This is a genomic window from Arthrobacter sp. (assembly GCF_031179985.1).
Lineage (GTDB): Bacteria > Actinomycetota > Actinomycetes > Actinomycetales > Micrococcaceae > Arthrobacter.
The window spans coordinates 55,923-108,619 of record NZ_JAPSHJ010000012.1 but is presented as its reverse complement, the minus strand read 5'-3'; the positions used below and the strand labels follow the sequence as shown (position 1 = coordinate 108,619).

Here is a 52,697-nt window from a genome sequence, read left to right as displayed (position 1 = left end):
CCGGCGCTCAACAACTGGACCTGTCACGCGGGCAGCTGACTGCTTGGGTCATGACCATCTATACACTGCCCTGCCTGCTCGGCCTGGTTCTGTGTCTGCGGTTCAGACAGCCGCTCCTCCTGACCGGGAACATCTTTGTACTCATCTTCATCGTCTCCCTCCAAGGCCGGCTGACGTTCGCTGAACTCGCCGGGGCTTCAATGGTTGCCGGCGCCGCAGTGGTGGTTATCACCGCCCTGGGGCTCGCAAACCAACTGGCACGCCTCATCCCCGAGCCAATCGTGATAGGTCTCCTGGCCGGTTCCACCCTCCCATTTGTTGCCGACGTTTTCACTGTGATGGGATCCGAACCCGCGTGGTCCTGCCGTTGGAACTGCTGGTCGGAATCGCCGGGTTGGCAGTAATTGGCGTTTTGGGAATGGCGCTGAAGCGGATCACCACAGGTCCTTTAACACTCGGGCCGCTGATCGCGTTCGCCGTGGCAGTCTCTGATCTGTCAATGTTCGGCTTGGGGCCCTATTTCTGGTCGTTGGTCTTCGGCGTTGCAGTGTCCTGGGCATTGGAAGGGGAAGGCGTAAGAGCCCTTCGCGAGCAAGCGCCGGAGCCCAAGTCCTGATAGCAGCCCCTTTTGACCCTGCTTGGCGGGTACGACTAGAATAAACGGGCGTGTACTACGTGCACGTATCTAGAATCCACAAAATCAGGATGACCCGGCAGTTCCGCGTGTTCTGCCGTCTTCCAGTCGTGCGTTCCATAACGTGTGCCTGGCGGTTTGCCTGACCGACTAACTATCCACAACGGAGCCCCTACTACATGACCATCACCTCCACCGAGAAGCCCGGTACCCCCGTAGTCGCAATTAACGACATCGGTACCGCTGAGGACTTCCTCGCAGCAGTCGACGCCACCATCAAGTACTTCAACGACGGAGACCTCGTCGAAGGTACAGTCGTCAAGGTCGACCGCGACGAAGTTCTGCTCGACATCGGTTACAAGACCGAAGGTGTCATCCCCTCCCGCGAGCTGTCCATCAAGCACGATGTTGATCCGGGAGACGTCGTCTCCGTTGGCGATCAGGTCGAAGCCCTGGTGCTCACCAAGGAAGACAAAGAAGGCCGCCTGATCCTCTCCAAGAAGCGTGCTCAGTACGAGCGCGCCTGGGGCGACATCGAGAAGGTCAAGGAAGAAGACGGTGTCGTCACCGGTACCGTCATCGAGGTTGTCAAGGGTGGTCTTATCCTCGACATCGGTCTGCGCGGCTTCCTGCCGGCGTCCCTCGTCGAGATGCGCCGTGTGCGCGACCTTGCTCCGTACATCGGTCAGCAGATCGAAGCCAAGATCATCGAGCTGGACAAGAACCGCAACAACGTTGTGCTTTCCCGCCGTGCATGGCTCGAGCAGACCCAGTCCGAGGTCCGCTCCACGTTCCTCAACAAGCTGGAAAAGGGCCAGGTCCGTCCCGGCGTCGTTTCCTCCATCGTCAACTTCGGTGCATTCGTGGACCTTGGCGGCGTAGACGGCCTCGTTCACGTTTCCGAGCTGTCCTGGAAGCACATCGACCACCCGTCCGAGGTTGTCGAAGTTGGCCAGGAAGTCACCGTCGAGGTTCTCGAGGTCGACCTGGACCGCGAGCGTGTTTCCCTGTCGCTCAAGGCTACGCAGGAAGACCCGTGGCAGACCTTCGCCCGCACGCACGCCCTTGGGCAGGTTGTGCCGGGTAAGGTCACCAAGCTGGTTCCGTTCGGTGCGTTCGTTCGCGTCGAAGACGGCATCGAAGGCCTGGTCCACATCTCCGAGCTTGCAGTCCGCCACGTTGAACTGGCTGAGCAGGTTGTCTCCGTTGGAGACGAGCTGTTCGTCAAGGTCATCGACATCGACCTCGAGCGCCGCCGCATCTCCCTCTCCCTCAAGCAGGCTAATGAGGGCGTTGACGCCGAGAGCACCGAATTCGACCCGGCTCTCTACGGCATGGCCGCTGAGTACGACGAAGAGGGCAACTACAAGTACCCGGAGGGCTTCGACCCGGAGTCCAACGAGTGGCTCGAAGGCTACGAGAACCAGCGCGCAGCCTGGGAGCAGCAGTACGCTGACGCCCAGACCCGCTGGGAAGCCCACAAGAAGCAGGTTGCCCAGCACGCCGCTGACGACGCTGCAGCTGCAACGTCCGGTGACAGTGACTCAGGCACCACGAGCTACTCCTCCGAGCCGGCTGCCGCCGAGAACAACAACAACGCCGGCACCCTTGCTTCGGATGAGGCTCTCGCAGCACTGCGCGAGAAGCTCACTGGCAACTAGTCTGTCCCGCTGACCGGCGCACGAGAGTGAGCTGATCCAGCAAACGAAAGGTGGCCGTCCCCGTTGGGGGCGGTCACCTTTTCGTTAATCGCTGGAGTTAGGGATCAGAGAGTCTGGCCCGAATGCTTTCCTTCGGCGATCTCCTCCAGGAGCTTGTCATTGAACGCCGGCAGGTCATCAGGAGTCCTGCTCGTCACAAGGCCGTTGTCGACCACCACTTCCTCATCCACCCACTCGGCTCCTGCGTTTAGCAGGTCCGTTTGCAGACTGCGGTACGAGGTGAGATTGCGGCCACGCACTACTCCGGCGTCGATGAGGAGCCACGGTCCATGGCAGATCGCTGCAACCGGCTTGTGCTGTTCGAAAAAGCTCCGGGCAAAAGCCTGCGCATCCTTGTCCACTCGCAGGTGATCGGCGTTGATCACGCCGCCAGGGAGGACAAGGGCATCAAAATCCGACGCGTCCGCCTCCGCTACGGTGGCGTCGACGTCGAACGTCTCCCCTTTCTCCGTCCCTTGGAACCCCTGCAGGGAGCCGCTGTTGGGAGCAACGAGGGTGGGAAGGCCGCCGGCTTCCTTGACCGCGTTCCAGGGACTGGTGAGTTCGACCTGCTCCACTCCGTCCGTCAGCAGGAACGCCACTTTCTTTCCGGAAATGTTGTGGGTTGACATGTTTCTCCTCCAGATGGGTGAGGGTAATGCCTTACTCGAACAACATTATTCAGGGCGAAAATAACAAGCAAGCTGAGTATCTGTGGTTATCCATCCACCCACTCGGTGCCGCCGCGAACGACGGTGGCCGCGCCGGACGTAAGGGTTGCGATGCGGTCTGCTGCTTCAGAAGCCGCCTGGGGATCATCCTCCAGGGCCAGTGTCAGAACAGCCGCGGAGGCCTCATAGCTGGTCTGTGCCAGGAGATAGCCGCTGGTGCGGAGCTCATTTTCCAGTCGGCCGGCCTCGGCATGAGCAACGGCGACAGTGCAGAGCCGAAGCCTTTGTCGCCGCACCAGCGGAACCTCGTCCAAAGCCGTGGACACCGAGTCAGAATAGGCGCGAACCAGCCCTCCGGTCCCCAGCAGGATACCGCCGAAATAACGGACGACGACGGCGGCTACATCGCTGAGGTCTGTACCGCCCGTTGCGGTCTCCCGTTTCAGCAATGCCTCCAGCATGGGGAGGCCTGCGGATCCGGAGGGCTCGCCGTCGTCATTCGATCGCTGGACGTCGCGGTCTGCCCCCAGCACGAAAGCTGAGCAGTGGTGCCGGGCATCGTGGAACTCCTTGCGGAGTTCTGTGACAAGGGAGCGGGCGGCGTCCTCACTGTCTGTGCGGCGAAGAACAGTGATGAACCGGGAGCGGCGGATTTCAAGCTCGGAGCGGAAATCGCGGCCTGCAGGCACCGTAGTGTAGGACGTTGCCCTGCTTTCCACCGGATCAGCGTCGTTCAGCACCGCATCAGTTTAGTCTGGTGGAGTGCTGAAGATTGGATTGACGGGCGGAATCGCCTCGGGGAAGTCACTGGTGGCAACACGGCTGCGTGAACTTGGAGCAGTTGTCATCGATGCTGATGCGCTGGCCCGTGAAGTGGTCGCACCCGGAACACCGGGGCTGGCCCGGGTGGTGGATGCATTCGGCCCCGGAATGCTGGGGGAGGAGGGCCGGCTCGACAGGGCAAGGCTGGCCGCCGTCGTCTTCGGCGACCCGCAACAGCTGGCGGTCTTGAACGGCATCGTCCATCCCCTTGTCAGGGAACAAGCCGCCGCGATGGCCACAGCAGCGCCCCCGGGAGCGGTGGTGGTCCAGGATATCCCCCTCCTCGTCGAGAGCGGCCAGGGGCCGGCGTTCCATCTGGTGATTGTGGTCGATGCACCCGACGACGTGCGTGTCCGCCGGATGATGGAGCACCGCCAAATGAGCGAGCAGGATGCAGTGGCGCGGATGGCCGCCCAGGCGTCCCGGGAAGTCCGCCTCGCCGCAGCGGACGACGTCCTGGACAACTCCGGCACCCCAGAGGCGCTCCTGCAACAAGTAGACCGCTTATGGCGGAACAGACTGGTTCCCTTCGCGGAGAACCTCGAGCTTGGACTCCGGGCTCCGCGGAGAGGAGGACCCGTCCTCGTGGCACCAAATCCGGACTGGAGCAGGCAGGCTACCCTGCTGATGGCCCGCATCAAGGCAGCGGCACCCGATGATGTGGTGGCCATAGACCATGTCGGTTCCACTGCCATCCCAGGCCTGGAAGCCAAGGATGTCATTGACCTTCAACTCGCGGTGGAGGATCTGGAAACCGCCGACCGTATTTCGCCCCTGCTCGCAGCTGCTGGTTTTCCACCTTTTCCTGGCGTCTTGGCCGACCACCCCAGGCCATCCACTCCGCATCCCTCGGAGTGGCGGAAAAGATTGCACGGCAACGCTGATCCCGGCCGCGATGTGAACCTTCACGTGCGGGCCGTCGGCTCCCCGGGATGGCGCTATGCGCTGTGTTTCCGCGACTGGCTCAGAGCAGATGCCTCAGCCCTTGAGGCTTACCGTGCCGAGAAGCGCAGGGTGGCAGCGCTCCATGCGAACGACACGTCGACGGTTGGTTATGCAGTGGATAAAGAAGCCTGGTTCACCGAGGTCGCAGACCCGGGGATGGAGCAGTGGGTTAAGCGCAGCGGCTGGAGGCCGCCGTCGTACCCCTCAAGGGTGAATACCTAGATTGCGGACAGTGCCTGTCCTGGGCTGGACTTCCCATGTCCCTGGCCGACGGTAGATTAGAACCATGAGTCTTGCGCAGGAAATTAACCGTGTCGTGGCCCCGTTCGAGGTCATCAGTGAGTTCAAGCCTGCCGGTGATCAGCCGGCAGCCATTGCGGAACTGACGGAGCGCATCAGGAACGGGGAGAAGGACGTTGTGCTGCTGGGCGCCACGGGTACCGGCAAGAGCGCCACCACGGCGTGGCTCATCGAACAGGTACAGCGGCCCACTCTGGTCATGGTGCAGAACAAAACCCTCGCGGCCCAGCTCGCCAACGAGTTCCGGGAACTGCTGCCAAACAATGCTGTGGAGTATTTCGTCTCCTACTACGACTACTACCAGCCCGAGGCGTACGTGGCGCAGACGGACACCTTTATCGAGAAGGACTCTTCCATCAACGAGGAAGTTGAACGCCTCCGGCACTCAGCAACCAACGCCCTGCTGACCCGCCGGGACGTGATCGTTGTGGCAACGGTTTCCTGCATTTATGGCCTTGGCACCCCCGAGGAATACATCGCGGGAATGGTGACCCTCCGCAGGGGAGCCGAAATGAACCGCGACGATTTGCTCAGGAAATTCGTCTCCATGCAGTACGCGCGCAACGACATGGACTTCCACCGGGGAACATTCCGGGTCCGCGGCGATACCGTGGAGATCATTCCGATGTACGAGGAACTGGCCATCCGGATTGAATTCTTTGGCGATGAGATTGAGGCTATCCACACCCTGCATCCGCTGACCGGAGAGGTGATCCGGGACGAAGAGGAGATGTATGTCTTCCCTGCCTCACACTACGTAGCGGGGCCTGAGCGGATGGCGCGGGCAATCAAGCGGATCGAAGACGAACTCGCGGAACGCCTGCAACTGCTGGAGAGCCAGAATAAGCTCGTGGAGGCTCAACGTCTTCGCATGCGGACCACTTATGATCTGGAAATGATGCAGCAGATGGGCTTCTGCAACGGCATCGAGAACTACTCCGCGCATATTGACGGCCGTGCCCGGGGGACCGCTCCCCACTGCCTCCTTGACTACTTCCCGGACGACTTCCTGCTGGTGATCGATGAATCCCATGTCACCGTGCCCCAGATCGGAGCCATGTACGAGGGCGACATGTCTCGCAAGCGGAACCTGGTGGACTTCGGCTTCCGGTTGCCGTCCGCAATGGACAACCGGCCGCTGAAATGGGACGAATTCCTCGAACGCGTCGGCCAGACCGTCTACCTTTCCGCCACTCCGGGTAAGTACGAACTCGGCAAAGCCGACGGCTACGTGCAGCAGATTATCCGCCCCACCGGCCTGATCGATCCGGAAGTTATCGTCAAGCCCACCAAGGGTCAGATCGATGACCTCCTGGGCGAGATCAACAGCCGGGTGGAGAAGAACGAGCGGGTCCTGGTCACCACCCTGACCAAACGCATGGCCGAAGACCTCACCGACTACCTGCTCGGTCATGGAGTCAAGGTCCAGTACCTTCACTCGGATGTGGACACGCTCCGGCGTGTGGAGCTGCTGCGGGAGTTGCGCATGGGCAGTTTCGACGTCCTGGTGGGCATCAACCTCCTGCGCGAAGGCCTGGACCTGCCCGAGGTGTCCCTCGTGAGCATCCTGGACGCGGACAAGGAAGGCTTCCTTCGCTCTGCCACGTCTCTCATCCAGACGATCGGGCGCGCCGCCCGTAACGTTTCCGGTCAGGTCCACATGTATGCGGACCGCATCACCGACTCTATGGCGAAGGCAATCGACGAAACCAACCGGCGCCGGGAAATCCAGGTGGCGTACAACACAGAAAAAGGTATCGATCCGCAGCCGCTGCGGAAGAAGATAGCAGACATTACTGACCAGCTTGCCAAGGAAGACGCCGACACCCAGGAACTGTTGAACAACAACCGTCTGGCCAAGGGGGCCAAACGTGGAAAGCCTGCAGGCAAGGGTCCGGCGACCGTCAGGTCGGACGGCCTGGCTGCTGCCCCGGCAGAGGATCTGGTTGGCCTGATCGAACAACTGACGGAGCAGATGCATGCTGCCGCAGCAGAACTGCAGTTCGAACTCGCTGCCCGGATCCGGGACGAAGTCGGGGACCTGAAGAAAGAACTCCGTCAAATGCAGGCCGCCGGGCACGCCTAGCGACGCTGCTCGGGAACACCTTAGGTCACGTTTAGGTCACGTACGCTGACCAAATGGTCACGTCCCGGTGACGGGCACGCGGGACGGTAGGGTAAAGTTGTTCTGACGTAGGGGAGTATCCCAAGCGCTACGAACGTCAACACGCAAGGCACAGACGCCTTGCCGGGTGTAGCGGGCGGCCATTCAGCACAAAGTGCGCGGTCAGCCGGAGAGACTTACATCATTTTTTGTACCCTGCGAAAGGTAGCACCCGTGCCCACACTTCCCGTCTGGTTTGAGATCGGTTCCTTCATCGTCCTCGGTGTCATCCTGCTTTTCGACCTGCTGCTGGTGGTTAAGCGACCGCATGAACCCTCGATGAAGGAAGCCGGCCTGTGGGTCACCTTCTACGTCGCGTTGGCGCTCGTTTTCGCCGGATGCATGTTCGCCTTTGCGGGTCCGGAATACGGCGGCCAGTTCGTAGCAGGCTGGGTAACGGAATACAGCCTCAGCATTGATAACCTCTTCGTCTTCATCATCATCATGGCCCGCTTCTCGGTGCCCCGGAAGTACCAGCAGGAAGTCCTCATGGTGGGCATCATCATCGCCCTTATCCTGCGAGGCATCTTCATTCTGCTCGGTGCCATCGTGATCGAACAGTTCAGCTGGGTGTTCTACATCTTCGGTGCCTTCCTGCTGTGGACTGCCTGGAAGCAGGCCACGGACGAGGGCGAGGATGAGGAAGAAACCGAGAACCCGCTGATCGCACGGATCCGCAAGGTGCTTCCCATGTCCGAGAAGTTCGACGGCGGTAAGCTCCGCACGGTGGTTGACGGCAAGAAGGTCTTCACGCCGATGCTCATCGTTTTCGTGACGATCGGCATGACTGACCTGCTGTTTGCAGTGGACTCCATCCCGGCAATCTTCGGCCTGACGCAGAGCGCTTTCATCGTATTCACGGCCAACATCTTCGCCCTGATGGGACTCCGTCAGCTCTACTTCCTGCTCGGCGGGCTGATGAACAGGCTGATCTACCTGAAGCACGCACTGTCGGTCATCCTGGCATTCATTGGCGTCAAGCTTATTCTCCACGCCATGCACGTCAACGAACTTCCGTTCATCAACGGCGGCCACCACATCGAATGGGCACCCGAGATTCCCACGTACGTGTCCCTGGCAGTGATCGTCGGCACCATCGTGGTTGCAGTCATCGCCAGCCTGGTCAGCTCAAAGGCCACGAAGGCAAAGCTCGATGCCCGCCTCGAGGAAGACTCACGGAAGAGCCTGAGCGACGTCGATTAAGGGTCACGCCCCACAGCACTGAGACTTATCTGCAACCCCGGCCACTCCTGTGGCCGGGGTTGTTCGTTTTCAATGGCCTGCAGCTGGCACGCCGAGGGCCCTGTCAGGTTGTGCCCGTGCGGTCTATGCTCTGAGAATGGCTACTTCCTCCAAGGCCGAACCCACCGTCATACAGGTACAGCGCCGTACAGTTTTGATCCTCGGATTGGCACAGCTTCTTAGTGCGATCGTCACCGGAGCCACGGTTTCCATCGGCTCCCTGCTTGCCGTGGACCTCTCCGGTTCCAACGCCTGGGCAGGATCTGTGGCAACCGTCATGACCCTCGCAGCTGCACTGGCGGCCCTGCCGCTGGCCTCACTCGCCGATCGCCGGGGGCGGCGGATCGGCCTCGTCTCAGGGCTTGCCACTGCCCTCGCCGGCACGCTGCTGATGGTGCTCTCAGTTGTTACGGGAATTTTCGTGCTGCTCATCCTGGGTGCTGCCGGGGTCGGAGTGGGCGCAGCTTCCAACCTTCAGGCCAGGTTTGCCGCCGTCGACCTTGCCGACTCAGAACACCGCGGCCGTGCCCTGTCGGCGGTGGTGTGGGCCATAACCATCGGCGCCGTTGCCGGGCCAAACCTGATCCAGCCAGGGGCCGTCGTCGGGCAGGCACTGGGTCTGCCGCCCATTGCAGGGCCATTTGTTATTTCAGCCGCCGGACTCCTTCTGGCCGCCGCCCTGCTGCTGGTGGGACTCCGTCCTGACCCGCTGCTGCTGGCGCGGGAATTGGCAGCAGCCGACACTGCGCAAACCGCCGATGCTGCCCAGAAGGCGGGTCCGCCTTCCGCAGGCCAGCAGACACCAGGGACGCCCAGGCGCGGTTCGCTGGTGCGGGGGCTGCGTGCCGTGCGCAGCTCACCCGCGGCAATCCTTGCCCTGGCCGCGGTGGTGGGTGCCCACGCCGTGATGGTAGGCGTCATGTCCATGACACCCCTGCACCTGCAGGACCTGGTGGCCGGGCCAGGGGTGTCCCATGCCGATCATTCGGCTGGCGGGGACGTCCTGGTGATTATCGGAATCACGATTTCCCTGCACATCGCGGGGATGTTTGCCCTGTCCCCTGTGATGGGCTGGCTGACGGATAAGGCCGGGCGGATCCAAACCATCGCCCTGGGCTACCTGACACTTGTGGCGGCCGTGATGGTTTCCGGTCTCGGCCACGCCTCCACCACATCTGTGGCCATCGGATTGGTTCTCCTGGGGCTCGGCTGGTCGGCGGCAAGCATCGCAGGATCAACCCTGCTGGCCGAAAGTGTCAGCCCCGGGGAGCGGATAGTCGTTCAAGGAACATCGGACATGCTCATGGGTTTGGCGGGCGCTGTGGGCGGGGCATTCTCAGGCCTGGTCCTCAGCTGGGTGGGCTATCAGGGACTCAACATGGCCGGGGGGCTGGTGGCTGCGGCCGTGCTCGCCGCAGCGCTTGCCAGGATCCTCGCCGAAAGGACCAAGGCCCAGCCGGGCAGCAAGGTCGCCTCGGGGTAGGCCGAGCCTGAACAGCGGCGCCGGAACGCAGACAAGCCGGGATAAGCCAACTGGAATCAGGTGCGGATGGCTGACAAGGCAACCGGCCGTACAGACCGGACCATGCCCAGGAGCCGTCGGAAGATGGCCTCGCCGTCGTCTGCAATGCCATCGTGGTGGAAGTCGGCTGTCTCCCAGACCTGGAGCCCGCGTACCGCGCCCGCCGTCTCTAATGAAAGCTCCCTGTCCACGTAGATATCCTCCGTATACACGGCAGCGGCCACGGGGGTGGTGTTGGCGGCTAATCGGACCGGGTCATACAGCTGCTTCCAGTCGCTTTTCCGGGCCAGGAGCTCCGCCACAGCCCGCAGCGGTGCTAACGACTGGTCCTGCTCGAAATACCACGGGTACACCATTTCCCCGGTGAGCAGGACAGGCTCGGCATCGGGCAGGAATTCAGGAAACTCCTTAAGGACCCGCCAGGCAGCCCAGTCAGTTGACTCGCCCTGTCCATAGATCGATTCATGCATCAGCGCATAAAGCGGACCGGAAGCCCTTGAGACCAGGGAATATACCTGCTCAAGGAACGCATCGGACAAGCGGTCGCCGTCGGGTGTGGGCGAAAAAGCGTCTTCCAGGAGATGGTGGAGCCCATCTATCCGGGTATTGCCGCCAAGGAATGACCCCACCATCTGGAGACGTTCCACGCTCAGGCGTTCCCCGCTGGGAAGCCGCTCGTCCACGCGCGCCAGATGCCGGGCAATACGCTGCAGCACGGGACGGTCCTCGGGATACCGGTTGAAGTACTCGGCATTCCGGGCTGCGACCCGGGGGAATGTTGCACGGTAGACACGCTCAGCCGGGCCGGACACGGGAGGAAGCCCCCCGGTGATGAGGACTTCCCGCAGACCGGCAGGCGCCTGGGAGAGGTAGCTGAGGGCACAGAAGCCGCCGTAACTCTGCCCATAAACTGTCCAGGGGCCCGAACCCAGGGCAAGCCGGATTGCTTCGGCGTCCGCCACGATGGAATCCGCCCTGAAATGGGTCAGGTACTCAGCCTGGTCCTGTGGATTCCCGCGGAGAGGCAGGGTGTTCCGGTCGATGGGTGAGGAGAGTCCCGTTCCCCGCTGATCCAGCATCAGGATGCGGAAATCCTTGGCCGCTGCTTTGCTCCAGCCGCCCAGCGAGGTGAACCGGTTGCCTCGGCCGCCAGGACCGCCCTGGAAGTAGATCAGCCAGGGCAACTCTGCGGCGGCTTCCGGACTGTGGTCTGATGAGACGTATTCCCTGGCGAACACGGTGATCGTTTCACCATTATTGCCGGTGCGAAAGTGGTCAAGCGGAAGCTCAAAAAAATGTTCGGCGGTCCGCATGCCGCGGAATTCATGCCTCGCCTTGACCAGGTGCGGGACAGGGGCCGCTGGTTTAGCCACCGATCCTGGCTTCCTGCCGGGCAAAGGCTTCCAAGGCATTACCCGTGAGCCGGAACGTCGACCACCCGTCCATGGGTACGGCCCCGAGTTTCCGATAGAAGTTGATGGAGGGCTCATTCCAGTCGAGCACGCTCCATTCCACGCGCGCATATCCACGTTCGACGGCGGTGTCAGCCAAGTACTGCAGCAGCGCCTTGCCGTGGCCTTCGCCCCTGGAATCGGGAGTGACGTACAGATCCTCAAGGTAGATGCCGTGGACACCCTCCCAAGTGGAGTAGTTCAGGAACCAGACGGCGAACCCCTGCACATCTCCGGCCTCGTTTTCAGCCATGGTGGCGAACACGCTTGGCTGCTCGCAGAAGAGGGCCGCCATGAGCATCTCCGGGTTGTTCCGGACGGCGTCGGGCTCTTTTTCGTAGATGGCCAGGTCGTGGATCATTTGCAGGATGGCGGGAACGTCGCTTGCCGTGGCGGGCCTGATTACACTCATGATCCGAGCATACTAGGGCAATTAGAGCCTGTTGACGTCCGTCACCCGGACAACAGCGGTCCCCGTTTCATCGGAAGCAGCCAGGTCAACTTCCGCCGAAATACCCCAGTCGTGGTTCCCTGCGGGATCGTCAAAGATCTGCCTGACCTTCCAAACCCCCGGTTCCTCGGTGATGATCAGGAGTCCCGGGCCGCGGGCGTCCGGCCCCGTACCGATGTCGTCGTGCTCGTCGAAGTAGTCGTCCAGGACATCTTCCCAGCGGTCGGCGTCCCAGCCGGCGGCGGCGTCGAGCTCCCCAAGGGCACTGGCGGCTTCATCAGCGAATAGCTCCACCCGGCGGAACATCTCGTTACGGACCATAACCCGGAAGGCCCGGATGTTCGAGGTCAATGACGGAGGCGGGGGCGGGGGAGCGTCGTGCGGAGTGGGCGCGGCGCCCGAGGTGAGCTCCTCCCATTCGTCCAACAGGCTGGAGTCCACCTGGCGGACCAGTTCACCGAGCCAGGCGATGAGATCTTCCAGGTCCTCCCTCAAGGCATCCTGCGGCACCGTCTGGCGCAGGGCTTTGTACCCGTCTGCGAGGTACCGGAGCACAATGCCTTCGGAACGGGCCAGCCCGTAGAACTGAACGAATTCACCGAAGTTCATGGCTCGTTCGTACATGTCCCGCACCACGGACTTGGGTGCGAGTTCGAAATCGCCAATCCACGGTGCCGCCTTGCGGTAAACGTCGAAGGCTTCGCCCAGGATCTCCGCCAGGGGCTGCGGATAGCTGACTTCCTCCAGCATGGCCATGCGCTGGTCGTAGTCAATGCCGTCAGCCTTCATGGCGGCCACGGCTTCGCCGCGGGCCTTCTTCTGCTGGGCAGAGAGGATCTGGCGGGGCTTCTCAAGGGTGGCTTCGATGACGGATACCACGTCAAGGGCGTACGACGGCGACTCCGGGTCAAGCAGTTCAAGGGCCGCGAGGGCGAAGGGGGACAGCGGCTGGTTCAGGGCAAAGTTGGCCTGCAGGTGCACTGTGAGTCGGACACTTCTGCCGTCGGGACCCTGTTCGTGTTCAGGGATGCGTTCCACCACGCCCGCGGCCAGCAGCTCCCGGTAAATACCGAGGGCCTTCTTCATGAGCTGCAGTTGCGAGGACCTCGGCTCGTGATTTTCCGTCAGGAGGCGCCGGGTGGCTGTGAAAGGATCACCTGGCCGTTCCATCAGGTTCATCAGCATGGCGTGGGTCACGGCGAAACTCGAGGTCAGGGGATCCGGAACAGACTCAACGAGGCGCTTGTACGTGGGCTCACCCCAGGAAACGAATCCCTCCGGCGGTTTCCGCTTGACCACCTGGCGCAGCTTCTTCTGGTCATCTCCGAATTTCGCTGTTGCCTTGGCCATGGCTTTGATGTTCTCGGTGACGTGTTCGGGTGCCTGGACCACCACGGTGCCTGCTGTGTCGTAGCCTGCCCTGCCTGCCCGGCCGGCTATCTGGTGGAACTCCCGGGAATTGAGCAGCCGTGTGCGGACGCCGTCGTACTTGCTGAGCGCGGTCAGGAGCACCGTGCGGATGGGGACGTTGATCCCCACTCCCAACGTGTCGGTGCCGCAGATGACTTTCAGCAATCCTGCCTGCGCCAGCTGCTCAACGAGGCGCCGGTACTTCGGCAGCATGCCGGCATGGTGTACGCCGATGCCGTGGCGCACCAGACGGTTCAACGTTTTTCCAAAACCCGCAGCGAAGCGGAAATTCGCGATCAGCTCGGCGATCTTGTCCTTCTCGTCCCGCGTGCAGACGTTGATGCTCATGAGGTTTTGGGCGCGGTCGATCGCTTCCAACTGGCTGAAGTGCACGACGTACACCGGCACCTGCTTAGTGGAGAGCAGCTCCTCCAGGGTCTCGTGAACAGGGGTCTGCTGATAGTAGTAGTGCAGCGGAATGGGACGTTCAGCCGAACTGACGGTCGTCGTCGGGCTTCCCGTCAGTTCCCTCAGGGCGTCCTCAAAACGGCTGACGTCACCCAGAGTTGCAGACATCAGCAGGAACCGGGCCTGGGGCAGTTCCAGGAGCGGGACCTGCCAGGCCCACCCGCGCTGAGGGTCCGAGTAGAAGTGGAACTCGTCCATGATGACGGCACCCAGGTCGGCTGCCGCGCCCTCACGCAAAGCGATGTTCGCGAGGATTTCCGCTGTGCAGCAGATGATGGGGGCGTCCTGGTTAACGCCGGAGTCCCCGGTGATCATGCCAACATTCTCTGCGCCGAAAATGTCGCAGAGGGCGAAGAACTTCTCTGAAACCAGGGCCTTGATCGGAGCTGTGTAGTAGCTCCGTTCACCCCGCGCCATGGCCTGGAAATGTGCAGCGATCGCGACCAGGGATTTTCCCGATCCCGTGGGCGTGGCCAGGATGACATTGGCGCCGGCCGCAAGCTCCATGATGGCTTCATCCTGGGCCTCATACAGCGCCAGTCCGCGGCTCTCAGTCCATTCCACGAACCGGCTGTACAGCGCGTCTGCGTCCGGACCTGCTCCTGTGGAAGAAAGTGCGGAGGGAATGGGGAGCTGATCAACGAGTTTCATTGCCTTCCAGCTTAGTGCCCGCTGCTAGGCTCGCTGTTACGGAGACGATGGGGAGCGAGGCACTTATGAAGTGGGATCCGGCGAGGTACGTGCAGTTCGGGGACTACCGCAACAGGCCGTTCTTTGATCTTGTGGGGCGCATCCGGGCCGGGAACCCCCGAGTGGTGGTGGACCTTGGATGCGGCCCGGGTAACCTCACAGCGACCCTCGCTGAGCGTTGGCCTAAGGCGGAAGTGATCGGGCTGGATTCCTCCGAAGAAATGCTGGGCCATGCCGCTGCCGAGGCCGTGCTGCCCAACCTCACTTTCAGCCTTGGCCAGATTCCGGAATGGGTACCGTCTGCGGGGACCGACGTTGTGGTGACCAACGCCGCCCTCCAGTGGGTGCCCGGTCACATGGAACTGCTGAAGAAATGGCTGGCCGCCCTAGAGCCCGGGGCCTGGTTTGCCCTGCAGGTGCCCGGCAATTTCAACGCGCCCTCCCATGCCCTGATGCGTGAGCTTGCTGAATCGGCGTCTTGGGCGGGCAGGCTGTCCGGAATTCTCCGCCACAGCGATGCAGCCGGAGAACCTGATGAATACCTGGAGGTGATGCTCGACGCCGGCTATGAGGCTGACGCTTGGGAAACCACTTATTATCAGGTGCTTCAGGGGGAAAATGCCGTTCTGGAATGGGTCCGGGGTGCCGGGCTCAGGCCCATATTGGCGGCGCTGCCGCCCGATGAGGCAGTTGGGTTTGAGGCCGAATACTCTGCCTTGCTTGACCAGGCGTACCCTGCCACAGCCCATGGCACCGTGTTTCCGTTCCGAAGAACCTTCGCGGTTGCCCACAAACCTGCCTGAGTTTCCCTACGCTGGGCCGGACGATTCTCTTCCAGAGCAGGACAGCGGCTTGTTCAGGCGGAAGTACGCTGATCTAATTCTCATCATGGAGATAACACTGTGAGTGCCGCTGAAGCGTTCCCCGGAACGTGGAAACCCAACCACAGCAGCTCCGTGCCGCTCTTCGAGCAACTGCGGCTGAATGTTATTGAGCAGGCCGACGCCGGCAAGCTTGCGCCTGGGACGAGACTGCCAGCGGTACGGAGCCTTGCTGCAGAGTTGGGCGTGGCTCCCCATACAGTGGCGAGGGCCTATAAGGAACTTGAGGCCGCAGGCGTGGTGGCGACTCGCGGCAGGAACGGCACAGTGGTGTGTGCCCGCGATGATGCCTGGAGCTCGCTTTCGGAGGCTGCCGCCGAGTATGCCTCAAGGGCAAAAGGCCAGGGAGCGAGCTTTGCTACAGCCGTGCAGTTGCTGGCTGCGGCCTACGATGCGGAATAATGGCAGGTCATGGAAATTCGAAGAAGTTTTCGATTAGCATTAGTGGGTGCCTAAAGCCGTAGCTGAAGATCCAGCCGTTGATGTCCACTCTGCCGTAGCGCCGCTTACCCGTGCCACGCCGCTCCGCCCCGACCTGTCGCGTCTCATAGTCAAGGGTGCCCGGGAGCACAATCTGCAGAACGTGGACCTGGACCTGCCCAGGGACGCCATGATCGTTTTCACCGGGCTCTCGGGCTCGGGGAAATCCTCCCTGGCCTTTGACACCATCTTCGCTGAAGGGCAGCGCAGATATGTCGAGTCGCTCTCCGCGTACGCCCGTCAGTTCCTGGGTCAAGTGGACAAGCCGGACGTTGACTTCATCGAAGGCCTCTCTCCCGCCGTCTCCATCGACCAGAAATCCACGAGCAAAAACCCCCGGTCAACGGTGGGTACCATTACGGAAATCTACGACTACATGCGTTTGCTGTGGGCAAGGGTGGGCCGTCCTTATTGCCCCACCTGCGGTGAGCCGGTCACCAAGCAGACTCCCCAGCAGATCGTGGACCAGTTGCTCGAGCTGGGGGAGGGCACACGGTTCCAGGTATTGGCGCCGGTGGTCCGCGGCCGCAAAGGTGAGTTTGTTGAACTCTTCAAAGAACTCACAGCCAAAGGCTATTCACGCGCCCGCGTTGATGGCGAACTCGTGCAACTGAGTGATCCGCCAAAGCTTGGGAAGCAGTTCAAGCACACCATTGAAGTCGTTGTTGACCGGCTCGTGGTTAAGGAAGGAATCAGCCAGCGACTCACCGATTCCATCGAAACGGCCCTGGGACTAGCTGAAGGCAGGGTACTTGCCGAATTCGTGGACCTGGATCCTAAGGATGAGGGCCGGCTTCGCGCGTTTTCCGAGCACCTCGCCTGCCCTAACGAACACCCTTTGGCGATCGACGAAATCGAACCGCGCTCGTTCTCCTTCAACAACCCCTTTGGTGCCTGTTCGGCGTGCAGCGGCATCGGAACCAAGCTTGAGGTGGACGAGGACCTCATCGTCCCGAATGGTGAGCTGTCACTTTCCCAGGGCGCCATCGCACCCTGGTCGCTCGGCACAGCCACCACGGAGTACTGGAACCGGCTGCTGGAGGGCCTGTCCCATGAACTGGGCTTCTCCATGGACACGGCTTGGGAAGATCTGGCCCCCGATGTACAGCAGACCGTCCTGCACGGCAAGGACCACAACGTCGTGGTGCAGTACCGCAACCGCTTCGGCCGCGAACGGAAGTACAGCACAGGTTTTGAAGGTGCCATCCAGTATGTGCACCGCAAGCATGGCGAGACCGACTCAGACTGGGCCCGTGACCGCTACGAGGAATACATGCGGCAGATCCCGTGCCCTGTGTGTAACGGTGCCCGCCTCAATCCTGCCTCGCTCTCCGTGCTCATCAACGGTAAGTCCATTGCCGACGTCGCCGCCCTGCCCATGCGCGAATGTGCACACTTCCTCAACAACCTGGTCCTGAGCGGCCGTGAAGCCCAAATCGCCCACCAGGTGCTCAAGGAAATCCAGGCCCGGCTGACCTTCCTTCTCGACGTCGGCCTGGAATACCTCAATCTTGAACGGCCTTCTGCCACGCTGTCCGGAGGCGAGGCGCAGCGTATCCGCCTGGCCACCCAGATCGGCTCGGGCCTGGTAGGGGTCCTCTACGTCCTGGATGAGCCGTCCATCGGGCTCCACCAGCGGGATAACCGCAGGCTTATCGAGACTCTCACCAGGCTCCGCGATCTTGGGAATACCCTGATTGTCGTTGAGCATGACGAGGATACCATTCAGGAAGCTGACTGGATCGTGGACATTGGACCAGGCGCCGGCGAACATGGTGGCCAGGTTGTTCACTCCGGTTCGTACAGTGCCTTGCTCGAAAACAGGAAATCGCTGACCGGAGACTACCTTTCCGGACGCAAATCCATCGACGTTCCGAAGAAACGCCGGAAATACGACAAGAAGCGCGAGCTGAAGGTCATCGGCGCCAAGGAAAACAACCTGGTGAACGTTGATGCAGCGTTTCCTCTCGGACTGATGACTGCGGTAACGGGGGTGAGCGGTTCAGGAAAGTCCACCTTGGTAAACGAGATCCTTTACAAGGTGCTGGCCAATAAACTCAACGGGGCCAAGCAGGTTGCGGGCAGGCACAAGAGCGTCCAGGGCCTTGAGCACCTCGACAAAGTGGTGCATGTGGACCAAAGTCCCATCGGCCGCACACCGCGTTCCAACCCGGCGACGTACACCGGGGTGTTCGATAACATCCGCAAGCTGTTCGCCGACACCACTGAGGCCAAAGTCCGTGGTTACATGCCAGGCCGGTTCTCCTTTAACGTCAAAGGCGGACGCTGCGAGGCGTGCTCAGGTGATGGAACGCTCAAGATCGAGATGAACTTCCTCCCGGACGTCTACGTGCCCTGCGAGGTCTGCCACGGCGCCCGCTACAACCGGGAAACGTTGGAGGTCCACTACAAGGGCAAGACCATCGCGGACGTGCTGAACATGTCCATCGAAGAAGGCGCTGAGTTCTTTGCAGCCTTCTCACCTATTGCCCGGCATCTGAACACCCTGGTCGACGTCGGCCTCGGGTACGTACGCCTGGGCCAGCCAGCAACCACACTGTCCGGAGGCGAGGCTCAGCGGGTCAAGCTGGCCGCCGAGCTTCAAAAGCGGTCCAACGGGCGCAGCGTCTATGTCCTTGATGAGCCCACCACCGGACTCCACTTCGAGGACATCCGTAAGCTCCTCCTGGTGCTCCAGGGTCTGGTGGACAAAGGCAATACTGTGATTACGATCGAGCATAACCTCGATGTCATCAAGAGCGCCGACTGGATAGTGGACCTGGGCCCCGACGGCGGTTCCGGCGGAGGGCAGGTCATTGCCACAGGCACCCCGGAGCAGGTTGCAAGATCGAAGGACAGCTATACCGCTACCTTCCTCGCCGAGATCCTCGGGTAAGAGGCCCGCGCCCTGAGCCAGGGGCCGTTTGGCATGTGGGACGCCTGCGACATATTCCGTACGGGGAATGCGAGTTTCAGGCTCGTGCGCACTCGTGAGAAACTAAGCCGGTGACTCATTCAACAGTGCCTGTAATCTTCGACCTGGACGGCACTCTTGTCGACCCTGCCGGTGGTATCACCGACGGAATCGCCGCAGCTTTGACTGAGCTCAGCCTTGAGGTTCCCGAACCAGCGGAGCTCAAAGCAATGATCGGTCCGAAGTTGAGTGACTCACTGTTGAACGTCGCGGGCGTCCCCGAAGAGCTGCTCCCGGAAGCCATCAGGCTGTATCGCGCGTACTATCTGGACCGCGGCATTGCACAAGGCCGGCTGTATCCAGGGATAGGCGAGCTGGTGGAAGCTTATGCGTCGGCAGGCAGGCCCATCGCTGTTGCCACCCAAAAACCGGAGGGCCTGGCGCGGATTGTGCTGGAGCATCACGGGATCGCTGAATTCTTCAAGGCCACCAGGGGCTCGGCAGCAGACGAAACGCTTGAACAGTCGGGTCCACGGGGCAAGAACGCAATTGTCGCCGCCGCGCTGGCGGATCTCGGCACACAGTCAGCAGTTATGGTCGGCGATCGTGCCCAGGACGTGGCAGGCGCCTTGGCCAACGGATTGGACTGCATCGGCGTTGGATGGGGGTTCGCCTTGGAGGGCGAACTGCAGGACGCCGGCGCCATGGTGATCGTCGATGACTCGGCTGCGCTTGCCGCGACTATCAACAGACTGGACGAAGTCCGGACAGCCATTCTGAATGAGGTGCGCAACGATGGCATTGTTTGATGCAATCCGATGGACCACTCGAGGCCTCATTTCAGGATCGTGCCGTCCCACTGTTATCGGGCTGGAAAACGTTCCTGCTGATGGCCCGTTTATTGTGGCACCGAATCACTTGTCCTTCCTGGACAGCGTAATTGTCCAGGCGTTGATGCCTCGTCCTGTGGCCTTTTTTGCGAAGGCAGAATACTTTACAACCGGCGGCGTTAAGGGCCGGGTCATGAAGTCCTTCTTCGAAGCCGTTGGCTCCATCCCCGTCGAGCGCGGGGAACAGGCTGCCAGTGTCCAGGCGCTGAAGACCCTGCTGGACATCCTCGAATCCGGAAAAGGAATCGGCATCTACCCGGAGGGAACACGCTCCCGGGACGGCATTCTGTACCGGGGACGCACGGGAGTGGGCTGGTTGGCTTTGACCACCGGCGCTCCCGTTATTCCGGTAGGGCTCATCGGGACCCAACACCTTCAACCTGCCGGGCGCAACGCGGTCAAGCCCCAGCATTTCACCATGAAGGTGGGGGAACCCCTGTACTTCGAAAAGACGGGCCCGGACCATTCCCTTCCGGCACGGAGGCAAGTCACCGATACCATCATGGACGCCATCGCCGCGCTGAGCGGCCAGGAACGGGCTACGGGGTACAACCAGAGCAAGATCACCGACTGAGCGGACGGGCCTACGGCCCCAATCCTTAAGCCGTTGCCGTAGCAGCTCCGCGAACGTGCGTTGGACTTAGTGGTCGCGGCGCCTCAGTAGACTGGTTTAGTGGCAGATCCATCAAGTTACCGTCCGCAAACGGGCGAAATTCCGACGAATCCCGGCGTCTACCGGTTCCGGGACCCCCATGGGCGGATCATCTACGTCGGCAAGGCCAAGAATCTGCGTTCACGGTTGAATTCGTACTTCGCGAATCCGGGTGGCCTGCTTCCGAAGACGCATGCCATGGTTTATGCGGCGAGCAGCGTCGAATGGACCGTGGTGGGCAGCGAACTTGAATCCCTGCAGCTTGAATACACCTGGATCAAGGAGTTCAAGCCCCGGTTCAATGTGGTCTTCCGGGACGACAAAACGTATCCCTACCTCGCTGTCACCATGGGGGAAAAGTACCCGCGCGTTCAGGTCCTGAGGGGTGAGAGGCGCAAGGGCACCCGCTATTTCGGGCCTTATACGGCCGGAGCCATTCGCGAAACGATGGACACGCTGCTGCGCGTCTTTCCGGTGCGCAGCTGCAGCGCAGGTGTCTTCAAACGTGCCCAAGCCAGCGGGCGTCCCTGTCTGCTTGGTTACATCGATAAATGTGCTGCGCCCTGCGTCGGCCGCGTCACTCCCGAAGAACACCGGGCACTGGCGGAGGATTTCTGCGCCTTCATGGGTGGCGAGGCGAAGAAGTTTATTTCCCGGCTTGAAAAGGACATGGCCGCGGCGGTCGCCGAGCTGGACTACGAGCGTGCAGCCCGGCTGCGCGATGACATCATCGCCCTGCGGAAGGTCTTCGAGCGGAACGCCGTTGTCCTTGCGGAGGACACCAATGCCGATATTTTTGCCCTCCATGAAGACGAACTGGAGGCCGCCGTCCAGGTGTTCCACATCCGCGGAGGGCGTGTTCGTGGCCAGCGGGGCTGGGTGGTGGACAAGGTCGAGGATTCCACAACTCCCGACCTGGTGGAGCACCTCCTCCAGCAGGTCTACGGTGAAGACGGCGAAAGCGAGGGCCGCATACCCCGCGAGGTGCTCGTACCGGTGGCGCCAAGCAACAGCGAGGAGCTGGCGTTGTGGCTGGGCGGTCTCCGCGGCGCCAGAGTCGATATCCGTGTTCCCCAGCGCGGCGACAAAGCTGCGCTGATGTCCACAGTCAGGGAGAACGCAGAGCAGTCGCTCAAACTGCATAAGACCCGCCGTGCCGGGGACCTGACCAACCGTTCCCTGGCGTTGCAGGAACTGCAGGAAGCCCTGGATCTGCCGGTTGCCCTGCTGCGCATCGAGTGCTTTGACGTCTCCCATGTCCAGGGCACGAATGTTGTGGCCTCAATGGTGGTGGTGGAAGACGGTCTGCCGAAAAAGTCCGACTACCGCAAGTTCGCTGTAACCGGACCTGCAGCTGCTGACGACACCGCGGCAATGCATGACGTCCTGACTCGCAGGTTCCGGCACTACCTCCAGGACAAGACCGCCCAGGTGGAAGCTGCTGAGCTTCCCGGGCACCAGGCCGCCGTCAACGCGATGGCTGATGCTGCAGTCCTGGATACCACTACGCCGGTACCGCGGGCGAAATTCGCGTACCCGCCCAACCTGGTGGTCGTCGACGGCGGAAAACCCCAGGTTAATGCTGCTGCACGCGCCTTGGCCGACCTCGGCATCGATGACGTCTACGTCGTCGGGCTGGCAAAGAGGCTCGAAGAAGTCTGGCTTCCGGACAGCGATTTTCCGGTCATTCTTCCCCGGACCTCAGAAGGCCTGTACCTGCTGCAGCGGATCCGTGACGAGGCGCACCGCTTCGCAATTTCCTTCCATCGGCAGAAGCGCGGCAAGGCCATGACAGTCTCCGCCCTGGACAGTGTTCCGGGCCTGGGGGAGTCCAAGCGCAAGGCACTCCTGGCCGAGTTTGGTTCCGTCAAGAAGATCAAGGCGGCAACGGCTATGGAACTGACAGCCGCCAAGGGAATCGGTCCGTCGTTGGCTGAAGCAATAGTTACGCACTTCACGGGAGCTGAGGAGTCCGCCGAAGCCGTTGCGCCTGCAGTGAACATGACCACCGGGGAAATCCTGGAAACTTAGCCCGGCCAAGGAATCTTGGCTAGGGTAAGGAGCGGGACAAAGATACGTGCAGCTGCGCTTGAACGGCGCGGCAGAAATGGGGCTGAACTGATGGCAGAGTCGACGACAGGATCCGAAGCTGATCAGGACGGATCCTCGCCGGTCAGGCCTGTGGAAGCGGAGTTGCTGGTAGTTACCGGAATGTCAGGGGCGGGGAGGAGCACCGCCGCCGACGCATTGGAGGACCACGGCTGGTATGTGGTGGAGAACCTCCCCCCGCAGATGCTCGGAACCCTGGCTGAGCTCGTGTCGCACGCACCCCAGTCCATCCCTAAGCTCGCTGTAGTCATGGATGTCCGCAGCAAGGCCCTTTTCGCGAACATCCGCAGTGCCCTTGGTGCGCTGGCGGCGAGCGGCGTCACGTTCCGCGTGCTGTTCCTCGATGCGAACGACAACGTGCTGGTCAGGCGTTTTGAGCAGGGACGGCGGCCACACCCGCTCCAGGGCGGAGGCAGGATCCTTGACGGCATTGCCGCCGAGCGGGAGGTTCTGCAGGAACTGCGGGACTCCGCCGACGTAGTTCTGGATACCTCGGAGTTCAACGTCCATGGGCTCGCGACAGCCATCACTGAACTGTTCAGCGAAACGGGTCCGGTGGCCCTCCGCCTCAACGTCATGAGCTTCGGATTCAAGTACGGACTCCCCGTAGATGCCAATTTCGTGGCGGATGCCCGTTTCATTCCAAACCCGCACTGGGTTCCTAATCTGCGGCCCCACACCGGCCTCGACGAAGACGTCAGCGACTACGTCCTGGAGGCCGATGGCGTGAAAAACTTTGTTGATCGCTATGTTCTGGCCCTGGAACCTGTCCTGGACGGCTACCGGAGGGAGAACAAGCACTATGCCACCATCGCTGTGGGCTGCACAGGAGGGAAACACCGTTCAGTAGCGGTCGCCGTCGAACTTTCCAAAAAGCTTGCCCAGTATCCCCGGGTTACCGTGACCACAACGCACCGGGACCTGGGTCGCGAATAATGGGTCTGCTTACCGGTCCCTTGCCTTTGGTGCCGCCAACCGGCGGCACGGGAGGCCAGCAGAAAGGCCCGACCGTAGTCGCGCTGGGCGGCGGCCACGGGCTGTCCGCATCGCTGTCCGCACTCCGGCTCCTGACCTCGGAGCTCACGGCCGTTGTTACCGTCGCGGACGACGGCGGATCCTCCGGGCGGCTCCGAGAGGAATACGGTGTGCTTCCCCCTGGGGACCTCCGTATGGCCCTCTCCGCCCTGTGTGACGATACCGATTGGGGCCGGACCTGGCGCGACGTCATGCAGCACCGCTTCAGCCCCGTTAACGGCACGGGCGGTTCGCTGGACAGCCATGCCATGGGAAATCTGCTCATCGTGACCCTGTGGGAACTGCTGGGGGACACCGTAGCCGGGCTTAAGTGGGCGGGTGCTTTACTTGGCGCACGGGGTCAGGTTCTTCCCATGTCAAGCGTGCCCCTGACCATCGAAGGTGATGTCCGGGTTCAGGCTCCGGATGGCAGCACCGTCCTGCACACCGTTCACGGCCAGGCGAAATGTGCTGTCGCCGGTTCACTGGACCGGGTCCGTTTGCTCCCCGAAGGCGCGCCCGCCTGCACCGAGGCACTGATGGCGATTGAGCTCGCTGATTGGGTGGTCCTCGGGCCCGGGTCCTGGTACACCTCTGTCCTTCCCCATCTTTTGTTGCCCGAAATGCGCCAGGCTCTCTGTGATACACCAGCCAAGCGTTGCCTTACCATGAACCTGGCGACGGACACGAAGGAAACGTCGGGAATGTCCGCTGCTGACCATTTGAAGGTCCTGCGAACCTACGCTCCTGAGTTCACCGTTGATGTTGTGCTCGCCGACCCCGCTTCAGTCCCGGATGTCAAGGAATTCGAGCAAGCTGCCGGGATGCTGGGGGCCGAGGTGGTCTTGGGTAAAGTAGGGGCGTCGAGCCGCCGTCCGATCCATGACCCTCTGCGATTGGCAACAGCGTATAACGATATTTTCGGGAACAGTTAGGAAGGCCCCATGGCACTGACAGCATCGGTCAAGGAAGAACTGTCCCGTTTGGACATCAAGAAGTCCTCGGTACGCAAGGCCGAAGTGTCAGCAATGCTGCGCTTCGCCGGGGGACTCCACATCATCTCCGGGCGCATTGTGATAGAGGCCGAGGTGGATCTGGCATCCACTGCCCGGCGGCTGCGCGCGGCCATCGCGGAGGTCTACGGCCACCAGAGTGAGATCATCGTCGTGTCCGGCGGCGGCCTCCGCCGCGGGAACCGCTACGTGGTCCGGGTGGTACGGGATGGTGAAGCACTCGCACGCCAGACCGGCCTCCTTGATGCCCGGGGCCGTCCCGTACGGGGGTTGCCTTCAGCCGTGGTCAATGGCTCAGCAGCAGACGCGGAAGCGGTGTGGCGGGGAGCGTTCCTGGCCCACGGCTCCCTCACGGAACCCGGGCGGTCCTCGTCCATGGAGGTGACGTGCCCGGGACCGGAATCAGCGCTGGCGCTTGTTGGTGCAGCGCGGCGCCTCAACATCCAGGCCAAGGCCCGCGAAGTCAGGGGAGTGGATCGGGTGGTGATCCGCGACGGCGATACGATCGCGGCGCTGCTCACCCGCATGGGCGCGCATGACGCGCTGATGGTGTGGGAAGAACGGCGGATGCGGAAGGAAGTCAGGGCCACTGCCAATCGGCTCGCCAACTTCGACGACGCGAATCTGCGCCGCTCCGCCCAGGCAGCTGTTGCCGCGGGAGCCAGGGTAGATCGCGCCCTGGAGATTCTCGGCGACGATGTTCCGGATCATTTGAAGTACGCCGGTGAACTCCGGGTCGCTCACAAACAGGCCAGCCTGGACGAGCTTGGCCGGCTGGCCGATCCGCCCATGACCAAGGACGCCATCGCCGGGAGAATCCGCCGGTTGCTGGCCATGGCGGACAAAAAAGCGCTTGACCTGGGTATTCCCGGGACGGAAGCCAATGTGACGCCTGAAATGCTGGACGAGTAGGCCCGCCCCTAGAATCTAGAACGGACGATGGAAATACCCTGAACCAACCGGAGGTTATGCCCCCCGGGAGGCCACCGGAACGTCAGGGTTCAGCCACCGCAGTTTTCCGGGTGCCCAGCCATCCGGATGCACAATCCGAGAGTTACCGAACCGGACAACCGTCCACGACATTGGAGGATTTTGTGACCGAGTACGTACTGCCCGAACTCAGCTACGACTATGCAGCGCTGGAGCCCCATATCTCCGCCCGAATCATGGAGCTGCACCACAGCAAGCACCACGCCGCCTACGTGGCTGGCGCCAACAACGCCTTGGCACAGCTTGCCGACGCCCGGGATAAGGGTGACTTCGCCAACATCAACAGGCTCTCCAAGGACCTGGCCTTCCACACCGGCGGGCACGTCAACCACTCCGTGTTCTGGAACAACCTCTCCCCGGACGGTGGCGACAAGCCCGAGGGCGAGCTGGCAGCAGCAATCGACGACGCCTTCGGCTCCTTTGACGCCTTCCGCGCCCAGTTCTCCGCCGCCGCCCTGGGGCTCCAGGGCTCAGGATGGGGTTTCCTGGCCTACGAACCCGTTGGCGGCAACCTTGTCATTGAGCAGCTTTACGATCAGCAGGGCAACGTTGCGCTTGGCACCACCCCGCTGCTGATGCTGGACATGTGGGAGCACGCCTTCTACCTGGACTACGTGAACGTCAAGGCTGATTACGTCAAGGCATTCTGGAACATCGTCAACTGGGCCGATGTGGCCAAACGGTTCGAGGGCGCGCGCGCCAACGCAACCGGCCTCATCACCCTCGGCGTGTGATCAGGACTATACGGAGATGTAACAAACTTCACATTTAGGTTGATTCTGACCGAATCGTGGAAGGTCGGCCCCCGCACTTGCGGGGGCCGACCTTCTTAAACGTAAGATGGATCACGGAAGGCGGTTAGCCTTCAGCAATGTGGCTGGTCGCCCTCCGATCTGGTAATCATCTCTGCCCAATGGCGTGCGGGATCTGTTAGTTGGCTTTGAACGCCCGACTCAACTAAGTGTGCTTGCAAGAGCACCAAGGAGACTACAAGTGACGACCCGTATTGGTATTAATGGCTTTGGCCGCATTGGCCGCAACTACTTCCGCGCTGCCCTCGCGCAGGGCGCTGACCTCGAGATTGTTGCAGTCAACGACCTCACCAGCCCTGAAGCACTGGCCCACCTGCTCAAGTACGATTCTGTCGGCGGCCGGTTGAAGGAAACCGTTGAGGTCAAGGACGGCAACATCATCGTCAACGGCAACGCCATCAAGGTGCTGGCCGAGCGCGATCCTGCCAACCTCCCCTGGGGAGAGCTCGGCGTCGACATCGTTATCGAATCCACCGGCTTCTTCACCAAAGCCGCTGCCGCACAGAAGCACATCGATGCAGGTGCCAAGAAGGTACTCATCTCTGCACCGGCCTCTGACGAGGACATCACCATCGTGATGGGTGTCAACGACGGACTCTACGACTCCGCAAACCACAACATCATCTCCAACGCTTCCTGCACCACCAACTGCCTGGGCCCGCTGGCCAAGGTCATCAACGACGCCTTCGGCATCGAGCGCGGCCTGATGACCACCATCCACGCTTACACCGCTGACCAGAACCTGCAGGACGGCCCCCACAACGACCTCCGCCGCGCCCGCGCCGCTGCCGTCAACATGGTTCCAACCTCCACCGGTGCAGCAAAGGCAATCGGCCTTGTTCTGCCGGAACTCAAGGGCAAGCTCGACGGCTACGCCATCCGTGTTCCGGTCCCCACGGGTTCCGCCACGGACCTCACTGTCACGGTTTCCCGCGAAACCACAGTCGAGGAAGTAAACGCTGCCCTGAAGAAGGCAGCCGAGTCCGACGAGCTGCAGGGGATCCTCACCTACACCGACGAGCCGATCGTTTCCTCCGACATCGTTGGCGACCCCGCGTCCTCCATTTTCGACTCCGGCCTGACGAAGGTCATTGGCAACCAGGTCAAGGTTGTTTCCTGGTATGACAACGAATGGGGCTACTCCAACCGCCTCGTGGACCTGACGGAGCTCGTGGCAGCGAAGCTGGGCTAGGGTTAGCTACATGACATTTCACACCCTCAACGAACTGATCGCTGAAGGTGTCCGCGGGCGGTACATTCTTGTCAGAAGTGACCTGAATGTGCCGCTCGACGGCTCTACAGTGACTGACGATGGCCGTATCAAGGCCTCCCTTCCGGTCCTGGCAAAGCTCACGGACGCCGGTGCCCGCGTGCTGGTAACAGCCCACCTTGGCCGCCCCAAGGGCGCTCCCGACGAGAAGTACTCGCTTAAGCCCGCCGTAGCACGGCTTGCCGAACTTGCTTCCTTCAATGTCGCCCTTGCAGAAGACACTGTCGGGCGATCCGCCAAGCAGCTGGCTGCCTCCCTGCAGGACGGTGAAGTCCTCGTTCTGGAGAACGTCCGCTTTGATGCCCGCGAGACCAGTAAGGACGACGCCCAGCGTGGAGCGTTTGCTGATGAGCTCGTAGCGCTTACGGGTGGCAACGGAGCTTTCGTCGACGATGCCTTCGGTGCCGTGCACCGCAAGCACGCCAGCGTTTACGACGTCGCCACCCGGCTTCCGTCCTATCAGGGCGACCTCGTCCACGCCGAAGTGGAAGTCCTCCGGAAGCTCACCAGTGACACGCAGCGGCCCTACGTTGTGGTTCTGGGTGGCTCCAAGGTTTCCGACAAGCTCGCGGTGATCGACAACCTCATCGGCAAGGCCGACACCATCCTGGTGGGTGGCGGAATGCTGTTCACCTTCCTGGCCGCCGAAGGGCACAAGGTTGCAGGCAGCCTGCTGGAAGAAGACCAGATCCCGGTAGTCCAGGAATACCTGAGGCGGGCGGCAGACGCGGGAACCGAATTTGTGGTGCCGAGCGATGTTGTCGTCGCAAGCAAATTCTCCGCTGACGCCGAGCACCAGACCGTGCCTGCCGATGCCATCGAAAGCAGCAGTTTCGGGGCCGAGGGTATTGGCCTGGACATTGGCCCTGACTCTGCCGCTGCATTCGCCGATCGCATCAAGGCCGCCAAGACCGTTTTCTGGAACGGACCCATGGGCGTCTTTGAGTTCGCGGCATTTGCCGCGGGTACCCGGGCGATCGCCGAGGCCCTGACCGTCACGGACGCTTTCACAGTTGTCGGTGGCGGGGACTCCGCGGCAGCCGTGCGAACCCTTGGTTTCGAGGACAGCCAGTTCGGTCACATTTCCACGGGCGGCGGCGCCAGCCTGGAATACCTCGAGGGCAAGGAACTCCCCGGCCTGAGCGTTCTGGACCGCTGATTCTGCTCCGGCCGGCAGGGCACCCTTTGGTGCCCTGCCGGCCGTTTACATGACCATGACTTTTGGAGAAAACGTGACAACGTCAATGAACGGCACCTTCGACCGTACGCCCCTGATTGCTGGCAACTGGAAGATGAACATGGACCACGTCCAGGGCATCACCTTGCTGCAGAAGCTGGCGTGGACCCTTTCGGATGCCAAGCACGACTACAACCGGGTCGAGGTGGCAGTGTTCCCTCCGTTCACCGACCTTCGCGGCGTCCAGACCCTCGTCCAGGGCGATGAACTGGACGTCGTCTACGGTGGACAGGACTTGTCCCAGTTTGAATCGGGCGCCTACACCGGCGATATTTCCGGCCAGTTCCTGAAGAAGCTCGGCTGCAAGTACGTTCTTGTGGGCCACAGTGAACGACGGGTTGTCCACAACGAGACCGACGACGTCCTGAACGCCAAGGTCAAGGCCGCTTACCAGCACGGCCTTGTTCCGATCCTGTGCGTGGGTGAGGGACTTGAAATCCGCCAAGCGGGCACCCACGTAAGCCACACACTTGAGCAGCTGCGTGCGGACGTGGAGGGCCTCTCGGCCGAGCAGGCCGCCGAACTGGTTGTCGCTTACGAACCCGTCTGGGCCATCGGAACAGGCGAGGTTGCCGGGCCGGAGGACGCACAGGAAATGTGTGCAGCCATCCGTGCCGAACTTGCCACCATCTTCGGGGACGAGATCGCCGCCAAGATCCGGCTCCTGTATGGCGGCTCGGTGAAGGCCAACAATGTTGCAGCCATCCTGAACGAACCCGACGTCGACGGCGTGTTGGTGGGCGGTGCAAGTCTTGATCCTGCCGAGTTTGCTAATATTGTCAGGTTCGAGAGTCACCTGTTGACGGATTAGTCCGGACACAGGTCAGACTCCCGCAATTTCCATCTTCTGAAAGGCCGTCGTGGACGTTCTTCATGTCATTCTGCAGATCCTCCTGGGCATCACCAGCCTCCTGCTGACGTTGCTCATCCTCCTCCATAAAGGACGGGGCGGCGGTCTGTCGGACATGTTCGGTGGCGGTATGAGCTCCGGACTCAGCTCCTCAGGCGTGGCGGAACGTAACCTGAACCGGTTCACCGTCATCCTTGGCGTCACCTGGGGAATCGTTATCATCGCTTTGGGCCTGCTCATGCGGTTCACCACGGGTGGCGACTCCTAGGCATAGCCGGGCCTGCGCCTCCTTCCGCATCTTCACCACCCGCGGGCACTGACACCGTCGGGAACTCCGCCTAAACTATGGCTGTTGACGTTTTATGAGTCGTCCAGCCGAGTAACAGGAGTTCCCGATGGTGCATGCTGCTTCAGGCTTCAGAGGCACCCGTGCCGGGGCCGCAGAGGGCTTCATTCCCAAGAATCAGCCCGGAACTGCCGGCGGTGACAGTTTGCCGCGTATTCGTGTCTCCTATTGGTGCTCCAAAGGACACGAAACGCGGCCTGTTTTTGTTAAGCTCCCGGAGGATCAGATCCCGGTAGTCTGGGACTGCCGCCGGTGCGGCGGAACGGCGAGTCGGGGCCAGTCGCAGCAGGAAGCCCCTTTGGAAGAGCCTGAGGACGGCTACAAAAGCCACCTTGAGTACGTTAAAGAAAGACGCTCCAGCCAGGACGCCGAAGACGTCCTCGCTGGAGCGCTTGAAAGACTACGCGCTGGCGGGGCTCTTCCGGACTAGCTGCTCCGGGACCCGGGAGGCAGCGTTCTCGTCGATGAGCCAGAGAGTCCGGGAGCGGCCGGCGGGACCAGCCGCCGGAACCTGCACCGGATTAGCGCCGGCCAAGGCAAGGCCAACGGCTCCGGCTTTGTCCTCGCCTGCAACCACCATCCAGACTTCCGCTGCTGTGTTGATGGCAGGCAAAGTCAAGGAAATACGCTGCGGCGGCGGCTTGGGCGAATTCCGGACACCCACCACGGTGAGTTCCTTCTCCCTGATTCCTCCCTGCTCGGGAAACAATGACGCAACGTGCGCGTCCGGTCCTACCCCCAGCAGGAGGATATCGAACCGGGGGAGCTTCCCTGGTGTCTCCGGACGATCATCCGAGGCATCTGCCGCATGCTCAGCCGCTGCCGCTTCTGCCAGCCTCCTGGCATAATCCTCGGCCGCTTCCTCGGGTGTCGCAAACTGATCGGTGGACCCAGGCTCGTGGACCCGTGCAGGTTCCACGCCTATGTGCGATAACAGGGCAGCGTGCGCTTGGCGGGTGTTCCGATCGTCGTCGTCGGCCGCGACAAAGCGCTCATCGCCCCACCAGAAGTTGACCTTGGACCAGTTGACTGCCGGGGCAGCGGCGGAATCGGCAACGGCCTTGAGGGTACCGATTCCCACTGTGCCTCCGGTGAGAACAACCGTCGCCTCGCCGTATCGGTCCTGGACGTCCACAAGTTTGGTGATCAGGCGGGCAGCGATCGCCGCCATCAATACCGAGGAGTCAGGATGAATACTTACTCTGGGCTCAGGCCTCACTTGGATGGACACTCCTTAGATTAGTAAGTGGAAGTCCAATAGTAATCACTTCGCCGAACACATCGTCGGGATCCAGGCGGCGGAGTTCCTCGGCGAGGCAGTCCTTCAGGCTCCGGCGGGGGAGGGAGATCCGTTGTGAGGGCTGCCCTGGCTGGGTGAGTTCAGCAACGGAAAGGCCCGGCCTGAACAGCTGTACGTCGCCGCTTGCCCTGCTGAGGCGTACGCGTCGGATACCGGTGCCCGCGGGATCGGCAACGATTGTGACGGGTGCATTCAGCGCCAGCGTAAGCCACGCGGCGAGGAGCAGCGTGCTGGGGGAGTCGGAGGCACCCTCGACGGCGATGGCCGTGACCGGAGAGGAATCCACCTGGTCCAGGACTGCCGCTAGTTGGATCCGCCAGTTGGTGAGGCGGGTCCATGCGAGGTCCGTATCGCCTGCCTTGTAGGTTCTGCGGATGTTCTCCAGCGCAGTAGCAGGATCGGGCTCGTTGGCGGAGTCAGTAATCCTGCGATGGGCAATTCTGCCGATGGAGGTATCGCAGGCGCTCTTGGGGGCACCGTGCGGCCACCACGCGACGATGGGGGCGTCCGGCAGCAGCAGGGCCGCCACGAGGGACTCGCTTTCTTCAGCCAGTTCTCCGAAGCCCCGCAGCACGATAACCTCGGAGGCTCCCGCGTCCCCGCCGACACGGATCTGGGCGTCCAGCCTGGTCGGGGCGGAGGCCCCGGCATCGGCGAGCACGATGATCCTGCAGGGGTGTTCCCGGCTGGCTTCATTGGCCGCCTCGATGGCTTCTTCCTCGAGCCCGGATTTTGTGACGACGACGAGCGTCAGCACCCTGCCCAGCGCGATGACGCCGCCCTGCTCGCGCAGGGACATGATCTTCTTGGAGATTTTCGAGGTGGTTGTGTCGGGAAGATCTACGATCATGGCCTTCTCCAGGTTCGTCCGTCGCGGGCAAGCAGTTCATCCGCCGAGGCAGGTCCCCAGCTCCCGGGGGCGTACGGCTCAGGCTGTTCGTCCAGGCCCTCCCAGTACTCCTCGAAGGGATCCAGGATTCTCCAGGACAGTTCCACTTCCTGATGCCGCGGGAAGAGCGGCGGTTCGCCCAGCAGGACGTCCAGGATCAGCCGCTCGTAGGCTTCCGGGCTGGACTCAGTGAAGGCATGGCCGTAGCCGAAGTCCATAGTGACATCCCGGACTTCCATCTGCGTGCCGGGGACCTTGGAGCCGAACCGGATAGTGGCGCCTTCGTCCGGCTGGACGCGGATGACTACGGCGTTCTGGCCGAAATCGTCCTCGGCATGGTCGCGGAACAGCAGGTTCGGCGCGCGTTTGAAGACGACGGCGATCTCGGTCACGCGCCGGCCAAGGCGTTTGCCTGCACGGAGGTAGAAGGGAACGCCGTTCCAACGCCGGGTGTTGATGTCCACACGGATGGCCGCGTAGGTCTCAGTGGTGGAGTCTGCAGGGATGCCGTCTTCCTCGAGGTACCCGAGGACCTGTTCCCCGCCCTGCCAGCCACCGGCGAACTGACCACGCGCGGAGTGCGTGGAGAGATCTTCCGGCAGTTTGACGGCGGCGAGGACCTTTTCCTTCTCAGCACGCAGATCATCAGCGTTGAAGGAAATGGGCTCTTCCATGGCCGTCAGAGCAAGGAGCTGCAGCAGGTGGTTCTGGATGACGTCCCGGGCTGCCCCGACGCCGTCGTAATACCCCGCTCGTCCGCCGGTACCGATGTCCTCTGCCATGGTGATCTGGACGTGATCCACATAGTTTGCATTCCACAACGGCTCGAACAGCTGGTTCGCGAAACGCAACGCCAGGATGTTCTGCACCGTCTCCTTGCCGAGGTAGTGGTCGATCCGGAAAACGGCGTCCTGCGGAAACACGGACTCCACGATGTCATTGAGCTGACGTGCGGATTCGAGGTCGTGCCCGAACGGCTTCTCAATGACAACACGACGCCAGTTGTCCCCGCCGGCCTGGGCCAGCCCGTGCTTGGACAGCTGCCGGCATACCTGTTCGAAAGCTTTCGGCGGGATCGAGAGGTAGAACGCATGATTGCCACGGGTTCCGCGTTGTGCATCGAGCTCGTCAATAACGTCGCCGAGCCGCTCAAAGGCTGCGTCATCGTCGAATTCGCCCTGTACGAAGCGGATGCCTTCAGACAGCTGGTTCCAGACCGCTTCATCGAATGGAGTGCGGGAGTAGGCCTTGACCGACTCCTTTACTTCCGCCGCAAAGTCCTCGTTCTCCCACTGACGGCGGGCAAACCCCACCAAGGCGAAGCTCGGAGGGAGCAGTCCGCGGTTGGCGAGGTCGTATACGGCCGGCATCAGCTTCTTGCGGGCGAGGTCTCCGGTAACTCCAAAAAGCACTAAGGACGAGGGTCCGGCAATGCGGTTCAGACGGCGGTCACGTGGATCCCGCAGAGGATTCCGCAGGGCCCCACGCGACAGTGGAGCTGGCCGTCTGCCGCCGTTTTCAGTTTCTGGCATGGTAGCTCGGTGCCTTAGCTTTCGAGTCGGGACGCGGCCTGGCCGGCCAGCGCAGCAATGATCTCCTGCAGTTGCTGCACACCGGCTGCACGATCCGTGAGGTGGAGGCGAAGGACCGGACGGCCATGCTCGCTCAGGACCTGTGCGTCACCTGCAGCTTGCGCGGCAATGAGTTCGCCGAACGTGAAGGGACGCTCCGGAATGGGCAGATCCTTTGCCGGGGCAGCCGTAACCTGGAGGAATGCACCGATTGCGGGTCCGCCCTTGTGGAACTGGCCGGTGGAGTGCAGGAACCGGGGCCCCCAACCGAACGTGACAGGACGGCCGCTGACGGCTGCCAACTGGTCCCGGACAGCCTCGAGGGACGCGAAGGCCAGGCGGTCAAAATATGCCTGCACGCTAAGGTAGCTGTCTTCGCCCAGCTGGGAAAGCAGGGACTTTACGGCGTCGGCGGCAGTGGCAGACTCGCCAAGCCACTCCCCGCCGCGAACCTCGATAACCCCGTCCACAAAACTGGCCGGAGTGGGTTCGGGCTGGGCGTCCAGGAGACCGCGGGCAGCAATCTTGGCAGCTTCGACGTCGGGCTGATCGAACGGATTGATCCCCAGGAGCCGGCCGGCAACGGCTGTTGCGAACTCCCACACCATCATTTGGGTGGGAAGCCCGCCGGCGATTGCAACTTCGTTTTCCCCGAGTTCGACGTCGGCATCCGCGGCTACGAGCCGCACTACCAGGACGTCGTCGGCACCCCCGGTGACCTCAGGAGATTTCGGTCCTGCAACTACGGGAAGGACGCCCGTTCCGAGCTTGCCGGTGGACTCGGCGATCAGCTGCTCTGCCCAGTCTGCGAAACCGACGATTCCTGAGCCGTCCTCGGCGATGACGATCTTGTTCCGCAGAGGCGTGGTGCCGCCGAGGGCAGCGCCGAGCGCAAGGCCGATGTTTTCAGGCGCGTCGTCATTGAGAATTTCCGCGGCTTCCTCAGCTTCGTCAAGGAAGGCCTGAATGTCGACGCCGGCAAGTCCACAGGGCACGAGCCCGAACGCGGTAAGGGCGGAGTAACGCCCACCCACGTTGGGATCCGCGTTGAACACCTGCCGGTAACCTGCTTCACGGGAAGCGCTATCAAGAGGGGAACCGGGATCGGTGACGATGATGATCCGGCTCTTCGCATCGATCCCGGCCTCGGTGAAGGCCTGTTCGAAAATACGCCGCTGGGAGTCTGTCTCAAGCGTTGAACCTGATTTTGAAGACACCACGATAGCGGTTTCGGTGAGCCTGTCGGCGAGGACAGCGCTGACCTGTTCAGGGTCGGTGCTGTCGAGCACACTCAGCTCGACGCCTGCAGTTCCTGCCATGACCTCCGGAGCAAGTGAGGAGCCGCCCATGCCACAGAGAACGATCCGGGTGATGCCCTCCGCACGAAGTGCGTCCCGGAGTTCCAGGATGGGGGCGACCAGTGCTTGTGAAACGGTGGCGGCCTCGACCCAACCCAGGCGGACGGCAGATTCCGCTTCCGCATCAGGACCCCACAGCGTGTGGTCCTTTGCAAAAATACGGCTCGCTATCCGATCCTCAACAAGGATGGGGACGTGCTGTTCAAGGGCCTGGCGTGCTGCGCCGGTAGCGTCGTAGCTGAGTGTGCTCATGGACTAGGAAGCCTTCCGTGCAGCGGCGAGGGCGCCCTCGACGTCGGCCAGCAGTTCCTTCCAGCTGGCGACGAACTTGTCCAGTCCTTCGGACTCGAGGAGTGCGACGACCTCGTTGTAGGAGATGCCAAGGGCGTCCAGGGCGTCAAGGGTGGCGTTGGCCTCCTCGTAGCGGCCGGTGATGGTGTCACCGGTGATCACTCCGTGGTCGAACGTGGCGTCCAGAGTCTTCTCCGGCATGGTGTTCACGACGCCGGGTGCGACGAGTTCGGTGACGTAGAGGGTGTCCGGGTAGGCCGGGTCCTTCACACCGGTGGAGGCCCACAGCGGGCGCTGGGGGAGCGCGCCGGCGTCGGCCAGCAGGGCCCAGCGCTCGGTGGAGAAGAGCTCTTCGTAGACCTGGTAGGCCAGGCGGGCGTTCGCGACGCCGGCCTTGCCCTTGAGGGCCTTGGCCTCCTCGGTGCCGATGGCGTCGAGGCGCTTGTCGATTTCGGAGTCGACGCGGGAGACGAAGAACGATGCCACAGAGTGGATTTTTGAGAGGTCGTGGCCGTTGTCCTTGGCCTGCTCCAGGCCGGACTGGAACGCGTTGATGACGGCGCGGTAGCGCTCGAGGGAGAAGATCAGGGTCACGTTCACGCTGATACCCGCGGCGAGGGTGGTGGTGATGGCTTCGAGGCCCTCGAGGGTTGCCGGGATCTTGATGTGGACGTTGTCCTTGTTGACCTTCTTGTAGAGGTGCTGGGCCTCGGCCACGGTTCCGGCGGTGTCCCAGGCGAGGCGGGGGTCCACCTCGATGGACACCCGGCCGTCGACACCGTTGCTGGCCGCGGCGACCGGGGCGAAGAGGTCGCAGGCGTCGGCTACGTCGGTGGTGGTGATTTCGAAGATCGTCTCCTCGATGGAGGCGCCGGCTGCTGCCTGCGCCGCGATCGTGGCGTCGTAGTCCGTGCCGGTGGTGATGGCGGCGTGGAAGATGGACGGGTTCGTGGTGACACCGACAACGTTCTTCTCGTCGATGAGCTTCTGCAGGGTGCCTGTTTCCAGACGTCCGCGGGAAAGGTCATCAAGCCAGATGGAAACGCCGGCGTCGGACAGCTGCTGTGTGGGGGTAGTCATTTTTTATCTCCTGGAATTCGTGTTCAGGCCTGCAGGCCAGCGAGGGAGTCCTTGGCGGCGGCGGCAACGGCCTCCGCTGTGATGCCGAACTCCTGGAAAAGGCGCTTGTAGTCAGCGGAAGCGCCGTAGTGCTCGAGTGAGACGGAGCGCCCGGCGTCACCGACGAACTCCCTCCAGCCCAGGGCGAGCCCGGCTTCAACGGAGACCCTGGCCTTGACGGCGGCGGGCAGCACGGATTCGCGGTAGGCGGCATCCTGCTTGTTGAACCACTCGACACAGGGCATGGAGACAACGCGGGCAGCGATGCCTTCTGCCTGAAGGGCTTCGCGGGCCTGGACGGCCAGCTGGACCTCGGAGCCGGTGCCAATGAGGATGACGTCGGCCGGGACCGTTGCGCCCTCCTTAGAGGCCTCCGCCAGGACGTAGCCGCCCTTGGCGACTCCCGCCGTCGAACCGAAAGTGTCGCCGTCGGCGGTGCCTTCGCCACGGGCGTAGGTGGGAATGTTCTGGCGGGTCAGCACGATGCCGGCCGGGTTCTCGTGGTTCTCCAGCATGGTCTTCCACGCCGCTGCCACCTCATTGGCGTCACCGGGGCGGACAACGTCCAGGCCGACGATGGCGCGCAGTGAGGCGAGCTGTTCCACAGGCTGGTGGGTGGGACCGTCTTCACCGAGACCGATGGAGTCGTGGGTCCAGACGTACAGCGACGGAACGCCCATGAGCGCGCCGAGGCGGATGGCCGGACGCTGGTAATCGCTGAAGATCAGGAACGTACCGGAGAACGCCCGGGTCTTGCCGTGCAGGGCAATGCCGTTCACGATTGACGCCGCGGCATGCTCGCGGATACCGAAGTGGAGCACACGCCCGTACGGGTTGCCGGACCAGGCGTCAGTCTGCTTGGACGCGGGGATGAACGACGGCGAGCCCTCGATGGTGGTGTTGTTGGATTCGGCAAGGTCAGCGGAGCCGCCCCACAGTTCCGGCATGACCGGGCCAAGAGCGTTGAGCACCTTGCCGGAGGCTGCGCGGGTGGAAACGTCCTTGCCGGCCGGGAAGAGCGGAAGTGCGGCGTCCAGGCCTTCAGGCAGTTCGCGGGCTTCCACACGCTCCAACAGGGCGGCGTTTTCCGGGTTGGCTGCCTGCCAGGCGTTGAAAGATTCTTCCCATTCCTTGCGGGCCTCCGCTCCCCGGTCCACTACGGAGCGGGCGTGGGCCAGGACTTCCTGGTCAACGTCAAAGGACTTGGCGGGGTCGAAGCCCAGAACCTTTTTGAGTCCGGCCACTTCCTCAGCGCCCAGGGCGGAACCATGGATCTTGCCCGTGTTCTGCTTCTTCGGGGCGGGGTAGCCGATAATGGTGCGCAGCGAGATGATCGAGGGCTTCGACGTTTCGGCCTTGGCCGCCAGCAGTGCCGAGTACAGCTCCTGCACGTCTTCCTTGTATTCGCCGGTCTTGGTCCAGTCCACGCGCTGGGTGTGCCAGCCGTAGGACTCGTAGCGCTTCAGCACATCCTCTGTGAAGGAAATGTCCGTGTCATCCTCGATGGAGATGTGGTTCTCATCGTAGATAACAACGAGGTTGCCCAGCTCCTGGTGCCCGGCCAGCGAGGAAGCCTCAGAGGTCACGCCTTCCTGGAGGTCGCCGTCGGATGCGATGACCCAGATGGTGTGGTCAAACGGGCTGGTGCCGGCGGCAGCATCGGCGTCGAACAGGCCGCGCATACGGCGCTGCGAGTATGCGAACCCGACCGAGGATGCCAGGCCCTGACCCAGCGGGCCGGTGGTGATCTCCACGCCGGCTGTGTGCTTGTACTCCGGGTGTCCGGGGGTCAGTGAACCCCAGGTGCGGAGGGCCTCAAGGTCCTTCAGCTCCAGGCCGTAGCCGGAAAGGAACAGCTGGATGTACAGCGTCAGCGACGTGTGGCCGGGGGACAGGATGAATCGGTCGCGTCCCAACCAGTCAGGATTACGGGGATCGTGGCGCATCAGCTTCTGGAAGAGAAGGTATGCGGCAGGCGCCAGACTCATGGCCGTCCCGGGGTGGCCGTTACCCACCTTCTCCACGGCATCCGCGGCCAATACCCTGACGGTATCCACGGCGCGTTGGTCCAAGCTGGTCCATGACAGTTCTTGCTCTTCCAAATGTGGCACGAAAACCGGGCCCCTCTCTGTGCTGACGGCAATTGGTACGGTCAGGCCGGAGCAGGGCACATGATGGCGCCTGCTGCAGTGTGTACCAGCCGTTCACCATTGAAACGTTGATCTATCTTCAGTCGCATGGCAGAGGCGGGAATACGCTTTCCAGCGCTACCCCTTGCGTGCTGATCTGCAGACAGCTTAGCCCCAATCCACACTCTGGTCAGCGTGAATCTCACTAAGTGGACTGAATTTTCCTTATATGAATCACCGTATAGCAGGGAGGTTGTGAGAATCAGTTAACCTCCCTGAATCATTGACAAAGTTGCAGGAAAACCCCTGGCTAATGCCGCAGGCAAAACAACGACGCCGACGGAAGGCTGAGTGAACAATGCCTGCTGTAGCTCCACGGTATGATATTCGAAGGCCTCCGAAGGGGTGCGCAGGCCCGTTTTGCGGGTCCCGCATTGAGGTCCACCGGAAATAAACCGCCAGACAGAACAGAGTGACTGCAACGTGAGTACAACCGATACGCCTCTCAACGCTGCCCGGCTTCCGGGGAAGGCAGGCATCGCCCGCAAAGCGAAGGCGTACCTGGCCCTCACTAAACCAAGGGTCATTGAACTCCTCCTCGTCAGCACCCTTCCCACCATGATCTACGCAGAGCGCGGCTTCCCCTCGGTTGGGCTCATCCTCGCGACGCTGGTTGGGGGAGCCTTCGCCGCAGGCAGTGCGGGCGCCTTCAACTGCTACATTGACCGCGACATCGACAAACTGATGCACCGTACCGAGAAGAGGCCTCTCGTCACGGGCGAGGTCACCCCTCGGGAAGCGCTGGTTTTCGCGTCGCTTCTTGGTGCCGCGGCGATTGCCATCCTCTGGTTCGGAGCAAACCCGCTGTCCGCCTGGCTGGGCCTCGGCGCCATCCTTTTCTATGTTGTCATTTACACCATGATCCTGAAGCGGCGCACTGCCCAGAACATTGTGTGGGGCGGGGCCGCCGGGTGCTTCCCCGTCCTGATCGCCTGGGCTGCCGTAACCAACACCGTTGAGTGGCCCGCCGTCGTGCTCTTTATGGTGATATTCCTGTGGACGCCGCCGCACTACTGGCCGCTTTCCATGCGGTATGGCGAAGACTACCGGAACGCCAATGTGCCTATGCTTGGTGCCATCGCGGGCGCCAGGGTGGTTTCTGTCCAGGTTGTCCTTTATGCGTGGGCCATGGTGGTGTGTTCACTGCTGATGGTCCCGGCCGGCGGCGCCGGTTGGGTCTACACAGCAACTGCCGTACTCGCAGGGGCATGGTTCCTCTACGAATCCCACGCCCTCTACAGCAAGGCGCAGGCCGGGGACGTTTCGAACAAGGGTGCCATGAAGGTTTTCCACGGCTCCATCAGCTACCTCACCCTGCTCTTTATCGCCCTTGCCATTGATCCGTTTGTTGGCACGGCATTAATGGCCGGCTAGCCCCTCCCCGACGCTCCCTCACATCTCGCGGCCGAATCGCAAACGCTCCCTCACATTTCGCGGCCGAACCCCCGACGCTCCCTCACATTTCGCGGCCGAATCGCCGACGCTCCCTCACATTTCGCGGCCGAATCGCAAACGCTCCCTCACATTTCGCGGCCGAATCGCAATCGCTCAGGCACAGGAGCTGAAGGAGCGTCCCGCATAAAGGCACAGGACCTGAAGGAGCGTCCCGCATAAAGGCGCAGGACCTGAAGGAGCGTCCGGGTTATTTAACCGGGCTTGAGCGGGAGAGGTCCGCGGCGTTAGTTGCTGCGATCATCAGCAGTGCCGCACCGAGCATATGTGTGCCAACCAGCAGCGCCGGGATCCCGTTGTAGTACTGACTGAAGCCAATGACAGCCTGCAGCAAAGTTACCGAGAGCAACAGGAAAACGGCGGAGCGGAACGGGCCGTTGATCTTTCCCTGGAGGACGAGGTACAGGGCCAACAGGGAGCCTGCGGTGATCAGGTACGCCGGTACGGCGTGAATGTGCGAGAACAGATCCCAGTCGAGGTTGTTGCGCGGGGCATCGGCATCGCCGGCATGCGGACCGGCGCCCGTCACCACAACTCCCAGGCATACAGCAACAGCAGAGAAGAGGGCGACGGCGGCCATCAGCGGGCGCGCCACGCCAGGCAGAGGGGCCAGTTGTATTGAGCGGAACCTGCCCGTCCTGCCATAGGCCCGGTTAACCAGCAATGTTGCCAGCACCACCAACCCCATGGAGACGAGGAAGTGCAGGCCCACAACCCACGGGTTGAGCTGGGTGAGGACAGTGATACCCCCGATGATGGCCTGTGCCGGGATGCTGGCCAGCAGTCCGAGGGCCAGGAGGAACAGATCGCGACGTTCCTTGCGCAGGTTCCACAAATACACCAGCATCAAGGCCGCAACGGCCGCCAGGGCGAATGTGAGAAGGCGGTTGCCGAACTCGATGAAGCCGTGGAGTCCCATCTCGGGGGTGTTGACCAGGGAATCCTCAGTGCAACGCGGCCAGGTGGGGCAGCCCAGGCCTGAGGATGTGAGGCGTACGGCTCCACCGGTCACCACCAGAATGGTCTGGCCGATGAGAGACAGGACCGCAAGGCGAAGCACCGTCCCGTCCACCGACACGGGGAGCTTGGAAGTAAACCGGGACACGATCCCGGTGAGGCGCGACGCCGTACTCACAGTTTTCTCAATTCCACTTGAACCAACGGGTGGCTGCTGCACCGGCGAGGGCCGCCCACAGCAGCAGGACAAGGACGGCGGGGGTGTTGACGCCGCCATGCAGCAACGCGTCCCGCAAGGCCTCACCGAGGGCGCCGGACGGCAGAAAGTGCACCACGTGCTGCGCCGGGCCTGGCAGCCGTTCGGCCGGGATGACGATGCCGCCAAGCGCGCCGAGCAGAATCCACAGCAGGTTAGTGATGGCCAGTGTTGCTTCCGGGCGGACCGTTCCGGCGACGAGCAGGCCAAGGGCAGTGAAGGCGGCTCCACCCATCACCAGCAGGACGAGGCCCGGGAGCAGGCCTGCCGGGTTGGGCTGCCAGCCCAGGATCGCGGCTACTGAACCGATCACCAGTACCTGCAGGGCGAGGACTGCCAGCACCGCAAGGATCTTGCCAGCGATGAGCCCGGTCCGGCCGAGCGGCGTGGTGGACAGGAACCGCAGGACGCCGTAACGGCGGTCGAATCCTGTGGAGATGCCTTGACCAGTGAAACCAGTGGACATGGCGCAGAGTGCGAGGATGCCCGGCACTGCGACGTCAACCCGGCTGCCGCCGAGCCCGTCCAGCAGCGGCGTGACGGTCAGGCCCACCAAGGCCAAGAGCGGCAGCACGATGGCAAGTATCAGTTGTTCGCCGTTCCGGATCATGGTCAGGGCCTCATAGCCGCCTTGCAGCGCGATCCGTCTGAACAGGGGCGCGGGTGCGCCTCCGAGTGTCTCGTTCATCGGATATCCCTTCCCGAAATGTCCAGGAATACATCTTCGAGGCTCCGCGCTTCCAGGCTCAGGGATCCGGGCATGATGCCGCGCGCTGCCCACCAGGCGGTGAGGGCAGCAAGGTCCTCCGGGCTGAGCGCACCCGTGACCGAGTAGCTGCCGGCCCTGCTCTCTCTCACATCAATTCCGGCGGGAAAAACACCGGTGAAATCAAGGCCGGGCCGCGCCTCGAAAAGGAGCGTGCGGATGTGGGGCTGGCTCGGGTCAGGCGAAACGTTCCGCTGCAGCAGTTGCGCCACCGTTCCCTCGGCCACGTTCCTGCCGGCGTCAATGATGTAGACGTAGTCGGCGAGACGCTGTGCGTCGTCCATGAGATGGGTTGTCAGAATGATTCCCATCCCGGCCGAACGCAGTTCGGTGATGAGTTCAAAGACGATGTTCCGGGACTGCGGATCCAGACCGGCGCTCGGCTCGTCAAGGAAAAGCGCCTCGGGCCGGCCCACAAGAGCGGCAGCGAGGGCCAGGCGCTGCTTCTGCCCACCGGAAAGACGTCGCACGCTGGTCCTGCTGAAGGTATCGATCCCCAGCCGCTGAATCAGTTCGTCCAGAGCCCACGGATCCCGGTACATTCCCGCTATATGGCGGAGCAACGGGATAGGACGGGCCGACGGCGGCAGTCCGCCATCCTGCAGCATCACACCGACACGGGAGCGAAGGCCTGCATCTGCTGCATCCGGGTCCTGCCCCAGCAGCGAAATGGTTCCACCAGTGCGTTTTTGAAGGCCTTGTGCGCATTCAATCGTGGTCGTTTTGCCTGCGCCGTTGGCGCCCAGGAGGGCAGTGACTTTGCCGCGCTCGGCCACGAGGGACAGGCCACCCACTACCCGGAGCATCTTGCCATCCAGGGCCGGGAGCGGACCAACGTCCTTGACTAACCCGTCTATGGACAGAACAGTGGATTGGGGGGATTGCACCAAAGCATTCTACGTGATGTAGTAGCAGTGCACTCAGTTCGGGTGCCGGGGTGTCCGATGTCACAATGAGGCAGCGAGCAGGCGAGCCTTGCCTTACTGGATGCCGGGACTAAATTACGACATCATTATGTTGTGTATTCCATGAGCTCATCCACTTCTGCGCGCTTGATCAGCCGCAGCGCGCCAGCAGGCGTGCCGGCGGTGCTCCAACCTGTTCCGGCTTCGGCAATCGCCGAGGCTGAGGACCGTACCCGCGACCGCGTTCTGAACGCCGTTCTGGAGCATGGACCGGTAAGTGCCGCTGAGCTTGGCGACCTTCTGGGCTTCACCCCGGCTGCAGTCCGCCGCCACCTTGATCACCTCGCCCGCAGGGGAGTGATCGAAATAAAGCGCGTGGCCAGGGCCGGCGCCGGTGCAGGCCGTCCCGCCCGCCGTTATGTTCTGAGCTCACAGGGCCAATCGAGCCTCGGGGACGACTACCTGAACATTGCAAGCTCTGCACTCAAGCAGCTCGAGCACATGGCTGGCTCCGAAGCGGTCCGGGAGTTCGCCGTCGAGCGTTTCTCCGATATGGAACGCCGCTACGCGCCGGAAGTTGAAGCAGCCGGGGCTGATATCACTGCAAGGGCGCGGGCCCTGTCCGCGGCCCTCTCCAAGGACGGTTACGTTTCATCGGCAGCTTCCATTGAAGCCAAGGCGCCCCTTCCCGCCGCGCTCTCCAGCGTCCAGCTCTGCCAGGGCCACTGCCCGATTCAACAGCTCGCTGCCCAGTTCCCGGTGTTCTGCGACGTGGAAACCGAAGTTTTTTCCCGGCTGGTAGGCGTTGACGTGCGCCGCCTCTCCACGTTGGCCCGCGGCGGGCATGTTTGTACTACCCACATACCTACGGGTCGACCGGCGGTTCAGGGGCGGGAAACACCCGCAGCACCCGGAACCTCAGAAGTATTGCCGGAAAACCCGGACGAAGTATCCAACCATCTGCAAGAAAGGCCGTGATGACGGACCAACTATCAGAGAAAAAGGTTGCTGACTCTACTGTGATTTCGGAGATTCTGGAAAAGAATCCCGAGCTCCACGGAATCGGCACCTACGAGTACGGCTGGTCCGACAAGAACGACGTCGGCGCCAACGCCCGCCGTGGAATCAATGAGGACGTTGTCCGGGACATCTCGGAGAAAAAGAGCGAGCCCCAGTGGATGCTGGACCTCCGCCTCAAGGGCCTGAAGTACTTCGACCGCAAACCCATGCCCACTTGGGGTGCGGACCTGTCGGGCATCGACTTCGACAACATCAAGTACTTCGTGCGGTCCACCGAGAAGCAGGCCACCAGCTGGGAGGACCTGCCGGACGACATCAAGAACACGTATGACAAGCTCGGCATCCCCGAGGCCGAAAAGCAGCGGCTGGTCTCCGGCGTCGCCGCCCAGTACGAGTCCGAGGTCGTCTACCACCAGCTGCGTGAGGACCTTGAAAAGCAGGGCGTCATCTTCCTTGATACCGATACCGCGCTGCGGGAGCACCCTGAGATCTTCCAGGAGTACTTCGGCACCATCATCCCCGTGGGCGATAACAAGTTCGCGTCGCTGAACACGGCTGTCTGGTCAGGCGGGTCCTTCGTGTACGTGCCCAAGGGCGTCCACGTAGACATCCCCCTGCAGGCATACTTCCGCATCAACACGGAAAACATGGGCCAGTTCGAACGCACCCTGATTATCGCGGACGAAGACTCCTATGTTCACTACATCGAGGGCTGCACGGCGCCGATTTACACCTCGGACTCGCTGCACTCCGCCGTTGTGGAGATCATCGTGAAGAAGGGCGCCCGCGTCCGCTACACGACCATCCAGAACTGGTCCAATAACGTGTACAACCTGGTCACCAAGCGCGCCATCTGTGAAGAGGGCGCCACCATGGAGTGGATCGATGGCAACATCGGTTCCAAGGTGACCATGAAGTACCCCGCTGTCTACCTGGTGGGAGAGCACGCCAAGGGTGAAACCCTGTCCATCGCTTTCGCCGGCGAGGGCCAGCACCAGGACACCGGCTCCAAGATGGTCCACATCGCGCCCAACACCAAGAGCTCGATTGTGTCCAAGTCTGTGGCCCGTGGTGGAGGCCGCGCGGCCTACCGTGGCCTGGTCCAGGTGCGCGAAGGTGCCAAGCACTCCGCTAACACGGTCCGCTGTGACGCGCTGCTGGTTGACACCATCAGCCGCTCGGACACGTACCCGTACATCGACATCCGCGAGGACGACGTCGTTATGGGGCACGAGGCAACGGTGTCCCGGGTCAGTGAAGAACAGCTCTTCTACCTCATGTCCCGCGGTATGCGCGAAGACGAAGCCATGGCGATGATCGTCCGCGGCTTCATCGAACCAATTGCCCGCGAACTCCCGATGGAGTACGCACTCGAGCTGAACCGCCTGATTGAACTGCAGATGGAAGGGTCCGTCGGATAACGATGACTGAAATCACCACCGAAAAAGCGCGAATCGGCGCGCCCTCAGCCCAGCCGTTCATCAACGGTTTCACCGAGGAGGGCGAGAGCCTTTCGCCCATCAATTCCACTGAATCGAAGGCCCCGCTGGCTGGAGCTTCCGCCAAGAGCCACTCCCACGGTGGCGGCGTCGGGATTCCCGACAGCTCACGGGCCGGACGCCTGACGTCCTACAACCTGGCCGACTTCAAGCCGCTCACCGGTATGGAGGAAGACTGGCGCTTCACGCCGCTGAAGCGCCTTCGCGGGCTCCACACGGACGCGTTGACCGGAACTGCCCCTGAGGTGCTTGTCACAGCACCCTTGGGAGTCCTGGTGGAAACGGTTGACCGCAACGACAACCGCATCGGTTCTGCTGCGATTCCTGAAGACAGGGTTTCGGCCAATGCCTGGGAGAACTTCACTGAGGCCACCGTCATCACGGTCCCCGCTGAAGCGCAGGTAGCGGATGAAATCAGTGTCCTGATCACCGGCCAAGGCACCGAGGCTTCAGCACAGCACATCGTCATCGAGGCGAAGAAGTTCTCCAAGGCCGTGGTGGTCCTTGATCACCAGGGCACCGCCGTCGTCTCGCAGAACGTCGAAATCCTGGTAGGGGACGGCGCTGACCTCACCGTCATTTCGCTCCAGGAGTGGCATGACGATTCCGTGCACGCGTCCTCACAGCAGGCAAAACTTGGCCGCGACGCGAAGTTCAAGCACATCGTGGTGAGCCTCGGTGGCGACCTGGTGCGCATGACCCCGTCAGCACGCTTCACTGCCACCGGCGCCGAAGTTGAGCTCCTGGGCCTGTACTTCGCCGACGCCGGCCAGCACCTTGAGCAGCGGCTGTTCGTTGACCACTCTGTGGCCAACTGCAAGTCCAATGTTCTTTACAAGGGTGCACTGCAGGGCAAGAATGCCCACACCGTCTGGGTAGGCGACGTCCTCATCCGTAAGGAAGCAGAAGGCACGGACACCTACGAGGCCAACCGCAACCTGGTATTGACGGATGGCGCCCGCGCCGACTCCGTCCCGAACCTGGAAATTGAAACCGGCCTGATCGAGGGTGCGGGGCACGCAAGCGCCACCGGACGTTTCGACGACGAGCACCTGTTCTACCTGATGGCCCGCGGAATCTCGGAAGAGGTTGCCCGCCGTCTGGTGGTTCGGGGCTTCCTGAACGAAATCATCCAGAAGATCAAGGTGCCGGCGCTCGAGGAGCGCCTCACTGCTGCTGTTGAGCGCGAACTCGCCGCTACCAATAACTGAACGGGCACGGAAACAACCACATGACTGAACAGCCGAAGGGTGAGCTCGTCTGCAGCGCCAGTGAGATCAAACTCAAGCAGGCACTGCGCATCCTGATCGACGACTACCCCGTCGCCATTGTGAAGGACTCGATGGGTGACATCCATGCAATTGGCGACACCTGCTCGCATGCGGACGTCTCCCTTTCGGAGGGTGAAGTCGAGGGTTGCATGATCGAGTGCTGGGGCCATGGATCCCAGTTCGATCTCCGCACGGGGGAGCCACTTCAGCTGCCTGCCTACGACCCGGTACCGGTTTTTGCGGTCACCATCGAGGGCGACGACGTCTACGTGGACTTCACAAACGTACTCAATGGCGCTGAAGCCCCCAACTTCAGCTAACCGTCAACCGCACATCAAAAACTTCAAGCCAAGAAACCGCACCGCAGCCAGAGGGCATGGTGCAGAGGAGAACAAGACACATGTCTACTCTTGAGATCAAGGACCTGCACGTCAGCATTGACACCGAACAGGGCACCAAAGAGATCCTGAAGGGCGTCAGCCTGACCATCAAGACCGGTGAAACCCACGCCATCATGGGCCCCAACGGCTCGGGCAAGTCCACACTGGCCTCCACCATTGCCGGCCACCCCCGCTATAACGTCACGGGTGGCACCATCACCCTCGACGGCGAGGACGTGCTGGCCATGAGCGTCGACGAGCGCGCCCGGGCAGGCCTCTTCCTGGCCATGCAGTACCCCGTGGAGGTCCCCGGTGTCAGCATGACCAACTTCCTGCGCACCGCGAAGACCGCCATCGACGGCGAAGCACCGTCCCTGCGTCACTGGACCAAGGACGTCAAGGCTGCAATGGCCCAGCTCCGCATCGATGCTGACTTCACGCAGCGCAACGTCAACGAGGGCTTCTCCGGCGGCGAGAAGAAGCGCGTCGAGATCCTCCAGCTGGAACTCTTCAAGCCGCGCTTCGCCATCCTCGACGAAACCGACTCCGGGCTCGATGTCGACGCGCTCAAAGTCGTGTCAGAGGGCGTCAACCGGGCTCACGCCGAGGGCAACATGGGTACCCTGCTCATCACGCACTACACACGGATCCTGCGCTACATCAAGCCGGACTTCGTCCACGTGTTTGTTGACGGACAGGTAGTCGAAGAGGGCGGCCCGGAATTGGCCGACCGACTCGAAGAAGAAGGCTACGACCGCTACGCTAAAGGCGCCGGAGCAGCGAGCATCGCAGCCGCGGCAGCAGCAGCACAGGCCTAGTAAGGACCAGTCATGACCGAAATCAATACCGCCCGGACGGGCCTTGAGGATGTCGAAGAGGCCCTCAAGGACGTCATTGACCCGGAGCTCGGGGTCAACATTGTTGACCTCGGTTTGCTCTACGGGTTGAAATACTCCGACGACGACGGCGCACTGCTGATCGACATGACGCTCACCACCGCTGCCTGCCCGCTGACGGACGTGCTCGAAGAGCAGGTCGGCAAGGCACTGGACGGTGTTGTGGACGAATGGCGCCTGAATTGGGTGTGGATGCCGCCATGGGGTCCGGAACGCATCACCGATGACGGCAAGGACCAGATGCGCGCCCTCGGGTTCAACATCTAAGTCCCCACCGCCTCCATGGCCTCGACGGCGGCCGGTTACCTTCCCGCGAAGGTAACCGGCCGCCGTCGCGCTTAACCATCGATTGCTCCCCATCGGCCCTTTTCGAGCATGAAAACGGCGCCTACGGAGCAATCGATTGGGTTCAGAGAGTCGCGGCCGAGAAGGTATCGCATTGGTTGATGTCGCCGGTGGAATAGCCTGTGTAGAACCACCGCTGGCGTTGTTCACTGGAACCATGCGTCCAGGCTTCAGGGGTGACCCTTCCCGTTGCGGCCTCCTGGATTCGGTCATCGCCGACGGCGGAAGCGGCGGACAGCGCGTCCTTCAGGTCCTGTTCGGTCAGCGGGTCCAGGAAGGGCTGGCCGGAAGCAGGGTCCGGCTGGGTGGCATGGTGGGCCCAGAGGCCGGCATAGCAATCAGCCTGCAGCTCGACGCGGACAGCGCCTGATTCAGGCCCTTGCGGATCCTGCTGGGCACGGTCCAGGTAACCCAGCACGTTCTGGACATGATGGCCGAACTCGTGGGCCACCACGTATTCCTGGGCAAGCGGGCCGCCTGATGAACCGAACCGGTCCACGAGTTCCTGGAAGAATCCAGGGTCGAAGTACGCCGTGGTGTCGGCGGGGCAATAGAACGGACCCACAGCTGACGTGGCCGCTCCGCATCCGGTCTCTGTGGCATCCCGGAAGATGACAGTTTCAGGTTGCGGGTACTGCCGGTTGTACCCGGCAAGGTAGGCCGGCCAGAAAGCGTTCAGGCTGTTGACCGTCCCGACGATCCGGCAATCAAGACGTTGGTCCGCGTCCGCTCCGGTCCTGCAGGCCGGCGCTGTTCCCTGGCTCTGGGCTGAGGGGTCCTGCACGGTTCCCCCGAGGCCTTCCAGCAACTGAGGATTAACACCGAACAGCAGCGCCAGCAGGAGAACGATTCCGCCGCCTATGCCGCCGCCTATTTTGGTGCCTCGCCCCATGCCCCGGCGGTCCTGCACCTGTGATGGATCCAAGGGGACATTGTCGTTGAAACTCATAACGTCACAATAGTCCGGCCGGGCGGTGAGGGAACCTGGTGGCGGCGGTAAAGTGGCTCTGATGCCTTTTCTCGACCAACTCCAGCGCTGGGCCAATGAACGTCCCGACGACACTGCCATTGTTGTTGGCGCCCAACGGCTGACCTGGGAGTCCCTGCAGAAGCTGGCGGCTGATCTGGTTCCGCAATCCCAACAGGTGACTGTGCTGACGGAGGGGAATTCTGTCGAATTTGTCGCCCGTTTCGCCGCGGCGGTAGCGGGGGAGCGGCAGTGCGCCGTGTTGGATCCGTCCTGGCCAGAGCATTTGAGGAACGAGGTTCGTTCCCGCCTCGGCGCACCGGCGCCGGCGTCGGGAACTGCACTGGACGACGGCCCGGCGGACTCCAGCTTCCTCATCGGAATGACATCCGGCACCACATCTGTTCCCAAAGCCTTTACCCGGTCCCGGCAATCCTGGGTTCGTTCCTTCCAGGCCTCCATGGCCTTCTTCGGACTCGAATCAACAGACAAAACCATGGCCCCCGGGCCGCTGGCATCGAGCCTGAACCTCTATGCCCTGTCCGAATGTCTTTACGCGGGTTCCGAGTTCCATACCCTCGACAGCTTCGACGTCGGGGATGTTCATGCCGCCATCACCCACGACGGAATCACCCGCCTGGTGCTGGTACCCACGATGCTAAGGCTCCTGAGCGAGCGCGGCCTCTTAGGAGGAGTAGATGCCTCCGGAGTCAGGAGCATCATTTGCGCCGGGTCCAAGCTGGACGCGCGGACCCTTGAGGCTGCCCGCAGGTGGGCGCCCAATGCCACCCTGTTTGAGTACTACGGCGCCTCCGAACTCAGCTTTGTCTCCGGACTCGGCCTCGCTCCGGGCCAAACCCCCTCGCCGGGCGGGTCCGGAATCGGCCGGCCGTTTCCCGGGGTGGAAGTCCTGATCATGGACGACGACGGCGGAATCCTGCCTGATGGCGCCGACGGCAACATCTGCGTCCGAAGCGGCATGGTGAGCAACGGCTATCTGTGGGGAGACGACGGCCAGGCGCTTCGACGCTTTGGTGACTGGTTCACCGTTGGCGACCAAGGCTACCTGACGGACGGGGAGCTCCATATCCTGGGCCGCCGCTCGGACATGATCATCACCTCAGGCAAAAACGTCTACCCGCACGAGGTGGAACTGGCCCTGGCCTCCGTGCCGGGAGTCGCAGCCGCCGTAGCTGCCGGAATGCCGGACGATCTTCGCGGTCAACGTGTTGTAGCTGGCATTGTGCTTTCCAACGGCGGCCTCACTGCCACGCAGGTGAGAACAGGGCTCGAAGAGGTCCTGGCCCGGGACAAACGGCCCATTCAGTACTACATCCTGGACGAGCTCCCGCTGACTGACCGCGGCAAGGTCAGCCGGCAGCTTCTGCTTGATTGGATTGGCGAGGGCGACCGGAAGGCGCGACGCCTTGCCTGAGACTGGACGCTACGATTTCCGCGGTGTAAGCCCTCTTCCTGCCGATCGTCAGCCGGTGATTATCGAAGCCCGGCGTACACCCCTTTGCCGCACAGGAGGAGCACTCAGTTCACTGCGTGCGCACGAACTGCTGGCGCCCGTACTGGCCGGCCTGCTGGCGGAAACCAGGCTTAGCGCTGACGCCGTCGCCGACGTGGTGATCGGCAACGCTGTAGGAGCGAACGGTAATGTTGCCCGGCTGGCCCTGCTGGAGGCCGGACTGCCCGTCTTAGTGCCGGGAGTCACCGTAGACCGCCAATGCGGTTCGGGTCTGGACGCCATCGTGCTCGCCTCCCGCATGGTGGCCGCGGGCGGCAACGGTGCCTACCTGGCTGGCGGTGTAGAGAGTATCAGCACTGCCCCGCTCCGGGCCCACCGCGGGATTGCGGGTGAGCCTGAATTTTTCGGCCGGGCACAGTTTGTGCCGCACACCTACGGGGACCCGGATATGGGCGTTGCCGCGGACAATGTCGCAGCGCGCTACGGCATCAGCCGGGAACGCCAGGATGCCTTCTCGCTGGAGAGCCACCGCCGTGCGCTGGAAGCGGCAAAGGCCGGATTCTTCGAGTCCGAAATACAGCCCCTTCAGAGCAGCGGCGGCACAGGCATTGTCACGGACGATGACGGGCCCCGCCCCAGGCTCACCGCCGGCGTGCTTGCAAGGTTCCCTCCGGCCTTCAGCAACGAGGGAACTGTAACGGCCGGCAACTCCTGTTTCGACGCCGACGGAGCAGCCGCCGTCGTCATCACGTCCCTCCAGCGGGCACGCGAGCTGGGGGCCAGGGACGGGCTTCTGGTGCTCGGAACGGACACTGCAGGCGTGGATCCGGAGTTATTGGGCATTGGAGCTGCTTCAGCTGCTGCCAGGGTCCTGGCGACTCAAGGCGTCACAGCCCAGGAGCTTGACCTGGTGGAATTCAATGAGGCCTTTGCCTCGCAAACGCTGGCCTGCCTCGATCTACTGGGCCTGGATCCGGGTCAGGTCAACCGGGACGGGGGCGCACTAGCGTTGGGCCACGCCTACGGTGCTTCCGGGGCTGTCCTCGTGACCAGGCTGCTGGCCCAGTCACGGCGGAGTCCAGGACAGGAGAGGCTTGCACTGGCCATGATCAGCATCGCTGGAGGCATGGGGACAGCGGCTTTACTCCGCTATGGGGCCATCGGCTGACAGGCAGGGGCAATGCGGCTGGCCCTGACCGCTGGCAACTGTCAGTCGTCGGCTTCGCCCAGGCCACGGGCTGCCAGAGCGTCACCGGTCTGGCGCGCGAAGGCCACGGTGGTGATGATGACGGGAAGAATGCGTGCCCGCGGATTCCGTTCAAGGCCCCGCGCCCGGGCAGAGTCCCGGACCTCTGAGTAGGCGCCGGCGATGTACGGGATACTCCTGAGCATGATGGCAATGGTCAGGGCGAAGCGTTCAGGGTCAGCCCCGAAGCGCTGGAACGGACGCGCCGAGCTGACCACACCATCCAAGAGCCGCTGAATGGGAGTGGTTGCAGTCAGCAGCGATGCAGCCACAATGCAGACCAGAATATTCAGGACGATCCGCCCCGCTGTCGGTGCCCCCAGCTGCCACCACTGGAACAATCCGATCACCAGCAGGACGGGCAGGACGGGACGCACGGCACGGAAAAGTCTCCGGACCCCTGCCCCGCTGACCAGAAACAGGGCGCACATGAGTGCCAGGGCGCCGGCGGACACCGCCCAGTCCACAATCAGGAACGAGGCCAAGCCACAGGCAAATACGCCCAGGAACTTCAGCCAGAGCGGTGCCCGGTGGATGGGAGAGGCTCCGGGCACATAATTGACCAGCAGGAAGTTGGAACTGCTCACCGATACTCCCCAAGGTGAGCCTCTAACGGTT

The 52,697-nt window shown here is 62.3% G+C and carries 48 protein-coding genes (1 of these 48 only partly in view); 31 read left to right on the top strand and 17 right to left on the bottom strand.

What is annotated here, in order from left to right:
• The 3 genes from RIN13_RS08350 to rpsA all read left to right on the top strand — a co-directional run.
• A partial coding sequence (locus RIN13_RS08350; protein ID WP_309106872.1) for a benzoate/H(+) symporter BenE family transporter occupies positions 1-404 on the top strand: 404 nt, incomplete at its 5' end.
• A gap of 14 nt (positions 405-418) precedes the next feature.
• A complete protein-coding gene (locus tag RIN13_RS20490) occupies positions 419-616 on the top strand; it encodes a hypothetical protein (RefSeq protein WP_375164746.1) in 198 nt (65 codons plus the stop codon).
• Between the two features lie 197 nt (positions 617-813).
• The gene (gene rpsA / locus RIN13_RS08345) at positions 814-2,295 is read left to right on the top strand and encodes a 30S ribosomal protein S1 (RefSeq protein WP_309106871.1); all 1,482 of its coding nucleotides are present in this window, start codon (positions 814-816) and stop codon (positions 2,293-2,295) included.
• 104 nt (positions 2,296-2,399) lie between these two features.
• On the opposite strand, the gene RIN13_RS08340 is transcribed toward rpsA, so the two are convergent.
• Both RIN13_RS08340 and RIN13_RS08335 read right to left on the bottom strand, forming a co-directional pair.
• A complete protein-coding gene (locus tag RIN13_RS08340) occupies positions 2,400-2,966 on the bottom strand; it encodes a type 1 glutamine amidotransferase domain-containing protein (RefSeq protein WP_309106870.1) in 567 nt (188 codons plus the stop codon).
• An 86-nt stretch (positions 2,967-3,052) separates the two neighbouring features.
• On the bottom strand, positions 3,053-3,745 hold the full coding sequence (locus RIN13_RS08335; RefSeq protein ID WP_309106869.1) for a YigZ family protein: 693 nt from the start codon (positions 3,743-3,745) through the stop codon (positions 3,053-3,055).
• Between the two features lie 22 nt (positions 3,746-3,767).
• On the opposite strand from RIN13_RS08335, the gene coaE reads away from it, so the two are divergent.
• From coaE to RIN13_RS08315, 4 genes are all read left to right on the top strand, one after another.
• Positions 3,768-4,994 (top strand): dephospho-CoA kinase, encoded by a 1,227-nt coding sequence (gene coaE / locus RIN13_RS08330; RefSeq protein WP_309106868.1) that lies wholly within the window; start codon positions 3,768-3,770, stop codon positions 4,992-4,994.
• Between the two features lie 64 nt (positions 4,995-5,058).
• On the top strand, positions 5,059-7,158 hold the full coding sequence (gene uvrB, locus RIN13_RS08325; RefSeq protein ID WP_309106867.1) for an excinuclease ABC subunit UvrB: 2,100 nt from the start codon (positions 5,059-5,061) through the stop codon (positions 7,156-7,158).
• A 252-nt stretch (positions 7,159-7,410) separates the two neighbouring features.
• Positions 7,411-8,439, top strand: a complete 1,029-nt coding sequence (locus RIN13_RS08320) for a TerC family protein (RefSeq protein WP_309106866.1) — start codon at positions 7,411-7,413, stop codon at positions 8,437-8,439.
• 136 nt (positions 8,440-8,575) lie between these two features.
• Positions 8,576-9,961 (top strand): MFS transporter, encoded by a 1,386-nt coding sequence (locus RIN13_RS08315; protein WP_309106865.1) that lies wholly within the window; start codon positions 8,576-8,578, stop codon positions 9,959-9,961.
• 56 nt (positions 9,962-10,017) lie between these two features.
• On the opposite strand, the gene RIN13_RS08310 is transcribed toward RIN13_RS08315, so the two are convergent.
• The 3 genes from RIN13_RS08310 to RIN13_RS08300 are packed head-to-tail and all read right to left on the bottom strand — an operon-like array spanning position 10,018 to position 14,431.
• On the bottom strand, positions 10,018-11,313 hold the full coding sequence (locus tag RIN13_RS08310) for an alpha/beta fold hydrolase (protein WP_375164747.1): 1,296 nt from the start codon (positions 11,311-11,313) through the stop codon (positions 10,018-10,020).
• Positions 11,314-11,365: 52 nt separating this feature from the next.
• Positions 11,366-11,863 (bottom strand): GNAT family N-acetyltransferase, encoded by a 498-nt coding sequence (locus RIN13_RS08305; protein WP_309106863.1) that lies wholly within the window; start codon positions 11,861-11,863, stop codon positions 11,366-11,368.
• Positions 11,864-11,884: 21 nt separating this feature from the next.
• On the bottom strand, positions 11,885-14,431 hold the full coding sequence (locus tag RIN13_RS08300) for a DUF3516 domain-containing protein (RefSeq protein WP_309106862.1): 2,547 nt from the start codon (positions 14,429-14,431) through the stop codon (positions 11,885-11,887).
• A 65-nt stretch (positions 14,432-14,496) separates the two neighbouring features.
• Here RIN13_RS08300 and RIN13_RS08295 point away from each other — a divergent pair, with 65 nt between their 5' ends.
• The 15 genes from RIN13_RS08295 (at position 14,497) to RIN13_RS08225 (ending at position 30,358) form a co-directional block, all read left to right on the top strand.
• The gene (locus tag RIN13_RS08295; protein WP_309106861.1) at positions 14,497-15,273 is read left to right on the top strand and encodes a trans-aconitate 2-methyltransferase; all 777 of its coding nucleotides are present in this window, start codon (positions 14,497-14,499) and stop codon (positions 15,271-15,273) included.
• A gap of 99 nt (positions 15,274-15,372) precedes the next feature.
• Positions 15,373-15,753 (top strand): GntR family transcriptional regulator, encoded by a 381-nt coding sequence (locus RIN13_RS08290; RefSeq protein ID WP_309106860.1) that lies wholly within the window; start codon positions 15,373-15,375, stop codon positions 15,751-15,753.
• Between the two features lie 46 nt (positions 15,754-15,799).
• Positions 15,800-18,727 carry an excinuclease ABC subunit UvrA gene (gene uvrA, locus RIN13_RS08285; RefSeq protein ID WP_309106859.1) on the top strand — a complete coding sequence of 976 codons (2,928 nt, stop codon included), beginning with the start codon at positions 15,800-15,802 and terminating at the stop codon, positions 18,725-18,727.
• A 110-nt stretch (positions 18,728-18,837) separates the two neighbouring features.
• The gene (locus tag RIN13_RS08280) at positions 18,838-19,554 is read left to right on the top strand and encodes an HAD hydrolase-like protein (RefSeq protein WP_309106858.1); all 717 of its coding nucleotides are present in this window, start codon (positions 18,838-18,840) and stop codon (positions 19,552-19,554) included.
• Entirely contained in the window at positions 19,541-20,209 is a 669-nt protein-coding gene (locus RIN13_RS08275) for a lysophospholipid acyltransferase family protein (RefSeq protein WP_309106857.1), read from the top strand. The genes RIN13_RS08280 and RIN13_RS08275 overlap by 14 nt, the downstream gene beginning before the upstream one ends.
• A 99-nt stretch (positions 20,210-20,308) precedes the next feature.
• A complete protein-coding gene (gene uvrC, locus RIN13_RS08270; protein WP_309106856.1) occupies positions 20,309-22,318 on the top strand; it encodes an excinuclease ABC subunit UvrC in 2,010 nt (669 codons plus the stop codon).
• Between the two features lie 90 nt (positions 22,319-22,408).
• Positions 22,409-23,332, top strand: a complete 924-nt coding sequence (rapZ, locus tag RIN13_RS08265) for an RNase adapter RapZ (protein ID WP_309106855.1) — start codon at positions 22,409-22,411, stop codon at positions 23,330-23,332.
• On the top strand, positions 23,332-24,345 hold the full coding sequence (gene yvcK / locus RIN13_RS08260; protein WP_309106854.1) for a uridine diphosphate-N-acetylglucosamine-binding protein YvcK: 1,014 nt from the start codon (positions 23,332-23,334) through the stop codon (positions 24,343-24,345). Before rapZ ends, yvcK begins: the two co-directional genes overlap by 1 nt.
• Before the next feature lie 9 nt (positions 24,346-24,354).
• Positions 24,355-25,335: a DNA-binding protein WhiA gene (gene whiA / locus RIN13_RS08255; protein WP_247045268.1), complete on the top strand. Its 981-nt coding sequence runs from the start codon at positions 24,355-24,357 to the stop codon at positions 25,333-25,335.
• A 182-nt stretch (positions 25,336-25,517) separates the two neighbouring features.
• Positions 25,518-26,147 (top strand): superoxide dismutase, encoded by a 630-nt coding sequence (locus RIN13_RS08250; protein ID WP_309106853.1) that lies wholly within the window; start codon positions 25,518-25,520, stop codon positions 26,145-26,147.
• A 259-nt stretch (positions 26,148-26,406) separates the two neighbouring features.
• Positions 26,407-27,417, top strand: coding sequence for a type I glyceraldehyde-3-phosphate dehydrogenase (gap, locus tag RIN13_RS08245; protein WP_309106852.1), 1,011 nt, complete (start codon positions 26,407-26,409; stop codon positions 27,415-27,417).
• 10 nt (positions 27,418-27,427) lie between these two features.
• A complete protein-coding gene (locus tag RIN13_RS08240) occupies positions 27,428-28,654 on the top strand; it encodes a phosphoglycerate kinase (RefSeq protein ID WP_309106851.1) in 1,227 nt (408 codons plus the stop codon).
• A gap of 73 nt (positions 28,655-28,727) precedes the next feature.
• Entirely contained in the window at positions 28,728-29,543 is an 816-nt protein-coding gene (tpiA, locus tag RIN13_RS08235) for a triose-phosphate isomerase (protein ID WP_309106850.1), read from the top strand.
• Positions 29,544-29,592: 49 nt separating this feature from the next.
• Positions 29,593-29,850: a preprotein translocase subunit SecG gene (gene secG / locus RIN13_RS08230; RefSeq protein WP_309106849.1), complete on the top strand. Its 258-nt coding sequence runs from the start codon at positions 29,593-29,595 to the stop codon at positions 29,848-29,850.
• Positions 29,851-29,977: 127 nt separating this feature from the next.
• On the top strand, positions 29,978-30,358 hold the full coding sequence (locus RIN13_RS08225; RefSeq protein ID WP_309106848.1) for an RNA polymerase-binding protein RbpA: 381 nt from the start codon (positions 29,978-29,980) through the stop codon (positions 30,356-30,358).
• On the opposite strand, the gene pgl is transcribed toward RIN13_RS08225, so the two are convergent.
• From pgl to tkt, 6 genes are read right to left on the bottom strand one after another with little or no spacing between them, the layout of a single operon-like run.
• Positions 30,329-31,147: a 6-phosphogluconolactonase gene (gene pgl / locus RIN13_RS08220; RefSeq protein WP_309106847.1), complete on the bottom strand. Its 819-nt coding sequence runs from the start codon at positions 31,145-31,147 to the stop codon at positions 30,329-30,331. The two genes, RIN13_RS08225 and pgl, sit on opposite strands and share 30 nt — an antisense overlap.
• The gene (locus RIN13_RS08215) at positions 31,137-32,078 is read right to left on the bottom strand and encodes a glucose-6-phosphate dehydrogenase assembly protein OpcA (RefSeq protein ID WP_309106846.1); all 942 of its coding nucleotides are present in this window, start codon (positions 32,076-32,078) and stop codon (positions 31,137-31,139) included. The genes pgl and RIN13_RS08215 overlap by 11 nt, the downstream gene beginning before the upstream one ends.
• Positions 32,075-33,649: a glucose-6-phosphate dehydrogenase gene (gene zwf / locus RIN13_RS08210; protein WP_309106845.1), complete on the bottom strand. Its 1,575-nt coding sequence runs from the start codon at positions 33,647-33,649 to the stop codon at positions 32,075-32,077. Before zwf ends, RIN13_RS08215 begins: the two co-directional genes overlap by 4 nt.
• 14 nt (positions 33,650-33,663) lie before the next feature.
• On the bottom strand, positions 33,664-35,298 hold the full coding sequence (locus tag RIN13_RS08205) for a glucose-6-phosphate isomerase (protein ID WP_309106844.1): 1,635 nt from the start codon (positions 35,296-35,298) through the stop codon (positions 33,664-33,666).
• A 3-nt stretch (positions 35,299-35,301) separates the two neighbouring features.
• A complete protein-coding gene (gene tal, locus RIN13_RS08200; RefSeq protein ID WP_309106843.1) occupies positions 35,302-36,417 on the bottom strand; it encodes a transaldolase in 1,116 nt (371 codons plus the stop codon).
• A gap of 23 nt (positions 36,418-36,440) precedes the next feature.
• Positions 36,441-38,558: a transketolase gene (gene tkt, locus RIN13_RS08195; RefSeq protein WP_309106874.1), complete on the bottom strand. Its 2,118-nt coding sequence runs from the start codon at positions 38,556-38,558 to the stop codon at positions 36,441-36,443.
• Between the two features lie 510 nt (positions 38,559-39,068).
• On the opposite strand from tkt, the gene RIN13_RS08190 reads away from it, so the two are divergent.
• Positions 39,069-40,019: a heme o synthase gene (locus RIN13_RS08190; protein ID WP_309106842.1), complete on the top strand. Its 951-nt coding sequence runs from the start codon at positions 39,069-39,071 to the stop codon at positions 40,017-40,019.
• 268 nt (positions 40,020-40,287) lie between these two features.
• On the opposite strand, the gene RIN13_RS08185 is transcribed toward RIN13_RS08190, so the two are convergent.
• From RIN13_RS08185 to RIN13_RS08175, 3 genes are read right to left on the bottom strand one after another with little or no spacing between them, the layout of a single operon-like run.
• Complete coding sequence (locus RIN13_RS08185; RefSeq protein ID WP_309106841.1) at positions 40,288-41,232, bottom strand: COX15/CtaA family protein; 945 nt, start codon at positions 41,230-41,232, stop codon at positions 40,288-40,290.
• A gap of 7 nt (positions 41,233-41,239) precedes the next feature.
• Positions 41,240-41,998, bottom strand: a complete 759-nt coding sequence (locus RIN13_RS08180; protein WP_309106840.1) for an ABC transporter permease — start codon at positions 41,996-41,998, stop codon at positions 41,240-41,242.
• Entirely contained in the window at positions 41,995-42,963 is a 969-nt protein-coding gene (locus RIN13_RS08175) for an ABC transporter ATP-binding protein (RefSeq protein WP_309106839.1), read from the bottom strand. Before RIN13_RS08175 ends, RIN13_RS08180 begins: the two co-directional genes overlap by 4 nt.
• A 141-nt stretch (positions 42,964-43,104) precedes the next feature.
• Here RIN13_RS08175 and RIN13_RS08170 point away from each other — a divergent pair, with 141 nt between their 5' ends.
• The 6 genes from RIN13_RS08170 (at position 43,105) to RIN13_RS08145 (ending at position 48,314) form a co-directional block, all read left to right on the top strand.
• Positions 43,105-43,959: a MarR family transcriptional regulator gene (locus tag RIN13_RS08170; protein WP_309106838.1), complete on the top strand. Its 855-nt coding sequence runs from the start codon at positions 43,105-43,107 to the stop codon at positions 43,957-43,959.
• Complete coding sequence (sufB, locus tag RIN13_RS08165) at positions 43,959-45,422, top strand: Fe-S cluster assembly protein SufB (RefSeq protein WP_309106837.1); 1,464 nt, start codon at positions 43,959-43,961, stop codon at positions 45,420-45,422. The genes RIN13_RS08170 and sufB overlap by 1 nt, the downstream gene beginning before the upstream one ends.
• A gap of 2 nt (positions 45,423-45,424) precedes the next feature.
• Positions 45,425-46,711, top strand: coding sequence for a Fe-S cluster assembly protein SufD (sufD, locus tag RIN13_RS08160; protein WP_309106836.1), 1,287 nt, complete (start codon positions 45,425-45,427; stop codon positions 46,709-46,711).
• Positions 46,712-46,731: 20 nt separating this feature from the next.
• Positions 46,732-47,091 (top strand): non-heme iron oxygenase ferredoxin subunit, encoded by a 360-nt coding sequence (locus RIN13_RS08155; protein WP_309106835.1) that lies wholly within the window; start codon positions 46,732-46,734, stop codon positions 47,089-47,091.
• Between the two features lie 80 nt (positions 47,092-47,171).
• Positions 47,172-47,969 (top strand): Fe-S cluster assembly ATPase SufC, encoded by a 798-nt coding sequence (gene sufC / locus RIN13_RS08150; RefSeq protein ID WP_247045239.1) that lies wholly within the window; start codon positions 47,172-47,174, stop codon positions 47,967-47,969.
• Between the two features lie 12 nt (positions 47,970-47,981).
• Positions 47,982-48,314: a metal-sulfur cluster assembly factor gene (locus RIN13_RS08145; protein ID WP_247045237.1), complete on the top strand. Its 333-nt coding sequence runs from the start codon at positions 47,982-47,984 to the stop codon at positions 48,312-48,314.
• A 142-nt stretch (positions 48,315-48,456) separates the two neighbouring features.
• On the opposite strand, the gene RIN13_RS08140 is transcribed toward RIN13_RS08145, so the two are convergent.
• Positions 48,457-49,341: a neutral zinc metallopeptidase gene (locus tag RIN13_RS08140; RefSeq protein WP_309106834.1), complete on the bottom strand. Its 885-nt coding sequence runs from the start codon at positions 49,339-49,341 to the stop codon at positions 48,457-48,459.
• Positions 49,342-49,402: 61 nt separating this feature from the next.
• Here RIN13_RS08140 and RIN13_RS08135 point away from each other — a divergent pair, with 61 nt between their 5' ends.
• On the top strand, positions 49,403-50,794 hold the full coding sequence (locus RIN13_RS08135; RefSeq protein ID WP_309106833.1) for an AMP-binding protein: 1,392 nt from the start codon (positions 49,403-49,405) through the stop codon (positions 50,792-50,794).
• Positions 50,787-52,001, top strand: coding sequence for a thiolase family protein (locus tag RIN13_RS08130; RefSeq protein WP_309106832.1), 1,215 nt, complete (start codon positions 50,787-50,789; stop codon positions 51,999-52,001). Before RIN13_RS08135 ends, RIN13_RS08130 begins: the two co-directional genes overlap by 8 nt.
• Positions 52,002-52,042: 41 nt before the next feature.
• Here RIN13_RS08130 and RIN13_RS08125 read toward each other — a convergent pair whose 3' ends face one another.
• Together RIN13_RS08125 and RIN13_RS08120 are read right to left on the bottom strand one after the other, a co-directional pair.
• On the bottom strand, positions 52,043-52,666 hold the full coding sequence (locus tag RIN13_RS08125) for an energy-coupling factor transporter transmembrane protein EcfT (RefSeq protein ID WP_309106831.1): 624 nt from the start codon (positions 52,664-52,666) through the stop codon (positions 52,043-52,045).
• A protein-coding gene (locus tag RIN13_RS08120; protein WP_309106830.1) for an ABC transporter ATP-binding protein crosses the window boundary here: on the bottom strand, positions 52,663-52,697 show its 3' end. Its footprint extends 742 nt past the window's final position; 35 of the gene's 777 nt are visible here — the last part of the coding sequence; the start codon falls outside the window, past its right edge; it ends in the stop codon at positions 52,663-52,665. Before RIN13_RS08120 ends, RIN13_RS08125 begins: the two co-directional genes overlap by 4 nt.

Bases quoted from the DNA above. Each gene is read 5' to 3' on its own strand.
- RIN13_RS20490 (WP_375164746.1), top strand. From the start codon at position 419: ATGGCGCTGAAGCGGATCACCACAGGTCCTTTAACACTCGGGCCGCTG.
- rpsA (WP_309106871.1), top strand. From the start codon at position 814: ATGACCATCACCTCCACCGAGAAGCCCGGTACCCCCGTAGTCGCAATT.
- RIN13_RS08340 (WP_309106870.1), bottom strand. From the start codon at position 2,966: ATGTCAACCCACAACATTTCCGGAAAGAAAGTGGCGTTCCTGCTGACG.
- uvrB (WP_309106867.1), top strand. From the start codon at position 5,059: ATGAGTCTTGCGCAGGAAATTAACCGTGTCGTGGCCCCGTTCGAGGTC.
- RIN13_RS08315 (WP_309106865.1), top strand. From the start codon at position 8,576: ATGGCTACTTCCTCCAAGGCCGAACCCACCGTCATACAGGTACAGCGC.
- RIN13_RS08310 (WP_375164747.1), bottom strand. From the start codon at position 11,313: ATGCGGACCGCCGAACATTTTTTTGAGCTTCCGCTTGACCACTTTCGC.
- RIN13_RS08305 (WP_309106863.1), bottom strand. From the start codon at position 11,863: ATGAGTGTAATCAGGCCCGCCACGGCAAGCGACGTTCCCGCCATCCTG.
- RIN13_RS08300 (WP_309106862.1), bottom strand. From the start codon at position 14,431: ATGAAACTCGTTGATCAGCTCCCCATTCCCTCCGCACTTTCTTCCACA.
- RIN13_RS08295 (WP_309106861.1), top strand. From the start codon at position 14,497: ATGAAGTGGGATCCGGCGAGGTACGTGCAGTTCGGGGACTACCGCAAC.
- RIN13_RS08275 (WP_309106857.1), top strand. From the start codon at position 19,541: ATGGCATTGTTTGATGCAATCCGATGGACCACTCGAGGCCTCATTTCA.
- rapZ (WP_309106855.1), top strand. From the start codon at position 22,409: ATGGCAGAGTCGACGACAGGATCCGAAGCTGATCAGGACGGATCCTCG.
- yvcK (WP_309106854.1), top strand. From the start codon at position 23,332: ATGGGTCTGCTTACCGGTCCCTTGCCTTTGGTGCCGCCAACCGGCGGC.
- whiA (WP_247045268.1), top strand. From the start codon at position 24,355: ATGGCACTGACAGCATCGGTCAAGGAAGAACTGTCCCGTTTGGACATC.
- RIN13_RS08240 (WP_309106851.1), top strand. From the start codon at position 27,428: ATGACATTTCACACCCTCAACGAACTGATCGCTGAAGGTGTCCGCGGG.
- RIN13_RS08225 (WP_309106848.1), top strand. From the start codon at position 29,978: ATGGTGCATGCTGCTTCAGGCTTCAGAGGCACCCGTGCCGGGGCCGCA.
- RIN13_RS08215 (WP_309106846.1), bottom strand. From the start codon at position 32,078: ATGATCGTAGATCTTCCCGACACAACCACCTCGAAAATCTCCAAGAAG.
- zwf (WP_309106845.1), bottom strand. From the start codon at position 33,649: ATGCCAGAAACTGAAAACGGCGGCAGACGGCCAGCTCCACTGTCGCGT.
- RIN13_RS08205 (WP_309106844.1), bottom strand. From the start codon at position 35,298: ATGAGCACACTCAGCTACGACGCTACCGGCGCAGCACGCCAGGCCCTT.
- tal (WP_309106843.1), bottom strand. From the start codon at position 36,417: ATGACTACCCCCACACAGCAGCTGTCCGACGCCGGCGTTTCCATCTGG.
- RIN13_RS08180 (WP_309106840.1), bottom strand. From the start codon at position 41,998: ATGAACGAGACACTCGGAGGCGCACCCGCGCCCCTGTTCAGACGGATC.
- RIN13_RS08170 (WP_309106838.1), top strand. From the start codon at position 43,105: ATGAGCTCATCCACTTCTGCGCGCTTGATCAGCCGCAGCGCGCCAGCA.
- sufB (WP_309106837.1), top strand. From the start codon at position 43,959: ATGACGGACCAACTATCAGAGAAAAAGGTTGCTGACTCTACTGTGATT.
- sufD (WP_309106836.1), top strand. From the start codon at position 45,425: ATGACTGAAATCACCACCGAAAAAGCGCGAATCGGCGCGCCCTCAGCC.
- RIN13_RS08155 (WP_309106835.1), top strand. From the start codon at position 46,732: ATGACTGAACAGCCGAAGGGTGAGCTCGTCTGCAGCGCCAGTGAGATC.
- sufC (WP_247045239.1), top strand. From the start codon at position 47,172: ATGTCTACTCTTGAGATCAAGGACCTGCACGTCAGCATTGACACCGAA.
- RIN13_RS08145 (WP_247045237.1), top strand. From the start codon at position 47,982: ATGACCGAAATCAATACCGCCCGGACGGGCCTTGAGGATGTCGAAGAG.
- RIN13_RS08140 (WP_309106834.1), bottom strand. From the start codon at position 49,341: ATGAGTTTCAACGACAATGTCCCCTTGGATCCATCACAGGTGCAGGAC.
- RIN13_RS08135 (WP_309106833.1), top strand. From the start codon at position 49,403: ATGCCTTTTCTCGACCAACTCCAGCGCTGGGCCAATGAACGTCCCGAC.